Genomic DNA, 43,643 nt, shown 5'->3' on the forward strand with positions numbered 1-43,643 from the left:
CCTTTGCGCGGTGCTCGTTGACCATCAAAACAAGCTCGTTTCGGATCAGGTCACCCGCGCGGACGTCCTGGCCAAGGTTAATGTCGTTCGCGCCAAGCTCGAAGGGAAGATTAACGGCAACCTCCAGCTGGCGCGAGGACTGGTCGCGGCAGTCTCGACCGAACCCTACATGGGACAACAACGTTTCGCTGAGCTTGCGAGCAGACTGTTCAATGAAGAGTCCCAGCTTCGCAATATTGCCGGCGCGCCCGACCTGGTCATTTCCTTGATGTACCCGATGGCCGGCAACGAGAAGGCCATCGGCCTCGATTATCGCAAGAACGACCAGCAACGTGCGGCGGCACTGCGTGCGCGCGACGAGCGCAGGCTTGTTCTTGCCGGCCCTGTCGAATTGGCCCAAGGAGGACAGGCCTTCATCGGGCGATTTCCGGTATTCGTGAAAAGCGCGGGCAACACCGAACGGTTCTGGGGCATCGTTTCCGCTGTCGTCGACGTGCAGCGCCTCTACCAGGCGAGCGGTCTTCTCGACAAGGATCTTGGGATTGACATCGCCCTCATCGGCAAAGACTCCCTTGGCGCGAAGGGAGTGCAGTTCTTCGGTGACGAACGGGTCGTCAAAAGCGATCCGGTGATGGCCGACGTTCTTTTTCCATCGGGCTCCTGGCAGATCGCTGCGATTCCCAAGGGCGGTTGGCCCTCCGTCCCCACCAACGCCTGGCGACTCCGGGCGATCATGGCGGCGGCAGCGGCGCTGATTTTGATTCCTTTCCTGGTGGCCGGCCGCCTGATCAATGAAAGACAGCGTAACTACTGGGAACTGAACCGGCTGTCGCGACGGCTGGAACTGGCTCTGGAGGCGTCGGCAATCGGAGTGTGGGAGCACGACCTCGAAACCAACCACCTTGCGTGGGACGATCGCGTCAACGAAATATACGGTAGAGAGGCTGATGGCGGGGCCCGTGGATATCCGGACTGGGCCGGAGCCATTCATCCTGCCGATCTGCCCGGTGCGCTTGCAGATTTCGACAAGGCCGCGGCCGGGCGGAGCACCTATTCGTCGGAATACCGGATTGTTCGTCCCGACGGCGAAATTCGTCACGTCCGCTCCAGGGCGATCTTCTACCAGGCTGCAAACAATTCGCCGCGAATGGTCGGCGCGGAGTGGGACGTGACGGCAGACGTTTTGCTGAACACCGATCTGGTTCGCGCAAAACAGCTGACTGAATCAAAAAATACGGAACTTGAATCTGCCAAGGCGCGCATAGAACACGTCGCCTTGCACGATTCGCTGACGGATTTGCCCAATCGGCGTTACCTGGACCAGGTGCTGGAGGATTATACGGCAAAAGCCAGGCTGAATGGCGGCTATGCAGCGCTGCTTCACGTCGATCTGGACCGTTTCAAGCACATCAACGATACGCTGGGGCACGCGGCGGGCGATGCAATGCTGGTGCATGCGTCATCCGTTCTGCAGTCCAATGTCGGCGATCGCGGGTTCGTCGCCCGAATTGGAGGGGACGAATTCATCGTGCTCTGCACGGTGCGTGACGATGTCGGCCAGGCGGCCGAGCTCGCCGACCGCATTATCGATGAGATGCGCAAGCCCGTTTACTACCACGGCAACCAATGTCGTTTTGGCGTCAGCGTCGGAATTGCCATCGACAATGGCAAAGACGCCGATGCCAAGCAGTTGCTGGTCAACGCCGACATCGCCCTCTACCGGGCCAAGCGGCGCGGCCGCAACCGACATGAATTTTTCAGCGGCGAACTGCAAAGCGAAATCGTCAACGCAAAGAGAATAGCCGACGAGATTCTGGCCGGTCTCGAGCGAAACGAATTCGTCGCATACTACCAGCCTCAATTTGACGCGAAGACGCTGGAGATCGTTGGAGTTGAAGCGCTTGCGCGGTGGAAACATCCAGAGCGGGGAATTCTGGCACCTGACGTTTTCCTGAAGATTGCCGAAGAACTGAATGTCGTCTCGGTGATAGACAGGAAAGTCCTCCAGCAATCGCTATTGGATTTCGAAGCGTGGTCCGGCGAGAAAATCGGCATTCCGCGCGTGTCGGTCAACGTTTCGGCGCGGCGCCTGCAGGACGAGGAGCTCCTGAAGAGTCTGCGGGCCCTCAACATCAGGAAGGGAACTTTTTCCTTTGAGCTCGTCGAGTCGATCTTCCTCGACGACAATGACGATCTGGTCACGTGGAATGTCGAGCAGATCAAGCAACTCGGCATCGACATCGAGATCGATGATTTTGGCACCGGCTATGCGTCCATTGTCAGTCTGCTCAAATTGCAGCCGCGCCGCCTTAAGATCGATCGCCAGCTGGTGGACCCTATCGTAAACTCGCCCCAGCAAAGGCAAGTCGTCTCCTCGATCATCGAAATCGGCAAATCCTTGGGTATCGAGATCATTGCCGAAGGCGTGGAAACGATGAAGCACGCACGTTTGCTCAAGGGGCTAGGCTGTGACATATTGCAAGGCTACGCATTCGGGCACGCGATGGATCCCGAAGGGCTGAAAAGCTTCGTTCGGTCTCGTCGGTTGCGCGTCGCAAGTTGAATCTTGATCTCGGGCGGGTATCCTTCGCGGCAAGGCGTCGCGTGCCTCAGGGAAACCGGGCGGGAGTCCACGCCCCACCCGCCGCGTTCGACTCCACCGCCGCCGCGACGAATTTCGCGCCGCGCGCGCCGTCGACCACGTCGGGCACCTGCGCCACGCGCGCGGCATCAACCGTTCCGCCCGAGCGATGCGCGCGAATAATGTCGGCGGCGTCGCGATAAAAGTTGGCGAAGGCCTCAATATAGCCTTCCGGATGCGCGGCCGGCATGCGCGAGACGCGCCGTGCTTCCGCCGTCGAGCCGTGGCCGCCGCGCACCAGCGTGCGCGTCTCCTCGCCATAGGGCGAGAAGCGCAATTCCTCCGGCCGTGACCCGGACCATTCGAGCCCGGCCTTCTCGCCGTAGATGCGCACCGAAAGGTCGTTGTAGTGGCCGGGCGAGGTCTGGCTGGCGAGGATCGTGCCCCGCGCTCCGCCACTCCAGCGCAGCAGCACATGCGCGTTGTCGTCGAGCCGCCGCCCCGGCACCGCGGTGAACAGGTCCGCGGAAACCGCCTCGGCTTCGAAACCGGAGACGAAGCTTGCCAGGTTGAAGGCATGCACGCCGATATCGGCGAGCACCGCCGACTGGCCGGCGCGCGCCGGATCGGTGCGCCACTCGGCCTGTTTCTGGCCTTCGGCATCGATCGGCTTGGTCAGCCAGTCCTGGATATAGGCGCCGTGCACCGACACGATGCGGCCAAGCTCGCCCGCCGCCACCATTTCGCGCGCCTGGCGCACCATGGCGTAGCCGGTGTTGTTGAGCGTGACAACGAAACGGCGCTGTCTCGCTCGCGTCAGCGCCACCAGCGCCTCAGCCTCCTCAAGCGTCGTCGACAGCGGCTTGTCGCAGATCACGTCGATGCCGGCTTCGAGGAAGGCGGTGGCGACCGGCGCGTGCAGATGGTTGGGCGTGACGATGACCACCGCCTCGATGCCGTCCGGCCGTGCCGCCTCGGCCTTCGCCATGGCGCGGTAGTCGGCATAGCTGCGCTCGGGCGCGATGCCGATCTCCGCGGCGGAGGCCGCGGCATTGTCCGGATCCGACGACAGCGCGCCGGCGACCAGCGCGATCTGGTCGTCGAGCCGCATCGCCAGCCGGTGCACGGCGCCGATGAAGGCATTGCGGCCGCCGCCGACCATGCCGACCCGAAGACGTTGGCGCGACGTACCATCAGCGGTTGCGTAGACCATGATTGCGATTATTCTCCCTGAGGTTCGATATGCCGGTCGGTGCGGATGTCGTGACTGGCACTGTTATTTTCGAATGATATTTCTATTTTTTGTTTTGTAAAACGATTGTGCCGCGTTAGCTTTTTACCCTCGGTCCAGATGATGGACCGCATCCGAAGGGCAGGGATCGGATGACGCATCCGATGGTTGGGGTCACAATGAGGCATACCCTATGAGCGGCCGCGGCAAGGCGGCCGACGAGCCGTCTGCACACAGCCTGGAGACGGCGGCGAGAAAACGGAGCCGATCGCTGGCAGCACTTGGCTACACCAAGCCGCAAACCTATGAAGAGCTGCGGGCGGTGCTTTCGTCGGGCACCGTGCATTTCCCGAAACGGCTCCGCCAGGTGGCGATCTTCCTCTGGCAGCATCCGAGCGAAGTGGCGCTTGGCACGATCGCGCAGGTGGCGGACCAGGCCGGCGTGCAGCCCTCGACCCTGGTACGCTTCGCGCAGATCTTCGGCTATTCCGGTTTTTCCGATTTCCAGCTCCTGTTCAAGGACCGCATGAAGGGCTCCTGGCCGGACACGCAAGGCAACCAGGAGAAAGCCCCGGAGCCGAATGCGAACCTGCATTTCCTCGGCGGCATGGTCGGTGCGTGCCAAGCCTCGCTCGGCCGCATCGGCAATGGGTTCGACATCGACAGTTTCGAGACGATGATCGATCATCTGGCGGCGGCGGAGCTGATCTATGTGATCGGCAGCAAGCGCGCCTTTCCCGTCACCACCTATCTGTCGCTGACGCTCTCGCAGCAGGGCGTGCGCAACGTGCTGGTCGACAATGTCGGCTCGACGGCACTCGACCAGGTCGGCTGCATCACGCCGCGCGACGCGGTGCTTGCCATCTCCTTCAGCCCTTACAATTCGATCACGCCTGACCTCGTCGCCGTCGCGCATGAGCGCAAGGCACGCATTGTCACCATCACCGACAGCACCTTCTCACCGCTGGTGAAGCTCTCAGACACCTGGCTGGAAGTGGTCGAGCAGGATTTCGCCGGCTTCCGGTCGCTTGCCGCTTCGCTGGCGGTCGGCATGGCTTTGGTCCACGGCGTGGTCGAGCGGCGGACAGGCTGACCGGGACGATTGACTAAAGAGAACTATCATTCCATATTTGAAAAAATGGAAACTTTGTTCCGGGAGGAGGAATGGAGGTTCGTCTTGACGGCAAGGTGATGCTGGTCACCGGCGCGACGCAAGGCATCGGCCGGGCGATCGCGGAGACGCTTGCGCGCTCCGGCGCTGAAGGTCTCGTCATTACCGGTCGTGACAAGTTGCGCGGCGCAGAGGCTGCGGCGGCTATTTCGCGGATGGGCACCCCGACAGTCATTGTTCCGGCCGATCTCGCCGACCCCGCTGCGCCGGCGCGGCTGGTGGAATTTTGCATTTCCCACTTCGGCCGCATCGACGGCCTGGTCAACGCCGCCGGCCTGACCGATCGCGCTTCCTTCGTCGATGCCACGCTCGACGATTGGTCGTCGCTGTTTGCCGTCAATGCCCGCGCGCCCTTCTTCCTGATGCAGGCGGCGATCGCCGACATGAAGAAGCGCGGCCAGGGCGGCTCGATCGTCAACATCCTGTCGATCAACGCACATTGCGGCTCGCCGGAGCTGGCCGTCTATTCCGCCACCAAGGGCGCGCTGGCGACGCTGACCAAGAACGCCGCCAATGCCCACCGCTTCGACCGCATCCGCGTCAACGGCATCAATGTCGGCTGGACCGACACGCCGGCCGAACGCGTCATGCAGGCTGAGACTCTCGGCCAGGGTCCGGGCTGGCTCGACTCCGCAAACGCGACACAGCCCTTCGGCCGGCTGTTCTCCGTGAACGACATAGCCAATCTTGCCGTCTTCCTGCTTTCCGACGCGGCCGGCCCGATGACCGGCGCGCTGATCGACCAGGAGCAATGGGTGATCGGAGCCAACCGGTGAGCGCCGAGAACTTCAGCCCAGCCCTGCTGGAACGCTTGCCGTCGGAGGTCCGCAGGCCGGCTTACGATCGCGCCGCGCTGAAGCCGGGCATGGCTCATATCGGCGTCGGCGCTTTCCACCGCTGCCATCAGGCCGAATACACCGACGACCTCCTGGCCAAGGATTTCGGCCGCTGGGGATTGGTAGGCATCAACATAAGGCCGCCTTTGCTTGACGACACGCTCGGCAAACAGGACGGCCTCTACACGCGGCTCATTCGTCAGGACGACGAGGTCGAGGCGCGCATCATCGGCAGCATCGCGCGCGTCGTCGACAGCCAGGACAATGCGGCGCCGGCGCTGGAGGTGCTCGCCTCGTCCGACATCGAGATGGTCACCATGACGGTGACCGAGAAGGGCTATTGCCACATCCCGTCGAATGGCGCGCTCGACCTCGACCATCCCGATATCGTCCACGATCTCGCCAATCCCGAAACGCCGCGCAGTGTGCCCGGCATCCTGGCAAGGGCGCTGGAGCTGCGCATGGCCACGCATCGCCGGCCGGTGACGCTTCTGTCCTGCGACAACATCCCGACCAACGGCATCATCCTCGGCAACGTCGTGCGCACATTCGCCGAGCGGCGCGGCCGGAGGCTGGCGGACTGGATCGAGGCCAATGTCGCTTTTCCCTCGGCCATGGTCGACCGCATCGCACCGGCGACGACCGAGGCCGATATCGATACGGTCGAGCAACGCTTCGGCTACCGCGACGGCGCCGTGGTGGTGGGCGAGCGCTTCCGCCAATGGGTGATCGAGGACCGCTTCGCCGGCCGTGTGCCGCGCTGGGACCGCGTCGGCGCGACCTTCGTCGACGATGTCACGCCCTTCGAGCATCTCAAGATGCGGGTGCTGAACGGTGCCCAGACGACGCTCAGCTATCTCGGCGTTTTGGGCGGCTTCGAGCACACGTTCGAGACGATCGCCGACCCGCGTCTGGCCCGTTTCGTCCGCCGCATGCTGACCGAGGAAACCCTGCCGACGCTGATGCCGGTGTCCGGCATTGCGCCTGCTGCTTATATCGAGCAAAGCCTGTCGCGCCTCACCAACACGGCGATCCGCCATCGCAACCACCAGATCGCCACCGACGGCTCGCAGAAGATCGTGCAGCGCCTGCTCAACCCGATCCGCGACCGCCTGGCGAAGGGCGAGAGCATTACGCTGCTCTCAGTCCCCGTCGCCGGCTGGATGGCCTATCTCATCAAGGCATCCGCGCGTTTCGGCCGCGCCTGGCAGGTGTCCGACCCCTTTGCCGACAAGATTGCGGCGATCGCCGACCGCATCGGTTCGGACAGCAAGGCGCTTGTCGATGCGATCCTTGCGATCGACGCCATTTTCGACCCGTCCCTGGCCGCCAACGCGACATTCCGGGCCCATGTCGTCGCTGGGCTCGACGGCCTGCTTTGGGGCGATCCGATGGGCTTTGTCAGACAAGTCTGCGCTGGGCCAACCGATGCGCGGTTGAAGCAGCCGGCTCGATCTGCATAGTTGGGAATTGGGAGGGAACATGAAGCTTGGACTGCTGACAGCACCGTTTCCGGATACGCCGCTCGGCGAGGTCGTCGACTGGGCGCGCTCTGTCGGTTTCGAGGCACTGGAAATCGCCTGCTGGCCGAAGACGTCCGGAGCCAGCCGCCGCTATGCCGGCACCAGCCATATCGACGTCGACATCTCGGCGGCACAGGCCAAGGACATCGCCGCCGAGCTCGCCGGCCGGGGCATGACCATCTCCGGCCTCGGCTTCTACCCCAATCCATTGCATCCCGATCAAGCGCATCGCCAAGCGGTGATCGACCACCTGAAGAAGGTGATCGTGCTGGCGAGCCACATGGGTGTGCCGCTCGTCAACACCTTCTGCGGCGGCGACGCCTCGAAGACTATCGACGCCAACTGGGAAGACGCCCAAAAAGTCTGGCCGGCGATCATCGCCCATGCGCGCGAGCATGGCGTGAAGCTCGCCTTCGAGAACTGCCCGATGATCTTCAGCTATGACGAATGGCCGGGCGGGCACAACATTGCCTACTCGCCCTATGTCTGGCGCCGCATCCTCGAGGCCTGGGGCGGCGACGTCGGCATGAATTTCGACCCCTCGCACCTCGTCTGGCAGATGATCGACAAGGAGCGCTTCATCCGCGAGTTCGGCAAGAACATGCTGCATGTGCATGCCAAGGACCTGATGATTGATCATGATGGTTTGTACGAGCGCGGAATCCTTTCGGCTGGCATAGGCTGGCAGGTGCCGCGCATGCCGGGGCTTGGGGATATCGACTGGAGCAGGATTTTTTCGGGCCTCTACCGGGCCGGTTATGACGGGCCGGTCATCATCGAGCATGAGGACCGGCGCTTCGAGGGGACGGATGAAAAGGTCAAGCGCGGCTTCCTGCTTGCCCGCGACGTGCTGCGCCCCTTCATCAAATGAGGAGAGCTTGGTTCCGACCGCGTCGGAGCCCTGGAACTGAACTGAACGGAAAAGATCAATGTGGAGGAGTACTGAAATGAAAAGACATCTGACCGTGGCGTCGCTCCTTGCCGGCGCGGCCTTGCTCGCCTCGGCGGGCGTTTCGACCGCCGCCGGCAAGTACACGATCGGCATTTCCAACACCGTGCAGGGCAACGGCTGGCGCGAGGAGATGATCTGCGCGATGAAGGCGCAGGCGCTCGCTTCGGGCGAGGTGGCGAAGCTCAACATTGCCCACCGCAACACCGACGCCGCCGGCCAGCTCGAGGACATCCGCAACCTGATCAGCGCCAAGGTCGACGCCATCGTCGTCAACCCGGCCGATCCGGCCGGCATCAAGGCGGGCCTCGAGGAAGCCACCAAGGCCGGCATCGTCGTCGTCGCCGTCGACCAGGCAGTGACCGAGCCGTCCGCCTACATCATCTCCAACAACCAGGAACAATATGCCTATCTCGGCGCCAAGTGGCTGTTCCAGCAGATGGGCGGCAAAGGCGAGGTGTTCTACATGCGCGGCGCCGCCGGCGCTTCGGCCGACTCTGATCGCGACAAAGGCTTCAAGAAGGCGCTGGCCGAGTTCCCCGACGTGAAGGTCGCGCAGGAAGTGTTCACCGGCTGGCAGCAGGACCAGGCCAAGCAGCAGATCCTCTCCTTCCTCGCCACCGGCACCCCGATCAACGGCATCTGGACTTCGGGCATCGACAACGTCATCGTCGACGCGCTGGTCGAGCAGCAGGCGCCGATGGTGCCTGTGGTCGGCGCCGACAATGCCGGCTTCGTCGGCCAGTTGAGCTCCGTCAAGGGCCTGGTCGGCGCTGCGGTCACCAATCCCGGCTCGATCGGCGGTGCCGGCGTGACGCTGGCCCTGCAGATCCTCGACGGCAAGAAGCCGGCGCAGCAGACCGTGCTGGTCAACCCCGAACTCTGGGAGAACGCCACCGACGCAGGCAAGGCCAAGCTGAAGAGCGTCGTCGACCCCTCGCTCAGCCCCGAATGGCCGGTCTCGATCTCGATCCCGGACTGGACGACCTACACCAAGGACCAGATCATCGCCTGCAAGGGCCCGGGCGAGTAACCTGGATCGACGAGCCGCGCTTCCCCTTCTCCCCTTGTGGGAGAAGGTGGATCGGCGCGCAGCGCCGAGACGGATGAGGGGTGTTCCAGGGAACGCCAGCGTCTCACTCCGCTGGAGCACCCCTCATCCGTCGCCTGCGGCGACACCTTCTCCCACAAGGGGAGAAGGGGAGTTCAGCCGCGGCCTGCATTTAGTTTCTGGAACGAGAACCACACGATTTGACAACGAACCCGTTGCCGCAAAGCCCTCTCCTCGACGCCACCGGCGTAGCGAAGAACTACGGCGCGGTTGCCGCGCTGCGCAACGCCTCGCTATCCGTTTTGCCGGGCGAAGTGCACGCGCTGATGGGCGCCAACGGCGCCGGCAAGTCGACGCTGGTGAAGATTTTGACCGGGGCGCTCAAGGCGGACGCCGGGCGCATCCTGATCCGCGGCCAGCAGCTCGACGTCCGCTCGCCGGCCGCCGCCCGCCGCGCCGGTCTGCTGCCGGTCTACCAGGAACCGGCGCTGATCCCTGACCTCGACGTCCTGTCCAACCTACGCCTGACCGGCACGCCGGTGGAACCGTTCCGCGCCTGGGTGCGCGAACTCGGCATTCCCGACCTCGATATCCGCGAGACGGCGCGTCACATCCCCTTGGCCATCCTGCGCGTGCTCGACCTGGCACGTGCTTTGGCCGTCGAACCCGACGTGCTTCTGCTTGACGAGATGACCGCGGCGCTGCCCGCGAACCTCGCCGAGAAGGTGCTGGAAGTCGTGCGCCGCCAGGGCGACGCCGGCCGTTCCGTCATCTTTATCTCGCACCGTTTCGTCGAGATCTCGGCGCTCTGCGACCGCGCCACCGTTTTGCGCGACGGCTCCACGGTCGGTGTCGTCGACATCGAACCGGGCGTCGAGGAAAGAATAGTCGAGATGATGCTCGGCACCCGCATCGAGAAGACACGCGTCGCCGCGCGCGCGACAAACGATGTGGCGGTTGCCGCCGGCAGCCGCCCGCGCCTGTCGGTCCGCAACCTGCAGCTCGGCACCAAGCTCAACGACGTCTCCTTCGATCTCGCCAATGGCGAGGTCGTCGGCGTGTTTGCGCTCGAGGGCCAGGGCCAGGACGAGCTCTTCGCAGCGCTTGCGGGCTCGATCCGTCCGACCGGCGGCACGATCGACGTCGACGGCGCGCCGGTGAAATTCTCGCATCCGAGCGATGCAATCCAGGCCGGCATCGCCTATGTGCCGGGCGACCGCGCCGAGGCCTTGGCCATGCAGCGCTCGGTGCGCGAGAACATTGCGCTTCCCTTCAGCGCCGCGCTGCGCAAATGGGGACCGATCCGCATGCGCCGCGAGCAGGTGGTGGTTTCCAGCGCCATCGCCAGATTGCAGATCGATACCCGCGCCCAGGGCGAAGTGCAGCGTCTTTCCGGCGGCAACCAGCAGAAGGTGACGATTGCCCGCTGGATCGCGGCCAACGCCCGCACCATCCTTTGCTTCGACCCGACGCGCGGCATCGATGTCGGCACCAAGCAGGAGATCTACAAGCTGCTGCGCGAGCTCGCCGGCCAGGGCAAGTCGGTGCTGTTCTACACATCCGAGATGGAGGAGGTGCAACGTGTCTGCGACCGGGTCATCGTCATCTTCGGCGGCCGCGTCGTCGACACTTTCCCGGTCGAGCAAGCCGACGAGCCTGCGCTGATGCGCGCCGCTTACGGCCTGCCGCGCGGCGCCAAGGCGGACGTCGGCATCCTTGCCGACGTCAAACCCGGTTCGAGCGCCGAGGCCACGCCATGAGCCGCTTCTTGCGTAACCAGGGTTGGGTCGCAGGCCTCTTCGCCCTGCTGATCTTTCTGTTCGTCGTCACCAAGCTGATCCAGCCAGGCTATGGCAGCGGCGACTTCGGTTCGCTGGCGCGGGCGGTTCTGCCTTACGCCTTTGCCGTCGCGGCCCAGACCGTCGTCGTCATCGCCGGCGGCATCGATCTCTCGGTCGCCGCCATGATGGCGCTGACCAGCGTCACCGCCGCCTCGATGATGAATGGCGCCAGCGAGGAATATGCGCTCTTCGTCGTGCCTTTCGTGCTGGCCATGGGGTTCGTGCTCGGCGCGTTGAACGGCGTCCTCATCGTCGTCACCCGGGTGCCCGACATCGTCGTCACCTTGGCCATGCTGTTCGTGCTGCAGGGCGTCGCCCTGCTTGTGCTTGAAGCGCCCGGCGGCGCGGCTGCCGAATGGCTGAAGGCAAGCGTCATCGGCACCGTGCCGATCCCCGGCCTGCCGGATTGGGCCGATGCCTGGGTTCCCAAGGCGCTGGTGCTGCTCGTCGTCTGCCTCTGCATTGTGTGGATTCCGCTCAGGCGCTCGCGCCTCGGCCTTTCCATCTACGCCATCGGCAGCAACGAGCTCGCCGCCTTCCGCAGCGGCGTGCCGGTGGCGCGCACCAGGATCGTCGCCTATGCGCTGTCCGGCCTGTTCGCGGCGCTCGGCGGCCTGTCGCTCACCGTAAGCACCGGCATCGGCGCGCCCATCCCCGGGCCCTACCTGCTCGCCAGCGTCGCCGCGGTGGTGCTGGGCGGCGTCGCGCTTGGCGGCGGCAAGGGCGGCCTGCTCGGACCGATCATCGCCGTCTTCGTGCTGCGGCTGGTGCGCACCGACCTGACGCTTCTGGCCATCGATCCGAACGTCACTGCGATCATCGAAGGCTTGATCATGGTCGCGGTCGTGATGTTCGGCGCCTTCATCACCATGCGGAGCCGCCCGGCAGGAGCAACGCCATGACCGACAGCGCGACCATGCCCCAGCCTGTCTCGTTCGGCCGCCGCATCAAGCGCTTCATGGCGGACCGGCCGCTCATCCCGCTGATCATCCTTTTGATCATCCTCGTGGTGATCCTGCAGGTGCTGCGCCCCGGCATCGTCAACGAGCGCTGGCTCGCCAACACGGCGAAATTCGCGATCCCGCTGGCGATCCTCGCCGGCTGCCAGACCATGACCATGCTCACCGGCGGCATCGACCTTTCCGTCGGCACTGTGGCGACGATGAGCGCCTTCATCATGGCGACGCAGATCGTCAACCAGGATCCGACGGTGGCTTTCCTGCTGGCCATGCTGCCCGCCGTGCTGATCGGCCTCGTCAACGGCATCGGCGTCGGCGTCTTCCGCGTCCATCCGCTGATCATGACGCTCGGCACCAGCCTGATCGGCACCGGCTTCCTGCAGGTCTACCAGCGCACCGTCATCGCTTCCGGCGCCAAGATCCCGGATTTCCTTAACTGGCTGGGCACCGGGGTGACCTACGGCTTCCCGAACGCCCTGTTGCTGTTCGTGCCCGTCGCCGTGCTGATCGTCTTCATGCTGAACCGCACCGGCTTCGGCCGGCTGCTCTACGCCGTCGGCGACAATGAGCGCGCGGCGCGCCTCTCCGGCGTCCGCTACTGGCAGGTGATCACCGCGCTCTACATCCTCTCCAGCCTGCTCGCCGGCATCACCGGCCTGCTCTATATCGGCCTGATCAAGGCGCCCTCGCTGTCGCTCGCCGAACCGCTGGTGCTGCCTTCGGTGGCCGCCGCCGTCATCGGCGGCACCTCGATCTTCGGCGGCCGTGGCGGCTACACGGGCACCATCATCGGCGCGCTGATCCTGACCGTGCTGACCACGCTTCTCACCATCTTGCAGATGCCCGAAGGCGGCCGCCGCATCCTGTTCGGCTTCATCGTGCTGTTCGTGACCGCGGCCTATCTGCGGATCGTCGAAGACCGGTAGAACCGGGCGAATGTGACAGACGCGGCTCACTCCGCTGCCTGCATCTGGCCGGCATCGATGATCGCCCTGATCTCGGAGCGGCATGAACCGCAATTGGTGCCGGCACGCAGCGTCGAGCCGATCGCCTCCAGACTGTCGCATCCGGCGGCGACCGCGGAAGCGAGCTGGTTCGCGCCGACATGGAAGCACGCGCACACGACGCGTCCGATGGCAGGCATGGGCACCGGCGAGCGGCCGGATAGAAGCGCATGGCGATCGGTCGCCGACAGCGGCTGGCGCTTGGCGAGCAGCGACACCAGCCAATCGCGCGCCGGCAGCTGGTCCGGGGCGGCAACCAGCAAGGCTTCCGCCATGGCACCGCCATCGTCGATGGCAGCCGCGCGATAGGCGGGCCCGTGCCGGTCAGTGTATTCCAGGAGCTGATCCCGCCGCTGGACGCCGAGCAGCTTGCGCGCCAGAAGAATGCCCTGGTCCGGCGGCTCGGTCCCGGTCAGCTCGTAGACCCAGCCGCCCTCGACCGCATGCCGGCTCCAGTGGACGAAACCCGTTGGCCTGAGATCGCGGCGGGTGATCAGCACGCCGGCCCATCCGGTCTGTTCCCGTACGATCCTGACCGGAACATGCTTGAGCTCCGGCTGACCGGAATGCGCATCGGTGACCGGTGAGGACAAGAGGCCAGCCGCGGCCTTGGCCGCGAACTGCCCGCTCCAATGCATGGGCAGGAAAGCCTGGCCGCGCCGCTGGGCCTCGGTCACGCGCACCCTGGCGCGGACGAAGCCGAAGCGGGTTGAAAGATGAGCGAGGTCGCCGTCCTTGAGACGGTGCGCAGCCGCATCGGCCGGATGGAGATCGACCGCCGGTTCCGGCGCGTTGGCCATCAAACGCGGCACGGTCCCGGTGCGCGTCATCGTGTGCCACTGGTCGCGCAGCCGACCGGTGTTCAGAGCGAGCGGATAGTCGCCATCGACCGCGAAAGCCGTAGCCTCCTGCCGCACCGGCACGAAGCGCGCGCGGCCGTCAGGTGTAGGGAAGCGGCCATCGGCGAACAATCTTGTCTGCTGCTCGCCCCGCTCCGACACGGGCCAGTGGCGCGGCGCAAAGGCGGCATAGTCTTCATCACTGAGGTCAGCCATGCCGCCGAGATCGAACAGGCGCTCGCCGTCGTTCTCGAAGGCGGAGAGCGCGGCATGCTCGCGGAAGATCTCGGCCGGCGACTGGTAGGCGAAGGCGTCGCCAAAGCCCATACGCGCGGCGACATCGCAAACGATGCGCCAATCGGCTTTCGCTGCACCCGGCGGCGGCAGGAACGGCCGCTGACGCGAGAGGCGCCGCTCCGAATTGGTGACTGTGCCGTCCTTCTCGCCCCAGCCTGCGGCCGGCAGCAGCACGTCGGCATAGCGCGTGGTATCGGTGCGCGTCACATCCGAGACCGCGACGAAATCGCATTTGGACAAGGCGGCGCGCACACGCGAGGCATCCGGCATGCTGACGGCCGGGTTTGTGCCCATCACCCACAGTGCCTTGATGCGGCCGTCGGCGACCGCCTGGAACATGTCCACGGCCTTCAGGCCGCCGCGCCGCGCGATGTTGGGCGCCTTCCAGAAGCGCGAGACACGGTCGATATTGGCCGGATCCGCGAAGTCCATATGCGCGGCGAGCTGGTTGGCGAGACCTCCCACCTCGCGGCCGCCCATGGCGTTCGGCTGGCCGGTGATCGAGAACGGCCCCCTACCCGGCTTGCCGATGCGGCCGGTGGCGAGATGGCAGTTGATGATGGCATTGACCTTGTCTGTCCCGTGCGCCGATTGGTTGACGCCCTGGCTGTAGACGGTGACGGTCCGCCCGGTCCCGACGAAGAGATCGTAGAAGGCCTGGACATCGGCGGCTGCCAGCCCGCACCCTTTGGCGACGCGGGCGATCGACGGCGCGTCGGCGCCAGCGAGCGAAGCCGCGGCATCGAAGCCCGATGTATGGTCGCGAACGAAGCCGGCATCGATCTTTCCGGCCTGCGCGAGATGCGCCAGCAGCCCGTTGAACAACAGCACATCCGTGCCCGGATCGAGTGCCAGATGCAGGTCGCACTCGCCCGCCGTGGCGGTGCGGCGGGGATCAATGGCGACGATCCTGGTACCGCGTTCGCTGCGCGCCGCGAGCATGCGCTGGTAGAGCACCGGATGGCACCATGCGGTGTTGGAGCCGGTCAGCACGATGAGGTCGGCGTGCTCGAAATCCTCGTAGATGCCGGGAACGATGTCCTCGCCGAAGGCGCGGCGGTGGCCGGCGACGGACGAAGCCATGCAGAGCCGCGAATTGGTATCGATGTTGCCGGAGCCGATGAAGCCCTTCATCAGCTTGTTGGCGACGTAATAATCCTCGGTGAGCAATTGGCCAGAGACGTAGAAAGCCACCGAATCCGGCCCATGCTCGGCAATCGCCCGCGAGAACTTTTCGGCGACGAGGTCGAGCGCTTCGTCCCAACTCGCTTGCCTGCCGAGAACTTCCGGATGCATCAACCGGCCTTCCAGTCCGAGCGTCTCGCCAAGAGCCGAACCCTTCGAACAGAGCCGGCAGAAATTAGCCGGGTGCTCGGGATCGCCGCGGACGCTCGTCGTGCCGTCCGCGGCGACCTCGGCCAGCACGCCACAGCCCACCCCGCAATAGGGGCAGGTGGTCCTCACCTCGCGTGCCTCTTCCATGCCTCAGGCCGCTTTCGAGGCCAGCGCTTCGAGCGCGATGAAGAGCCGTTCGCCCTCGACCTTGACCGGGATCGTCCTGACCGAGCCCTCATCCGCGCCGAGCGCCTTGCCGGTTTCCAGCGAGATCACCCAATTGTGCAGCGGGCAGGTCACCGCCGCGCCATGGACGATCCCCTGGCTGAGCGGCCCGCCCTTGTGCGGGCAGTGGTCGTCGATAGCGAAGACCTGGTCGTCGGCGGTGCGGAAGACGGCTACCTTGCCTTGCGGTGTGACGACGCACCGCGCGCCGCGCAGAGGAATGTCGGCGATGGTGCCTATGGCGATCCAGGTCATGCGGCATTCCTCGTCTTTGGCTGATAGGAATGCGCCCAGGCACCCCCCTCTGTCCTGCCGGACATCTCCCCCGCAAGGGGGGAGATTGGCAGCTTGGGCGCTCCGCCCAATCCTGCAGCGTTGGAGATTGGCGAAAGCCGGGATGACATCCGATCTCCCCCCTTGCGGGGGAGATGGCCGGCAGGCCAGAGGGGGGTGCCTCGCTCAGACCTCTCCGTCATTCCGCCGCCTCCGCAAACCCCACCGACGCCATCGGCCGGAACTCATGCTTGTCCTTGCCGGAGACGCGTTCGGACCAGGGATCGACCTGGGCGAATTTCTGGCTGAAGACGAAGCGCTCGAAATAGGCCTGGCGCTTGTCGGCGTCGTCCAGGATCTGCTTCTTGATCTCGGCGGTGCCGATCCGCTTGGCCCATTTGTAGATGCGCTCCAGATAGCGGGCCTGCTCGCGATACATCTGGACGAGCGCCACGATCACCTCCAGCGCCTCATCCTCGCCCTTCACCAGGCCGAGCACTTCCGTGCCTTTGATATCGAGCCCCGCGGCACCGGCGAAATGGATCTCGTAGCCTGAGTCGACGCAGACCACGCCGACATCCTTGCAGGTCGCTTCGGCGCAATTGCGCGGACATCCCGACACCGCCATCTTCACCTTGGCCGGCGTCCAGGAACCCCACATGAATTTCTCGATGCGGATGCCGAGGCCGGTCGAATCCTGCGTGCCGAAACGGCACCAGTCGGTGCCGACGCAGGTCTTCACCGTGCGCAGGCCCTTGGCATAGGCATGGCCGGAGACGAAGCCGGCCTTGCCGAGATCGGCCCACACCGCCGGTAGGTCCTCCTTGCGGATGCCAAGCATGTCGATGCGCTGGCCGCCGGTCACCTTGACCATCGGGATCTCGAACTTGTCGACCACGTCGGCGATGGCGCGCAATTCGCTGGCGCTGGTCACGCCGCCCCACATGCGCGGCACCACCGAATAGGTGCCGTCCTTCTGGATGTTGGCGTGCACGCGCTCGTTGATGAAGCGCGACTGATAGTCGTCGGCATACTGGTCCGGCCAGTCGCAGACCAGATAGTAGTTCAGCGCCGGCCGGCATTTGGCGCAGCCGCAGGAGGTCTTCCATTCGAGCTCCTGCATGACGGCGGGGATCGTCTTCAGCCCCTTCGCCTTGATCAGGCGCCGCACGTCGTCATGGCCGAGGCCCGTGCAACCGCACATCGGCTGCACCGCCGCCGGATTGTAGGCTTCGCCCAACGTGAGCTTCAGGAGCTGCTCGACGAGGCCCGTGCACGAGCCGCACGAGGCCGAGGCCTTGGTGTGGGCGCGCACGTCGTCGAGCCCGGTCAGCCCCTTGGCTGTGATCGCGCCGGTGATCTTGCCCTTGCAGACGCCGTTGCAGCCGCAGATTTCCGCATCATCCGCCAGTGCCGCAACGGCCGCCAAAGGGTCCGAGGAAGCGCCTCCCTGGAACGCCTGTCCGAAGATCAGCGTGTCGCGCATCTCCGATATGTCGGTCGCCTTCTTCTTAAGGTCGTTGAACCAGGCGCCGTCGCCCGTCTCGCCGAAGAGCACCGTGCCGATGATGCGGTTGTCCTGCAGCACGAGGCGCTTGTAGATACCGGCGGATGCATCGCGCAGGATGATCTCCTCGCGATCCTCGCCATCGGCGAAGTCGCCCAGCGAATAGAGGTCGATGCCGGTGACCTTGAGCTTGGTCGGCGTGTCGGAATGGACGAAGCGCCTGTCTTCGCTGGCCGCCAGCCCTGCCGCCGCCACGCGGGCCATCTCGTAGAGAGGCGCGACCAGCCCGTAGACATGACCGCCGACCTCCGCGCATTCGCCGAGCGCCATGATGGCGGGATCGGAGGTGCGCATGCGGTCGTCGACGACGATGCCGCGATTGACCTCCAGCCCGGCGTCCTTGGCGAGCGCGGTGCTCGGGCGGATGCCGACGGCCATCACCACCAGCGTCGCCGGGATGATCGTGCCGTCCATGAGCTCGACACCCTCGACCTTGCTGTCGCCGACGATGGCCTTGGTGTTGGCCTTGGTCATGACCTTGATGCCGCGCGCCTCGACCGCCTTCTGCAGCAGGTAACCGGCGGCCGGGTCGAGCTGGCGCTCCATCAGCGTCGGCATGACGTGCAGCACGGTGACGTCCATGCCGCGTTCCTTCAAGCCGGCAGCGGCTTCGAGTCCGAGCAGGCCGCCGCCGATGACGATCGCCTTGGCGCGCGACTGCGCGGCAAGCAGCATGGCGTTGACGTCGTCGAGATCGCGATAGCTGAGCACGCCGGGCAATTCCTTGCCCGGCACGGGGATGATGAAGGGGACCGAACCGGTGGCGATGACCAGACGGTCGTAGCTTTCGGTCACGCCGTGGTCCGACGCGACGGTCTTCGCTTCCCGGTCGATGGCGACGATCCGGTGGCCCTTGTAGAGGGTGATGCCGTGCTTGATGTACCAGCCGTCGCCATGGATGACGATCTCCTCGAACGCCTTCTCGCCCGACAGCACCGGCGACAGCATGATGCGGTCGTAGTTCACGCGCGGCTCGGCGTTGAAGATGGTGACGGCGTAGCGGTCGGGCGCGGCCTCCAGCAGGTGCTCGAGCATCCTGCCCGGCGCCATGCCGTTGCCGATAATGACGAGTTTTTCGGTCATGTCCGGTCTGCTCCGATCTATTCGGCGGCGTAGGAAAGGGACGCGTTGTCGACGGCGGCGCGCTCCATCCGGCGGATGGTGAAGTGCATCCAGACGAGGCACGAGCCGACGATCAGGAAAAGCAGCATGAAGCAGCTCGACCAGACGCCGGTGAGGTCGTTCAGCACGCCGAAGGCGATCGGCAGGATGAAGCCGCCAAGGCCGCCGATCATGCCGACGACGCCGCCGACCGCGCCGACGCTCTGCGGATAGTAGACGGGGATGTGCTTGTAGACCGCGGCCTTGCCGAGGCTCATGAAGAAGCCGAGCACTGAGGCCACCGCGATGAAGGCGAGCGGGCCGATCTCGAAATGGAAGGGGATCGGCCCGCTTATGCCGCGCACGACATAGTCTGCCGAGGGGAGAGACAGAACGAGCGTCGCGACGGCACAAACGCTGAAGGTCCAATAGAGCACGGTGCGGGCGCCGATGCGGTCGGACAACACGCCGCCATAGGCGCGGAAGATGCTGGCCGGGATCGAATAGGCGGCGCCGATCATGCCGGCGGTGGCGATGCCGAAGCCGTAGACGCCGATCAGGTAGCGCGGCAACCACAGCGACAGCGCCACGAACGCGCCGAAGCAGAAGAAATAGTAGAAGGCGAAGCGCCAGACCTGCAGGTTCTTCAGGGGTGCGAATTCCTGCCAGAAGCTTCTCGCCGGCATCGCCTTGCCGGCGCGACGCTCGCGGATGACCGGGTCGTCGCCGGTGGTGAACCAGAAGATGATCGCCATGACGACGAGCGCGGCGGCCCAGACCAGCGCAACCGACTGCCAGCCCCAGGCGAGCAAAACGAGCGGTGCCAGGAACTTGGTGACCGCGGCACCGACATTGCCTACGCCGAAGATACCGAGCGCGGTTCCTTGTTTTCCTGCCGGGAAGAAGCGCGACACATAGGCGACGCCGACGGCGAAGGAGCCGCCGGCGAGCCCGACGCCGAGCGCGGCCAGCAGCATTTGCCCATAGGTGTGCGCGAATGCGAGCAGGAAGGTCGCGACCGCCGCGGCGAGCATGGTGGCGGTGTAGACCAGGCGGCCGCCATAGCGGTCGGTCCACACGCCGAGCACCATGCGCACGAGCGAACCGGTGAGGATCGGCGTGCCAACCAGCAAGCCGAACTCGGTCTCGTTCAGGCCGAGTTCCTGCTTGATGCGAACGCCGATGATGGAAAAGATCGTCCACACCGCGAAGCAGACGGTGAAGGCGATGGTGGACATGACGAGCGCCTGCCGGGAAGCACTGTCCTGGCTGGGCGCGGCTGGGAGGTTTGCGGTCATGGTCGGCTCCGGTTTGCGGTGTGGGAGGCACCGCGTGTTGTGTTGATCAAAAATCGCGGCATCGGTCAGCGCGACGGGGCTTGCGCGGTCACTTGCGAACCCTCGCCTTCGGCCTCGTGGCTGGCGGGAAACAACAGCAGCGCGGCGATGAACAGCACCGCCGTCAGCGCGCTGCTCGCCAGGAAATCGCGGCGGGTGAAATCCTTGAGCGAAGGTCCGATCCGTTTCGTCATCGTCGTCTCCGGTCCAAAACGAAAAAAGCTGCCGTCCAGGCCCTCTCGCGTCCGTACATCCGGGATCGCGTGGTGACCTGAGCGGCAGCTTTGCCTGTGGCGCCCGCCATTGGACGCCTGTTTCATTGCCCGCGAGGGGCCTGATGATTTCAAAGCACGAAACGTGCCAGTTTTACGCGGAAGCTGAATTTCAAGGAAAATCAATGCGGTAGAAGTTTTGACTTCGACCGCGCCGGGTCAAACATTGATCAATGGCTTAGACATGCCGCATAAATTTTGTGCAACGCACAAGATTGACGCGCAAATGATCAGGCGCGTTTCTGGCCGGCGATATAGGCGTCGATCCGGTCCGGATCGAAGATCTGGCCGTCGAAGAATCCGTCAGGACCAAGCACGAGACTTGCCCCAGCGGAACCGACCGGCGTCGCGACCTTCAGCGCGCCCTCGACTTTGGCATTGGCGCCGGGCAGCGCGACGCCGAGCGGCTTCAGCGCCGAGCGGTAGAGGTCGGGCCGGTAGCAGTCGCGGGCAATGGCGAGGTTTTGCGGCGTGTGCGGCAACTGCCCCCAGCGCACCATCTGCGTGTAGAACCAGAGCGCGTGGCTCTTCCAGGGAAAATTCGCCGCCTTGTCGAAGGGCAGGAAGAAATCCTCGACGCGCCGTTCCGCGCCGCCGCCAAGCTGAAGCTGCCCGGTCAGGACAGGCATCTGGATCGTCTCCGGCTGCCCGAGAAAGGCGGGCCTTGCCATCAGCGCGGCCAGTTCGCCGCGGTTCGCCGGATCCTGGCACCAGCGGGCGGAATGATGCAGCGCTCTCAGCAGCGCCGCCAGCGCCTCAGGGTTTTCCTCAGCCCAGGCTCTGCGCGCGCCGATCACCTTTTCCGGGCTGTTGCGCCACAGCAGCGCCTTGACGGTGACGATGTGGCCGGTGCCCGACGCGACCGCAGCGCTGTTCCAGGGCTCGCCGACGCAATAGCCGTCGATGCGGCCGGCGACCAAAGCATCGGCCATGAAGGGTGGCGGTACGATGACGATCTCGATGTCGCGGTCGGGATCGATGCCGCAGGCGGCGAGCCAGTAGCGCAATTCGTAATTGTGCCCTGAATGCGGATGCACGACGGCAAAGCGCAGCGGCTCGCGGTCGGCGCCCGCCCGTTCGCGGATCAGCGCGCCGAGCGCCGCCCCGGCGCGCGCGGGATCGAGGTCAGGCACAGCGCCGCGTGCCGCCATGCCTTCCCACACGGCGTTGGAAACGGTGACGCAATTGCCGCCGAGCCCGAGCGAGAACGGCACGATGGTCTCGGAGGCAAGAGGCGTGAGTCCTAGGCTGCAGGCGAGCGGCATCGGCCCCAGCATATGCGCGATATCGAAGTGGCCGATGGCGATGCGGTCGCGGATGTTGGCCCAGGAGGTCTCGCGTTGCAGCTTGAGCTCGATGCCCTCGCGAGCGGCAAAGCCCATCTCGGCGGCGACGACCAGGACGGCGCTGTCGAACAGCGGCATGAAGCCGGCGGTAATCTCGTGCGCCATGCTCATTCGCCCTCCAGTGGATCCAGCAATCCCGCCGCGGTCACCAGGCTCTGGGCGATATCGGCGATCTTGCGGTTCTGGTTCATGGCGGTCTTGCGCAAGAGCGCGTAGGCCGCCTCCTCGCTCAAGCCGCGCGACTTCATCAAAATGCCCTTGGCCCGGTCGATGACCTTGCGGTTCTCGAGCTCGCTGCGCGCCTCCTCCAGTTCGCGCGCCATGCGCGAGAAGGCGTTGAAGCGGCTGATCGCCATGTCGAGGATCGGCTTGATGCGTTCCTTCTTCAGCCCGTCGACCACATAGGCGGACACGCCGGCATCGACGGCAGCCTCGATCGAGGCCCGGTCGGAGCGGTCGACGAACATGGCGATCGGCCGCTTCACCGCGCGCGAGAGCTGGAACATGTTCTCCAGCATGTCGCGGTTGGGGTTTTCGAGGTCGATGACGATGACGTCCGGCTCGATCTCGGCAATGCGCCGGGCAATGCCAGCCACGTCATGGACCAAAGTAACATGGCGATGGCCGGCGTCCCGCAATCCGGCCTCGATGATCGAGGCGCGGATGCGGTTCTCGTCGATAACAAGGATGGTCAACGAACCGGCGGACATGCGCCTATTGTGCAGGTGGGCCGGATTTGTGCAATGCGGTAGTCGACTGGAGGGAGATTCCAGCCGCCCTCAGGGTGTGAACTGCGACGCTATCGCGCCCAACCCTGCGTTGCCGCTGCCGGCCGGGAATATTATAGGTGTTCCATCGTGCGCGAGGATATTCACACGACGGGCGTCCCAGTGCTCTGCGCTTCATGCGAGGCGCGGCACCGCGGCATATGCGGAGCGCTCAATTCCGAGCAGCTCGCTGCGCTCGCCAAATCGACGAAGCGGCACAAGGCCGAGGCCGGCAAGGAACTGGTGGGCGATTCCAGGAGCGTCGAGCGTTTCTCGAACGTGCTTTCAGGTGTCGTGAAGCTGACCAAGACGCTTTCCGACGGCCGCCAGCAGATCGTCGGCCTGCAATTTGCTCCCGATTTCCTCGGCAGGCCCTTCCAGAGCGAAAGCACGCTCACCGCCGAGGCCGCGACCGATGTCGAACTGTGCTCCTTCCCGCGCCAGACGCTGGAGCGCATGATGAAGGAACAGCCTAACCTCGAGCATCGCCTGCTCGAGCAGAAATTGCGCGAGCTCGATCAGGCGCGCGACTGGATGGTGGCGCTCGGCCGCAAGACGGCCGCCGAGAAGATCGCGAGCTTTCTCTTGATGATCGCGCGCAACATCGATCCCGCGGTCAGCCTGGAAGGCCGTGGCGCGGCTTTCGACCTGCCGCTGTCGCGGGCGGAGATCGCGGATTTCCTCGGGCTCACCGTCGAGACGGTGAGCCGGCAGATCACCCGGCTGCGCGGCGAGAAGATTATCCGCGTCGAGAACAACCGCCACGTCATCATCGACGACATGTCACGCTTGGCCGCGCGGGCCGGAGACTGACCCAGAGCATCCCTTTACGGATCGCCGAGCACCTCGGGCAGCACATGGTCGCGTTCGAAGGCGATATGGCGGCGCATCGATTCGAAAAAGGCGCGCAACATATAGCCGAACGCCTCGGGATTCTCGATCGGCCGCCCGTGGCCGTGGACCAGCAGTGCCTCGCTGAGATCGGCCGCGGCGCTTTCGTCTTCGAGATGCTCGAGCTTCAGCCGCTCGACGGTATCTTCCTCGCCGGTTTGCCGCGCAAAGACCGGGAAGACGACCTCTTCCTCAAAGCGGTGGCATTCACGCAATAGCGGCAAGAGGTCGGCCGCCACGGCGAGACACTGGAGCCGGTCGACGCGCGACGGCAAATCGTCGGCGATGCCTTCGAGTATGTGGCAGAGCGCAAGTTTCTGCACATGCGCCCGCCTCATATCCGCCGGGCTGCGCAGCGGCTCCGACCTTTCGCCCGTCATGATCGCTCCTCCGCTACGCTCGCTCAGGGTGTGGGCAAGGCGACGGTGTCCTTGACGGGTTCTTCACGGACGGTGCGCAGCTCGTACCAGAGCGCGTTGAGGATGCCGACGGATGCGGCCAGTCCGAGGCCGAGGATCCAGGAAAAATACCACATGGTCAGAAACTCCTTTGGGATCAGTAGGCCGACGAGCCCGCTTTTTCGATGCTCTTCTCGCCGACCTTGCCCCACAGCACGCTGTAGACCCAGGCCGTATAGGCAAGGATCAGCGGCATGAAGATCGCCGTGGCGATCAGCATGTTGCGCAGCGTGGCGCGGCTCGACGAGGCGTCGAAGACCGCGAGCGAATGGCCGGGATTGCTGCTCGACGGCAAAAGGATCGGGAACATTGCCAGGCCTACCGTGGCGATGATCATCGCCACGCCGAGCTTCGAGGCGATAAAGGTCCACCCTTCGAGCCGCGCCTGGAAACCGGCGGCGGCAAGCAATGGCGCGGCGACGCCGAGCCCGGGCACGATCCAGAGCAGCGGGTGGGCATGGAAGTTCGCCAGCCAGGCGCCGCCGTCAACCACCACCGTTTTCAGGAGCGGATTGGACGGCCCATCCCAGACGATCGGCGACGTCACGCGGTAGCCGCCGAGCAGGCCGAGCGAGACCAGCCCGCCGCCGCCGGCAAAGAGCGCCGCCGTGACGATTGCCGAGCGCGCGCCGATGGCGCGGGCGCGGTCGGCGACGCTGCCTTCCGCCTTGAAGGTCAGCCAGGCCGCGCCATGCGTCACCAGCATGGCGAGCGAGACCAGGCCGCAATAGAGCGCCAGCGGATTGAGCAGCCCGAAAAGGCTGCCTTCATAGATCGGGCGCAGGTCCGGCGTGAAGTGGAACGGGACACCCTGCAACGTGTTGCCGATGGCGACGCCGAAGATCAGCGCCGGCACGGCGCCGCCCACGAACAACGCCCAGTCCCAGCGCGTGCGCCAGGCGGGGTCTGGTCGCTTCGAGCGGTATTTGAAGGCCACCGGGCGCATGATCAGCGCCAAAAGCACCAGGAACATGGCGAGATAGAAGCCAGAGAAGCTGATCGCGTAGAGCGCCGGCCATGCGGCGAAGATGGCGCCGCCGCCGAGGATGAACCACACCTGGTTGCCTTCCCAGACCGGGCCGATGGTGTTGATCGCCACGCGCCGCTCGGCGTCCGTCTTGGCGACGAAAGGCAGCAGCGCGCCGACGCCCATGTCGAACCCGTCGGTCGCGGCGAAGCCGATCAGAAGCACGCCGAGCAATATCCACCAGATCACGCGCAGCGTTTCATAGTCGAAGAGAAATTCGATCATGCTCGTGATCCTTTCACTCTGCCGGTTGCATTGCAGGGTCGGCGCTCGGGCGCAGGTCATCGATGACCTTCGCGACCTCCGGCCCCTTGCGGATGGCGGCCAGCATCAGCCTGACCTCAATGACGGCGAGCACGCCGTAGACGAGCGTGAAGCCGGCGATGGTGAGCAGGAGGTCGCTCACGCCGAGCTCCGACGTGGCCAGGAAGGTCGGCAGCACACCGTCGATGATCCATGGCTGGCGGCCGAACTCGGCCACGAACCAGCCGACCTCGATGGCGATCCATGGCAGCGGCATGGCGATGAGCGCGGCGCGGAACAGCCAGCGCGGCGCTTCGGTTTCCCGCGTCGTGTGCCACAGCGACACCGCGAACAGCGCCAGCAGCGCGAAGCCGCAGGCCACCATCAGGCGGAAGCCGAAGAAGAGCAGCGGCACATAAGGCACCGTCGACCAGGCCGCGTCCTTGATCTGCTGTTCGGTTGCCTGCCGCGGATCGGGCAGGTAGCGCTTGAGCAGCAGCGCGTAGCCGAGATCCTTGGAGCTGGCGTCGAAGGCGGCGCGGGCGGCGGTATCGTTGCGGTCCGCCTTGACCTTCTCCAGCGCGTCATAAGCGACCATGCCGTTGCGGATGCGGACTTCCGCGTGGGCGACGAGCTCGTCGATGCCGGCGATCTGCTTGTCGAACGAGCGCGTGCCGATAATGCCCATCACCCATGGGATGTGGATGGCGAAATGCGTTTGGCGATCGCTCTGGCTCGGGATGCCGAACGCCGTGAACGACGCCGGCGCCGGCTCGGTCTCCCACATGGCCTCGATGGCCGCGAGCTTCATTTTCTGGTTGTCGGTCAGCGCATAGCCGCTCTCGTCGCCGAGCACGATCACCGACAGCGCCGATGCCACGCCGAAGGCCGATGCGATCACGAAGGAGCGCTTGGCGAGCTGGACGTGGCGTCCCCTCAGCAGGTACCAGGCCGATACGCCGAGCACGAAAGTGGCGGCGCAAACATAGCCGGCGGAGACGGTGTGGACGAACTTCGCCTGCGCCACCGGGTTGAAGATCACCGCCACGAAGTCGGTGACTTCCATGCGCATCGTGTCCGGATTGAAGGCCGAGCCGACCGGGTTCTGCATCCAGCCATTGGCGATCAGGATCCACAGCGCCGAGAAATTGGTGCCGAGCGCCATCAGCCAGGTGACGATCATATGCGCGCGCGGCGAAAGCCGGTCCCAGCCGAAGAAGAACAGCCCAACGAAAGTGGCCTCGAGGAAGAAGGCCATCAGCCCCTCGATGGCCAGAGGCGCCCCGAACACGTCGCCGACATAGTGGGAGTAGTAGGCCCAGTTCATGCCGAACTGGAATTCCATGGTGATGCCGGTGGCAACGCCGAGGGCGAAGTTGATACCGAACAGCACGCCCCAGAACTTCGTCATGTCGCGCCAGATGGTCCGGCGGGTCATCACATAGACGGTCTCCATCATGGCGATCAGGATGGAGAGGCCGAGCGTCAAAGGCACAAACAGGAAATGGTAGAGGGCCGTCAGCGCGAACTGCAGCCGCGACAGGTCGACGAGAAGAAAGTCGGACATGGAAGCATCCCTTCTGGATATCGCCTCATAGCGCCGATCGAAGATCGGGGACTTGATCTGGATCAATTCCTTTCCTCCCCGCATGTGCGAAAAACCCGGCCATGAGACCGCCCGCCGTTTCCGTGCCAGCCCGTGATCCAGCCGCCTCGATAGTGGGGCGTTTCCACGCGCTCGCCGCGGCCCGACAACTGGCAAAGCCAGGTTTGCGCCGGCTGCTCGGCCTCCAGATCGCCCGCACCGCGCTACGACTTGGCTTCGCCGCCATGGCGGCCATGGCGGTGGGCCGGCTCGTCATGGGGCAGCCCGTTGCCTCCTGGCTGGTCCCGGTCACGATTGCCCTTCTCGTGGCAGCCTGCCTCGCCGGGTTTGTCGCCGACCGGGCGCAGGCCTCTGGGGAGACTGCCGTGTCGATCGGCCTGCGCGAGCTGGCGGGCAAGCGGCTGGACGAGATGCCGGCGCGTCAGCTGCAGTCGCTTTCGGTCGGCGGCGTCATCATGTCGATGCAGCGCCACCCCGAAGCCATCGCCGCCCTTGTCGTCGGCCACCGCGCGGCAAGCGCAATGATGGCGGCCGGGCCGCTGCTTGCGGTGGCAACACTTTTCCTCGTCTCATGGCAGGCGGCCCTGCTGGTCATCTGCCTGACGCCGGTGATGATCGTGTTCTTCGCGCTGATAGGCGACGCCATCCGCCGGCGCGCCGACGCCCAGGAACGCGCCTTCGGCCGGCTGGCCGGCCAGTTCGCCGACCGTATCCGCACCTTGCCCACGATCCTTGCCAATCATGCGATGGCCAGCGAAGAGGCAAAGCTCGCCCAACGCCTCGAAGCCTATGCGGGCAACACGATGGGCGTACTGCGGATCGCTTTCGCCAATGCCGGCATCATCGATTTCTTCGCCTCGCTCTCGATCGCGATCCTGGCCGTCTTTCTCGGTCTCGGGCACCTGAAGCTCGCGACGATCCCCGGCTTCTCCAATCTCGAACTCTGGCAGAGCCTGTTCATCCTGATGATCGCGCCGGAATATTTCGCGCCGTTCCGGCGCTTCTCCGAGCAGTACCATGCCAAGGCCGAAGGACTGGCGGCGGCCGCGGCATTGGACCGGCTGCTCGACGCCGAGCCGGTCGCAGCGAAGTCCTTGCCGGTGCTCGACCGGTTGCGCCTGACGCTGCCGGCGCACGGCCTCGTCGCCGTTGTCGGTCCCAGCGGGTCAGGGAAATCGACCTTGCTGCGCCGCCTCGCCGGCCTCGAACCGGGCGCCCATCTATTGGCCGCCAAGGAGATCGCCTGGGTTTCAACGGACGCCTATGTGCCCGAAGGAACGCTGGCCGGGGCCATTTCGTGGAATGCCGGCGCGCCGGACCGGATCCGGCTGGAGGATGCCGCCCGCGCGATCGGGCTGCTCGACGACGCGCTGCTTCCCGGTGGCCTCGATGCCAGGCTGGACAAGGGCGGCGCCAATCTTTCGGGCGGCCAGCGGCTGCGCATCGCGGTCGCCCGCGCGCAGCTTTGTGGACGAACCGTGCTGGCCGACGAGCCGACGGCCAAGCTCGACCGCGAGACGGCCGAGGCGGTGCGGCGCATGCTGCTTGAGATTTCAGGCACGCGGCTGGTCATTGTGGCGACGCATGACCGGGACCTTGCCGCTGCGGCGGACATCATGGTCGATCTCACCCGCGACGATACCGTCGAGGTGGCGGCATGAGCGCTGCATATCAGTCATCGAGCCGGACGTCGTGGCGGCTGGCGACGGGCTTTGCCTTCGCCGCCCTGGCCTGCGCCATATTGCTCGGCGGCGTTTCGGCCTGGCTGCTCGGATCGGTGGCGATCGCCGGCCTGTCCGCCGCCGCCTTCACCTTCAACTTCCACATCCCGGCGGCCGTGATCAGGATGTTCGCGGTCGGCCGTACCGCGGCACGCTATGGCGAGCGGCTGACCGGGCATAAGGCAGCGCTCGCCGATCAGGTGGCGCGGCGCGTCGAGCTCTTCGCCGCCATGGCGGCGGCGCCGGCCGTGCGCCGGGCCGGATGGCAGCTCGGCGACGATGCGCGCCTCGCCGACTATCTCGACGACGTCGAGGACCTCGACTACGCCAGGCTGCGCGCCGGGCTGCCGGCGCTGACGCTTGGCTGCGGCCTTGTCGTCCTGATCGCGGGCTCGGCGGTGCTGGCGCCTTTGTCCCTGCTGCCGATCACCCTTTTGCTGCTTGCCATCCTGCTCGCGGGGAACCGGGTGGCCAAGGCTGGCGCCATGGCATGGGGCGAGACCAGGTCGCTGCGCCGCGGGGGCGCAGGCAGGCTTGGCGCGGCCATGGCGTCAGCCATCCCGCTGAAGGCGGAAGGCGCTTGGAGCCGCGAACGCGCCGAAGCCCTCGCCGCGCTCTCCCGCGCCGATGGTGCGCTGCTTGCGCTTCGCCGGTTGCAGGCCCTGCTCGACATGATCGCGGCGGCCTTCGGTCCGGTTGCCGGCATCAGCGTGATGGCGGCCGCATGGCATGCCGGCAGGCAGGGCAGCGAGCTTCTTCTGCCCATGCTGCTCGCCTTCTCCTGGCTGGCGCTGGGCGAAGCCATGAATGGCGCGTCGCGCATGCTGGTTGCCGTGCTTCGCCGCAACGCCGCCGGCGCCGAGATCGGCCAATGGACGCGCGGCGCCACGGCCGACAGACGCGAATTCGCGCCGGATGACATCAAGCCCGGCCTGCTGCGGCACGGCGCGATGCAGCGCCGAGCACCTGACGGCCGGGCGATCGGGGCGCCCATCTCCCTGCTTTTCGGAACGGGTCAGCCAACGATGCTGGTAGGGGCAAGCGGCTCGGGCAAGACCAGCCTGCTCAAGCAGATCGCCGGCTGGATCGGCGACGATGCCCTTGCCGCCGGCGACTGCATCCTGTCGGCGAGCGAGCGTCGGGCGCAAGCAGCGCTCGTCCTGCACGACGCGGTCATCCTCGAAGACACCGTCCGCGCCAATCTCTTCGCCGGCGACGTCCCGGACGCGGCACTCTGGCAGGCGCTGGAAGCCGTCGAGATGGACGGTCGTATCCGCGAGGCCGGCGGGCTGGACGCCTGGATCAGGCAGGACAGGTTCTCGCTCGGCGAGGTGCAGCGCATCAATCTCGCCCGCGCCTGGCTGTCGACCAAGCCGCTCATGCTGCTCGACGAGCCGACCGAGCACCTCGACGATACGCAGGGAGCGCGCATCCTCGAGCGGCTGCTCGCCCGCTCCGGCGATCGGATCGTCGTCGTCTCAACCCATCGGGCACCGCCGCTTCGCGGAGCCCGCACAATCGCATTGCGGCCGTGAATGCGATCCCCAGCCATCGATCGACAGAACGTGCTTGAAGCGCCTGATCCTCAGCCGCGCAGTTACCCTGCCGCCTGCTGTCAGGCCGCCGAACTACCCTGCTCCGCGTCCACGGCGTTCGGGTCGCCGGGCGCCGTCGCCCAGGCGAGCTCGACCAGCGTCACGGTGCGCCGTCCGGTGCCGTCGACCTGGCAGACGATCAGACCCTGTTCCTCGATATAGTCGAGCAGCCGGCGCGCGCGGCGCAGCGAATGCGAGCCATACGCGCGCGCGATCGCCGCATCGCTCGGGCATGGCCAGCCTTCCTTGGCGGCGCGCGCGATCATCATGAACACGCCCTGCATGTCCTCGGGCAGCAGCGAAGCGCGCACGGACACGTCGCGCCAGGCGTCGTCCTCGGCCATGTCGGAGCCGACGCCGGCACGCGCCCGCGTCAGCATGCGGCGGAATTCCGAAAGATCGGGCACCACCGAGGCCAGCCCTTCGATGCGGCAGCGGACCACGAATTCCTGGTAGAGCACGCCGATGACACGGAACCCGGCATCCGGCTCGGCCAGGATGGCGCGCAGGATGCGGTCCATCCGCTCGCGCCGCTCGGCGAGGTCCTCGGCGCTGGGCTGCGGCTCCGCCGGCTCGGGGCGGATGTCGAGAGGCGCGGCCTTGGCCGCCATCAGTTGGTCGAGCAGGTCGGGCGAAGGCCGCCGCTGCGGCCTGACCGTCTCCGGCGGCGGTGCCGCGAGGATGATCGAGCGCGCATCCTCCAGCATCGCTTCCGGCAGCGGCATCAGCCGCGGCGTGCCGTTGCGCGGGCTGGTTTCGGTCTGGCCGATGCGCAGGCTGAGCGGACGGCGCGACAAGGCGGGCCCAAGCGCCATGAAGTGCCCCCGCTCCAGGTCGCGGAAAGCTTCGGCCTGGCGCCGCTCCATGCCGAGCAGGTCGGCCGCGCGCGCCATGTCGATGTCGAGGAAGGTGCGGCCCATCAGGAAGTTGGAGGCTTCCGCCGCGACGTTCTTGGCGAGCTTCGCCAGCCGCTGCGTCGCGATGATGCCGGCAAGCCCGCGCTTGCGGCCGCGGCACATCAGATTGGTCATGGCGCCGAGCGAGAGCTTGCGCGCTTCGTCCGAAACCTCGCCGGCGGCGGCGGGCGCGAAGAGCTGCGCCTCGTCGACCACCACCAGCATCGGATACCAGTGGTCGCGCGCCACCTCGAACAGCCCGCCAAGGAAGGCCGCGGCGCGCCGCATCTGGTTCTCGGCGTCGAGCCCTTCGAGGTTGAGCACCGTCGAGACGCGGTGGATGCGCGCCCGCTCGCCCGCCGCCTGCAGGCCGCGCTCGGTATGCTCCTCCGCATCGATCACCAGATGCCCATAGCGCTCACCCAGAGATACGAAGTCTCCTTCGGGGTCGATGATGGTCTGCTGCACCCATGGCGCGCTCTGTTCGAGCAGCCGGCGCAGCAGATGCGACTTGCCGGAGCCCGAATTGCCCTGCACCAGCAGGCGGGTCGCCAGCAGTTCCTCAAGGTCGAGGCCCGCCGGCGCGCCTGCGCTCGTCTGCCCCATCTCGATTGCAACCGTCATATTTCGACTCAGAACGCCTCCATGCGCGCAAGGGGCTTATCAACCGAAGTCCGGCGCGTCGAGGATGGCCGCGCATGGCTGGGGCGGTGTTCCACACCTATGGGCGGGTCAGGTCGTCCCACGGGCGGGCGTCAGTCCCTCCTTATGTGGCGAATGGCGGCAGGCTGTCGGCAATCACTCTGGTCGGACCACCATTTCTGTGGCGCCGGTCAGCCATTGGGGTATCATCTTGCCGGGACAGGGTTCATGGCAGGAGGAGGCCGATGGACGTTGCTGCCGAAATGCCCGTTGCTGCGTCGACGGTGCAAGACCTTGTAACGTTTGCCCTTTCGAAATTCCGCGCCGGCGACACCGTCTCGACGCGCGCCATGCTCGATGCCATCCGCCGCTCCGATCCGGCCTGCGACGACAGCGACGATCACCTCGTGGAGCTGATTGTCATGGCCGCAATTGGTAAGACCATGGGCGTCGTCTTCGACCATCGCTCGCCGGACGAGCGGTTGCCGCTTTCTGAAGGTATTTCCCTGCGGGCCTAGGTGGTGGTGAGCGCTAAATCTGTTAAGATTCAGGCCTGAATCTCAACAGATTTAGCTGCCCAATGGATGCGGCATATAACCGACGAAACCGGCGATCTTCCAGCGTCCGCCGACCTTGCGGCAGAAATAGAGCGTCTGCCATTTGAGCCGGTCGACGCCGCCATCGGCCTTGGCGACCGAACCGTCGAACTTCTTGTGCAGCACCGCGCGGTCGCCGTCGACATCGATGTCGCGCATGTTGGTGACACGGAAAAGCGCCTCGCGCAGCGGCTCGGCGAATTTGGTCGCCGCGGTTTCCTTGGCCTGCCGCAGCCATTCGTCGCGATAGACCTCCAGCCTCGGGAACTGCAGCCGCCAGGCGTCGGCATTGGCGAGGAAATGCGCATGCATGCCGAAGAAGCTCTCGGCGATGAAATCGTCCTCGACCATCGGCCAGTCCTGACCGAGGAAGGCATCGATGTCGCGCCGCACCAGCATTTCCCAAAGCGCGTGGCGGTCGGCATCGCCTTCCGGGAACGGATTCTTGTCGAAGGTCATGCTGAATCTCCCCTCACATGTGCACCGAACGGACGCGGCGTCGAGCGCAAGATGCTCAGGCTTCTGTAATAAAGCAACATGGATTTCGAAAAAATGTTGCTTTCCGACATTGCCTCTATGAGGATCATGCCGACAAGCGTAGACGGCTATATCAACGGTCCCGCTCGATCGCCAAGAGGAGGCTCACTTGCCCAAGCAATGTTTCGGAAAATCGCATGTTCCGCTCTCGCCCGCCGTGCGCGCCGGCGATTTCGTCTATATCTCCGGCCAGGTGCCGGTGGGCAGCGACGGGCTCGTGGTGAAGGGCGGCATCGCCGAGCAGACCGAACAGGTGCTGCAGAACGTCACGGCGGCGCTGGCGCTCGCCGGCTGCACCATGGACGATGTGGTGAAGACCACCGTCTGGCTGGAGGACGCGCGCGATTTCGGAACCTTCAACACCGTCTACGCAAAGCATTTCCCCAAGGATCCGCCGGCGCGCACCACGGTCGAGTCGCGCCTGATGATCGACATCAAGATCGAGGTCGAGGCCGTCGCCTATCGGCCGGTCTGATCGCCGGTCGGATCGCTTGGAGCAATTCCAGGAAAAGTGCTTAGCGGTTAGGTTCGGCGGCTTCGCCGTAGCCTTCCGTCCGCAATTGCGTGAAACAAACACACAGGGCAGGGAGAGCACCGATGCAGTTCGATCTCCTGATCAAGGGCGGGCGCGTCATCGATCCCGCATCGAACCTCGACGCGCAGCGCGATGTCGCCATCGCGGATGGCCGCGTCGCCGCAATCGACGCCGCCATCGATGCCGAGTCGGCTGGTGAAGTCGTCGATGCCAGGGACTGCATCGTCACGCCCGGCCTCGTCGACCTGCACAGCCATGTCTACTGGGGCGGAACCTCGCTCGGCGTCGATGCCGACCGGCTCGCCGCCAAGGGCGGCACCACCACCTTCATCGATGCAGGCAGCGCCGGCGCCGGCAATTTCCTGGGCTTTCGCCGCCACGTCATCGAACGCTCGAAGGTCCGCATCCTCGCTTACGTCAACATCTCCTTCGCCGGCATATTTGGCTTCGCCAAGACCGTGTCCGTCGGCGAATGCAGCGACCTCAGGCTTTGCGAACCGCGCGAGACGGTTGCCGCGGTGCGCGAACACGCCGATATCGTCGTCGGCGTCAAGGTGCGCTCCGGCAAGCATGCCGGCGGCTTGAGCGGCATCGCGCCGGTCGACCTCGCGCTCGAAGCCGCCGACAAGGTCGGCCTGCCGCTGATGGCGCATATCGACGAGCCGCCGCCCGGCCGTTCGGAAGTGCTGCCCAGGCTGCGGCGCGGCGACATCCTGACCCACTGCTTCCGGCCGTTCCCCAATGCGCCGGTCTTCGCCTCCGGCGCGGTGCGGCCGGACATGCGGCTGGCGCGCGAGCGCGGCGTCATCTTCGACATCGGCCACGGCATGGGTTCCTTCGACTTCGAGGTGGCGAAGGCGATGCTCGCCGAGGGCCTGGCGCCCGACGTCATCTCCAGCGACGTGCACCTCTACTGCGTCGACGGCCCGGCCTTCGACATCCTGGTCTGCATGTCGAAGCTGATGGCGCTCGGGATGCCGCTGGTAGAGGTGCTGCGCGCCGCGACCGTGAATCCCGCGCAGGCGATTGCCAGGCCGGAGCTCGGCACGCTGAAGGTCGGCGGCATAGGTGACGTCGCGGTGCTGAAGTTGCAGCCCGGCCGCTTCACCTTCGTCGACGCCGTCGGAGCGTCATTGGTCGCGGATCAGCGGCTTGTGTCCAACGGCATCGTCATCGGCGGCAAATGGTGGCCGAACGACGCGCCCGACCACAATGAGACCGAGCGCTTCGAGGCGCATGCCCATCATACGCATGTGGATGTGGCGGCCAGGCATTTTGGCAGGTGATTGGCTAATCTCCCCCCTCGTGGGAGATCGCAGCTTCACCGCCTCGAATTACTCGCCTCCCCATAGACAGGCGTCGCAATCCCTTCCATCCGCGCCTTGAGCTGCAGCGCCACATATTTCGAGTAGAACCTCGACAGCGCCAGATTGCCGCCGTGGAACCACAGCGCTTCCTGCGCCGTTGGCTTCCACATGTTGCGCAACTCGCCCTGCCACGGCCCCGGGTCGCCCTTCACGCCGGAGCCGAGGCCCCAGCACGGGCCGACCTTGTCGGCGACCTCGCGCGAGACAATCGCAGCCACCGTCTCGTTCATCGACTGGTAGCCGGTGCAGCAGACGATCGCATCGACTTCCAGTTCGCTGCCGTCCTCGAACAGGATGCCGCTCGGCGTTAGCGATTTGATGCCGATGCCGCCCTTCACCTTGATCTCGCCGTTCAGGATCAGCTCGCAGGCGCCGACATCGATGTAGTAGCCTGAGCCGGTGCGGTAGGCCTTCATCAACAGCCCGGTCTCGTCCTCGCCGAAGTCGATGGCGAAGCCGCTGTCGCTGAGGCGCTGGTAGAAATCCGCGTCGCGCGCCCGGATGACGTCATAGAGCGCGCGCTGGCCCTTCGGCACCAGCGCGAAGGGCGTGGAGGCGACGATCATGTCGGCCTTGTCGGTGGTGATGCCGCGCGCCAGCGCCTTTTCCGAGAATATCTCGAAGCCGACATCCATCAGCGTGTCGGATTTCACCACGGTCGTCGGCGAGCGCTGGACCATGGTGACCTTGGCGCCCGCTTCCCACAGATCGACGCTGACATCGTGCCCCGAGCTTGCAGCACCGATCACCGCGACGCGCTTGCCGCGGAACTTCTCGCCGGTGGAATACTGGCTCGAATGCAGAAGCTCGCCCTTGAAGCTTTCTGCTCCCGGCAATTCGATCTGCCGCGGCGGACCATAGGCGCCGGTGGCGAAGACGATGTGCTTCGGCTTCAGCGTGATGCGCTGGCCGACGCGATCGACCACGACGGTCCAGATCTTCTCGGCCTCGTCATAGGCGGCGCTGATGCATTTGGTGGCCACCCAATAGTTCAGCTCCATGACGCGGGTATACATTTCCAGCCAGTCGCCCATCTTGTCCTTGGGCGTAAAGACCGGCCAGTTTTCCGGAAACGGAACATAGGGCAGATGGTCGTACCAGACCGGGTCGTGCAGCACGAGCGAGCGATAGCGGTTGCGCCAGGAATCGCCGGCGCGCGCATTCTTCTCGATGACCAGCGCAGGCACGCCGAGCTGCCGCAACCGGGCGCCCAGCATGATGCCACCCTGCCCGCCGCCGATCACCAGGCAGTAGGGCTGCTCATGAACGCCGAGATCGCGCGCCTCGCGCGCTCGTGCTTCCGCCCAGGTCTCGCGCTTGGGGTCGGCCTTGTGGCGGATGCCGAGCGGCCGCGCAGGTCCCTTCTGCTCTTCGAAACCCTTGAGCTCGCTCATCGCCGTGAACAGCGTGCGGCAGCGGCCATCCTTGAGCCGCAGGATGCCCTCGCCCCGCGCCACCGTCGTCTCGAAGGTGAACCAGGCCTCGACGGTGCCGTCGTCAACGCCTGGCTCCCCGGAGAGATGCCAGTGCGACGGCCACGCTAGATGGAGCGTGGCCTTCAGCATCTCGCGGATCGCGGCCTGCCCCTCCATGGTCTTGATGTTCCATGTGAAGGTCAAAAGATCGCGCCAGTAGCAATCCTCCGCGAAGAGGTTCGTCGCCGCCTCGATATCGCCGGCCTCTAGCGTGCGACCGAACGAGCCGAGCCAGGTTGCCGCCTGTTGCGATGGTGCGATGTCGAGCATTTTTTTCCTCTCTGTTCGAATTTTTATCGAAGCCGGTGGCCGGTCCTCCCCTTCTCCCCTTGTGGGAGAAGGTGGATCGGCGCGTCAGCGCCGAGACGGATGAGGGGTGCTCCAGCGGAGTGAGACGCCGGCTTTCCCTGGAACACCCCTCATCCGACCTCGCTTCGCGAGGCCACCTTCTCCCGCAAGGGGAGAAGGGATAGTCGCTAATCTCCCAGCGGCTCCATCTCCTTACCTGTCCGATGAATCTGGGCGTTGTACTTGATCCGGCGCACCGTCTCGCGCGCCGGGCCGTCGATCCTGTAGGCGGTCGCCACCGCCAGAAGGTCGATGGCCGCCAGGAAAGCATAGCGCGACGCCGTCGGCTTCAACGTGTCGGGATATTCGGGAACAGCCATCGTCAGTCGCACGTCGCAGACGCGCGTCAGCTCGGTGTCGGGCGCCGTCACGCAGATCGCGTTGGCGCGGTAATGCTTGGCGAGCTCCACCGCTTCGATCACTTCCCGGGTACGGCCGGTTGCCGAAATCGCGATCACCAGGTCGCCAGGCTTCAGCGTCGAGGCAGTCATGCGCATCAGATACGGATCGCATTGCGCGCTGATCGTGATGCCGTAGCGGAACAGGCGGTATTGTGTCTCTTGCGCCAGCGCCGACGAGCTGCCGCCGAGGCCGAACACCGTCACCTGCCGCGCCTTGGCGATCAGTTCCGCCGCCTTCTGCAGCTGTCCCGGATCGATCTGCCGCTCCGCCTCCTGCAGCGCGCGCCGCGCCTCGCCGAACACCGCGTTCCAGAACGGCATGCCGCTGTCGCTGTTCGCGGGCTGTGGCTTGGTGCTGAGATAGAGCGCGCCGACGACGAGGCTCTGCGCCAGTTTCAGCTTGAAATCGCGCACGCCGTCGCAGCCGATGGCGCGGCAGAAGCGGGTGACCGTCGGCTCGCTGACCCCTGCGCGCTGGGCAAGCGCGGCGTTGGAAGCGCCGACTGCATATTTGACATCGTCGAGCACGACATCGGCGACGCGGCGCTCGGCCGGCCGCAGTTCCGCATAGCTGTCCTTCACCTGCGAGATGATATCGGGAAAGCGCCGGACATGGTCGTGTCGGTCGCCGTCCTCGTCGGTCGTTCGCAACGTCTGGCTGTCAGCTTCGGTCATTGGCCAGTCCTCCCCAGCCCGCTTCGGGACCTATCATCTTCGCGATTATCCGCCCGCTGGCCATAGGCAATCAACCGAAGCGAGTATGTAGGAAAGTAACACACATCGCAAGCGATCATAAAAGATCGATAAATCATACACTTAAATAAAGACTGATTGAAGCTGATTGCTTCCGTTCTTCGCCGCCGCTTGACAGTAAAGTAGGATAGTTACAGACTGATTTTGCGGACAGATGGGGCCTCGGCAACACATCGCGCAGTCTCCGAGGGGGAGCATGAGTACGGCAAGCGCAAGAACGCCGAAGCTCGGCGTGCAGGCAGCGACCAAGGTCTATCAAACGGCCTCCGGCGATCTTCTGGCGCTGGACCGCTGCAGCCTGGATATTCAGCCCAACGAGATCGTCTCGATCGTCGGCCCCTCCGGTTGCGGCAAGACCACGCTGTTGTGGTCGATGTCGGGCCTGCATCGCCTGACCGCGGGCGCGATCCTGCTCGACGGCAAGGAGATCACCGGCCCGCGCCCCGAGATCGGCATCGTCTTCCAGGAGGCGAACCTTTTGCCCTGGCGCAATCTCGACGCCAACATCAACTTCCCCTTCGAGATCAAGGGCGAGAAACCCGACCGCGCCTGGATCGCGCATCTGCTCAACCGCGTCGGGCTCGATGGCTTCGGCGGCAAGTTCCCGCGCGAGCTTTCCGGCGGCATGCAGCAGCGCGCCGCGATCGTGCGCGCGCTGGCGCTGAAACCTTCGGTGCTCTTGATGGACGAGCCCTTCGGCGCGCTCGACAGCTTCACCCGCGAAGAGATGAACCGCCTCGTCGAGGAGATCTGGCTCGACACCAAGACCACCATCGTCTTCATCACCCACAGCATCGAGGAAGCGATCTTCCTCTCCGACCGCGTGGTGGTGCTGACGACAAGGCCGGGCCGCGTCGCCAAGGTCTACGACGTGCCGTTTCCGCGGCCGCGCTCGCTGGAGATCATGGCGACGAAGGAAGTCTTCGACCTCACCAACAAGATCAAGATGGACATTGTCGGCGAGCGCGTCCGGCCGATCGCACCGGAACGGCCGTCGGCCGAAATCGTGAGGATCAGGCCGTGAGCGGAGGCGACGCCATTCCGGAATTCTCGAAGGCCAAATCGGGAGACGGGCAGGACGTCAGCCTGACCAATCTTTCGGCCTTCGCCAGCGGCCCCGGCATCAAGTCCGGCGCCGAGGTGGCGGCGATCCTCGCCGTCGCCGTGGTGATCATCGGCGGCATCGAGCTGGCGCTGCGCATCTTCCACGTGCCGCAATACATCATGCCGCCGCCGAGCTCGATCGCCTATGCCTTGTTCGACGAGTTCCCGCTGATCGCGCCGCATCTCGGTTATACGCTGGTCGAGCTCGTCTCAGGCTTCGCCATCGGCGCCATTGTCGGCCTGGTGATGGCGGCGGTGATCACCCAGTTCCCCTTCGCCGAAAAGATCGTCGCGCCGTATATCCTGATCCTCGTCACCACGCCGATGCTGGCGTTGGTGCCACTGCTCATCCTGCGCTTCGGCTTCGGCTACACGCCGCGCATCATCGCCGTGGCCCTGGCCGCCGGCCCAATGGTGATGATCAATGCCGCGACCGGCTTCCGCCGAGTCGACAGCGCCAAGATCGCATTGGCCCGCTCCTATGGCGCCAGCACCTTGCAGATCTTCTGGAAGATCCGTGCGCCGATGGCGCTGCCCATGATCCTGGTCGGCCTGATGATCGGCGCGATCTTCGGCCTGCTCACCGCCGTCGGCGCCGAGATGGTCGGCGGCGGCTTCGGCCTCGGCAACCGGCTCACCTCCTATTCGTCGATGATCCAGATGCCGCAATTCTTCGCGGTGGTGCTGATCCTCTCGACACTCGGCATCCTGATCTACGTGCTGTTCTTCCTGATCGGCAAGAAATGGGCGAGCTGGGAGACGTGAGCGCGAAAGGATGAAGTCGCCCGGGAGGCGGGCGAAGGCAAGCAATCAACAAAAGGGGAGTGCCATGACCAACGACAATCCGATCCATTCCAACGTTCCGGCCGGCATCAGCCGCCGCTACTTCCTGCAGGTGACGGCGGCAGGCGTCGTGACCGCCACCGCGCTCGGAGCGTCCGGCCTGAAAGCCAGGGCGGCGGGCTATGAGAAGTTTACCTGGATCTCCCCGCGCGGCACGCTCGAAGTGTTGGACGACTATCCCTACTGGTCGGCCAAGAAGGCCGGCTATTTCGGCGACCTTAACACAGACATGCAGCCGGGCCCGTCGGACGGCACTGCGACGGTGAAGTTCGTCGATGTCGGCCAGGCCGACATGGGCTTCCCCTCGCCCGGCGTCTTCTCCTTCGCCATCCAGAACGGCATGAAGCTGAAGTCCGTCTTTCACATGGGTGCGCGCGACACCTTCAGCCTCGCCTTCCGCAAGGGCGAGGGATCGAACGATCTGAAAAAGCTAGAGGGCAAGACCATCCTGCTCGGTTCCGCCGCCTGGCAGGCGATCACCGATCCGCTGCTGGCCGCCCAAGGCGTCGACATCAAGAAGGTGAAATATGTCGAGGCCGGCTGGCCGACCTGGGGCACCGCGCTCGCCGGCGGCCAGGGCGATGCCGCGCTCTCCTGGGAGGGGCTGCGCGCCGAATGGATCGCCAAGGGCCTCGACTTCGAATACTGGCTCGGCGTCAAGAACTCCAAGCTGCCGGCCAACACCTTCGTCGTGCGCGCCGCCGACCTCGAGGACGCCGACAAGAAGGCCTTCCTCGAGAAGTACCTGCGCGGCTGGGCGATGGGCCTCGAATTCGGCTACCAGAACCCGCGCGCCGCGGTCGAGGCCGTGTTCGAGCAGTTCCCGACCTTGGCCAAGAACCTCGGCCCGGAGCTCGGCACGACGTCGATCCTACAGCAGATCAACGTCTTCCGCGGCGATATGGACAAGCGCGGCGGCTGGGGCTCGCACGACATGGCGAGCTGGCAGGGCTTCTTCGACGAGATCCTCAAGATCGGCCAGATCACCGCGCCGGTGAAGGCCGAGGACGTCTGCACCAACGACCTCATCCCGGCCGCCAACGACTTCGACAAGGCCAAGGTCAAGGCCGATGCCGACGGCGTCAAACTGTCGGAAGGCTTTGCCGCGCTCGACGTCGACAAGATCAAGGCGCACTTGTTCGACTCGGCCGTGAAGTAAGCTGGCGCAATAAGTGTCAGGCGGCGCATCGCGCCGCCCACATCATCTTCCGAAGAGCATGGGAGGTCGACATGGCCGACAAAGTGAAAATTCTGGTGGTTGGTCTGGGCAATATGGGCGCTTCGCATGCCAGCGCCTATCACCGCTCCGACGGCTTCGAGATCGTCGGCATCATGAGCCGCTCGATCAAGAGCAACAAGAAGATCCCGAAAGAACTCGCCGGCTACTCGCTCTACGAGGACTTCGACCTGGCGCTTAGAGAGACCAGGCCCGACGCGGTCTCGATCAACAGCTGGCCGAACACGCATGCCGAATACGCGCTGAAGGCGATCGCCGCCAACTGCCATGTCTTCATGGAAAAGCCCTTGGCCACCAACATCGCAGATGCCGAAAAGGTGGTGGCCGCGGCGCGGGCGAAGAACCGCAAGCTGGTGCTGGGCTACATCCTGCGCGTCCACCCGTCCTGGATCAAATTCATCGAGGTCGGCAAGACGCTCGGCAAGCCGCTGGTGATGCGCCTCAACCTCAACCAGCAGAGCAGCGGCACCGCCTGGCACTGGCACAAGAACCTGATCGACTCGCTGATCCCGATCGTCGACTGCGGCGTGCACTATGTCGACGTCATGTGCCAGCTGACCGGCGCCAAGCCGGTGCGCGTGCACGGCATCGGCGCTAAACTGTGGGCCGAGGCCGACAAGCAGAACTACGGCCATCTGCACGTCACCTTCGATGACGGCTCGGTCGGCTGGTACGAGGCGGGCTGGGGCCCGATGATGAGCGAGACAGCCTATTTCGTGAAGGACGTGGTTGGCCCCAAGGGCGCCGTCTCGATCGTCGCCGGCCAGTCGGGCAGCGGCGCCAAGGATGCCGAGGAGGTGTCCGATTCCGCCGACATCGACCGCCATACCAAGACCGACGCGCTGAAGATCCATTATGCGCAGGTCGACGGCGAGAAGAACTTCTCCAAGCCCGACGAGATCGTCAGCATGGAGGACGAGCCTGGACATCAGGAACTTTGCGACCGTGAGCAGGCCTTCTTCCTGCGCGCCATCCGCGAGGACCTCGATTTGACCGAGCAGATGGATGCCGCGGTCAACAGCCTGCGCATCGTGCTGGCGGCCGAACAGAGCATCGCGGAAAAGCGCACCGTCGAGCTGGCCTGAGGACAGCGCCAAGCCCCCTCATCCGGCCGCTTCGCGGCCACCTTCTCCCCGGCGGGGAGAAGAGATTGGCGCCGGCGCCGAAAATCTCCTCTCCCCACCGGGGAGAGGTCAGCCTAGCGAAGCGGAGGCTGGGTGAGGGTGAGTCCGAGCCAGTTCTCAGCTGACGGCACCACCAAGTGGGAGGAACACATGGCCGCGATCTCGAAGAGCTTGCTCGAAACCTACACCCAGTCCGACGCGCTGGCACTCGCCGGACTGGTGAAGCGCGGCGAGGTTTCCCCGGCCGAGCTTGTCGAAGCGGCGATCACCACGATCGAACGCCTCAACCCACAGCTCAATGCCGTCATCCATCGCCTCTACGACATGGCGCGCGCCCAGGCCACGACGGTAGACAGGGATGCGCGCTTCGCCGGCGTCCCCTATCTGCTCAAGGAGCTCGCCTCGTCCTGGACCGGCGCGCCCCTCACCAATTCCTGCCGCTACCTCAAGGATTTCGTCGCCGATTCCGACAGCGAAGTCGTGCGCCGCATCAAGGCCGCCGGGCTCGTCCTCGTCGGCAAATCCAACGCGCCGGAAAACGGCTGGTCGATCACCACCGAGCCAAAACTCTACGGCGCGACCAAGAACCCGTGGAAGCAAGGCATCACGCCGGGCGGCTCGAGCGGCGGCGCCGCGGCCGCGATCGCCTCGCGCATGGTGCCGATCGCCGAAGCCAGCGACGGCGCCGGCTCGATCCGCGTGCCGGCTTCCTGCTGCGGCATTGTCGGCCTGAAGCCGTCGCGCGGCCGCGTCAGCCTGGCCCCCTTCGGCGACTATTGGTATGGCGGCGCCTATTTCCTCTGCTGCTCGCGCACCGTGCGCGACACCGCCGCCTATCTCGACGCGGTGGCCGGCGCCCTGCCCGGCGACGCCTACACGCCGCCGGTTCCTGCGGACAGCTGGCTCGGCCTTTCCGCGCGAGCGCCGAAGAAACTGCGCATCGGCTATACTGTCACGCCGCCCAACGGCACGGCGATCGATCCTGATGTCAAGGCGACCGTGCTCTCCACGGTCGCCGCGCTCGAACGGCTCGGCCACGCCATCGAGGAGCACGACATGCCGCTCGACGCCGATGCCGCGTGGAAAACCTACACTGACATGACCAACGTGCAGACAGCCGCCACCTTCGGCTTCCTCGAAACGCTGGTTGGCCGCCCCGTCACGCCGAACGATGTCGAACCGTTGACCTGGGCGATCATCCAGCGCGGCCGCGCGACCAGCGGCATCAAGCATATTTCCGATGTCGAGCAGTTGAGGCTGATCGGCCGCGACATCGTCAGTGACCTCAACCCCTATGACATCTTCATCACCCCGACGCTGACGCAGTTGCCGCGCCCGCTCGGCTATTACGACATGTCGGAAACCGATCTCGATCGCTACAATGCCAAATGGGGCGACGCGGTCTTCAACTTCCCATTCAACATCTCCGGCCTGCCGGCGATCTCATTGCCGCTCGGGCAGTCGGCCGGCGGCGTGCCGATCGGCGTGCAGCTCGTTGGCCGGTACGGCGACGAGGCGACGGTGCTGGCACTGTCATCGCAGCTGGAAGACGCCGTGCCGTGGAAGGATCGGCGGCCGGCGCTGTAGGCGATCACCTTGTCGGGCAAGGCTATCAGCATCCGTTGGGGTAGTCGGCGCAAACGCTGGCGATGAGCTGAAGGCTCCTGGACCTCGTCATTCCAGGGCGGAGCAAGGAGCGAAGCGACGCGCGCAGACCCTGGAATCCATGCCGTTACCTG

The 43,643-nt window shown here is 65.3% G+C and carries 36 protein-coding genes (1 of these 36 running past the window's edge); 20 read left to right on the forward strand and 16 right to left on the reverse strand.

Translation table 11 applies throughout. The features are described from left to right. Positions 1-2,563, forward strand: partial view of a bifunctional diguanylate cyclase/phosphodiesterase gene (locus RFM52_RS27620; RefSeq protein ID WP_320297021.1) — the 3' portion only. The gene continues 74 nt to the left of window position 1, outside the view; only the last 2,563 of its 2,637 coding nucleotides appear in the window; its start codon lies beyond the left edge, outside the window; it ends in the stop codon at positions 2,561-2,563. Between the two features lie 46 nt (positions 2,564-2,609). Here the strand turns inward: RFM52_RS27620 and RFM52_RS27625 are convergent, their stop codons facing one another. Continuing rightward, positions 2,610-3,794, reverse strand: coding sequence for a Gfo/Idh/MocA family protein (locus tag RFM52_RS27625; protein WP_320296820.1), 1,185 nt, complete (start codon positions 3,792-3,794; stop codon positions 2,610-2,612). Between the two features lie 211 nt (positions 3,795-4,005). On the opposite strand from RFM52_RS27625, the gene RFM52_RS27630 reads away from it, so the two are divergent. From RFM52_RS27630 to RFM52_RS27665, 8 genes are all read left to right on the forward strand, one after another. Beyond that, positions 4,006-4,905: a MurR/RpiR family transcriptional regulator gene (locus RFM52_RS27630; RefSeq protein ID WP_320296821.1), complete on the forward strand. Its 900-nt coding sequence runs from the start codon at positions 4,006-4,008 to the stop codon at positions 4,903-4,905. Between the two features lie 71 nt (positions 4,906-4,976). Next, positions 4,977-5,759 (forward strand): SDR family oxidoreductase, encoded by a 783-nt coding sequence (locus RFM52_RS27635; protein ID WP_320296822.1) that lies wholly within the window; start codon positions 4,977-4,979, stop codon positions 5,757-5,759. After that, the gene (locus tag RFM52_RS27640; RefSeq protein WP_320296823.1) at positions 5,756-7,282 is read left to right on the forward strand and encodes a mannitol dehydrogenase family protein; all 1,527 of its coding nucleotides are present in this window, start codon (positions 5,756-5,758) and stop codon (positions 7,280-7,282) included. The genes RFM52_RS27635 and RFM52_RS27640 overlap by 4 nt, the downstream gene beginning before the upstream one ends. A 19-nt stretch (positions 7,283-7,301) precedes the next feature. Then, complete coding sequence (locus RFM52_RS27645) at positions 7,302-8,213, forward strand: sugar phosphate isomerase/epimerase family protein (RefSeq protein ID WP_320296824.1); 912 nt, start codon at positions 7,302-7,304, stop codon at positions 8,211-8,213. Between the two features lie 58 nt (positions 8,214-8,271). Further along, positions 8,272-9,324: an ABC transporter substrate-binding protein gene (locus RFM52_RS27650; RefSeq protein ID WP_430699274.1), complete on the forward strand. Its 1,053-nt coding sequence runs from the start codon at positions 8,272-8,274 to the stop codon at positions 9,322-9,324. 233 nt (positions 9,325-9,557) lie between these two features. Further along, positions 9,558-11,102 carry a sugar ABC transporter ATP-binding protein gene (locus tag RFM52_RS27655; RefSeq protein ID WP_320297022.1) on the forward strand — a complete coding sequence of 515 codons (1,545 nt, stop codon included), beginning with the start codon at positions 9,558-9,560 and terminating at the stop codon, positions 11,100-11,102. Further along, entirely contained in the window at positions 11,099-12,085 is a 987-nt protein-coding gene (locus RFM52_RS27660) for an ABC transporter permease (protein ID WP_320296826.1), read from the forward strand. Before RFM52_RS27655 ends, RFM52_RS27660 begins: the two co-directional genes overlap by 4 nt. Further along, on the forward strand, positions 12,082-13,068 hold the full coding sequence (locus RFM52_RS27665) for an ABC transporter permease (protein WP_320296827.1): 987 nt from the start codon (positions 12,082-12,084) through the stop codon (positions 13,066-13,068). The genes RFM52_RS27660 and RFM52_RS27665 overlap by 4 nt, the downstream gene beginning before the upstream one ends. A 26-nt stretch (positions 13,069-13,094) precedes the next feature. On the opposite strand, the gene RFM52_RS27670 is transcribed toward RFM52_RS27665, so the two are convergent. The 7 genes from RFM52_RS27670 to RFM52_RS27700 form a co-directional block, all read right to left on the reverse strand. Continuing rightward, positions 13,095-15,764: a nitrate reductase gene (locus RFM52_RS27670; RefSeq protein ID WP_320296828.1), complete on the reverse strand. Its 2,670-nt coding sequence runs from the start codon at positions 15,762-15,764 to the stop codon at positions 13,095-13,097. A gap of 3 nt (positions 15,765-15,767) precedes the next feature. Continuing rightward, positions 15,768-16,097, reverse strand: coding sequence for a nitrite reductase small subunit NirD (gene nirD, locus RFM52_RS27675; protein ID WP_320296829.1), 330 nt, complete (start codon positions 16,095-16,097; stop codon positions 15,768-15,770). A 217-nt stretch (positions 16,098-16,314) separates the two neighbouring features. Beyond that, positions 16,315-18,765 carry a nitrite reductase large subunit NirB gene (nirB, locus tag RFM52_RS27680; protein ID WP_320296830.1) on the reverse strand — a complete coding sequence of 817 codons (2,451 nt, stop codon included), beginning with the start codon at positions 18,763-18,765 and terminating at the stop codon, positions 16,315-16,317. A 17-nt stretch (positions 18,766-18,782) separates the two neighbouring features. After that, positions 18,783-20,081, reverse strand: coding sequence for an MFS transporter (locus RFM52_RS27685; protein WP_320296831.1), 1,299 nt, complete (start codon positions 20,079-20,081; stop codon positions 18,783-18,785). 65 nt (positions 20,082-20,146) lie between these two features. Further along, positions 20,147-20,314, reverse strand: a complete 168-nt coding sequence (locus tag RFM52_RS27690; protein ID WP_320296832.1) for a twin-arginine translocation signal domain-containing protein — start codon at positions 20,312-20,314, stop codon at positions 20,147-20,149. Between the two features lie 308 nt (positions 20,315-20,622). Further along, positions 20,623-21,849, reverse strand: coding sequence for a CmpA/NrtA family ABC transporter substrate-binding protein (locus RFM52_RS27695; protein ID WP_320296833.1), 1,227 nt, complete (start codon positions 21,847-21,849; stop codon positions 20,623-20,625). Continuing rightward, positions 21,846-22,448, reverse strand: a complete 603-nt coding sequence (locus RFM52_RS27700) for an ANTAR domain-containing response regulator (protein ID WP_320296834.1) — start codon at positions 22,446-22,448, stop codon at positions 21,846-21,848. The genes RFM52_RS27695 and RFM52_RS27700 overlap by 4 nt, the downstream gene beginning before the upstream one ends. A gap of 147 nt (positions 22,449-22,595) precedes the next feature. On the opposite strand from RFM52_RS27700, the gene RFM52_RS27705 reads away from it, so the two are divergent. After that, a complete protein-coding gene (locus tag RFM52_RS27705; RefSeq protein WP_320296835.1) occupies positions 22,596-23,318 on the forward strand; it encodes a Crp/Fnr family transcriptional regulator in 723 nt (240 codons plus the stop codon). Positions 23,319-23,332: 14 nt separating this feature from the next. On the opposite strand, the gene RFM52_RS27710 is transcribed toward RFM52_RS27705, so the two are convergent. Genes RFM52_RS27710 through RFM52_RS27725 form a run of 4 tightly spaced genes read right to left on the reverse strand, consistent with a single transcriptional unit; the run spans position 23,333 to position 26,691 of the window. Beyond that, the gene (locus tag RFM52_RS27710; RefSeq protein WP_320296836.1) at positions 23,333-23,776 is read right to left on the reverse strand and encodes a hemerythrin domain-containing protein; all 444 of its coding nucleotides are present in this window, start codon (positions 23,774-23,776) and stop codon (positions 23,333-23,335) included. A gap of 23 nt (positions 23,777-23,799) precedes the next feature. Further along, positions 23,800-23,931 carry a cytochrome bd-I oxidase subunit CydX gene (cydX, locus tag RFM52_RS27715; protein ID WP_320296837.1) on the reverse strand — a complete coding sequence of 44 codons (132 nt, stop codon included), beginning with the start codon at positions 23,929-23,931 and terminating at the stop codon, positions 23,800-23,802. Positions 23,932-23,951: 20 nt separating this feature from the next. Continuing rightward, on the reverse strand, positions 23,952-25,106 hold the full coding sequence (gene cydB, locus RFM52_RS27720) for a cytochrome d ubiquinol oxidase subunit II (protein WP_320296838.1): 1,155 nt from the start codon (positions 25,104-25,106) through the stop codon (positions 23,952-23,954). A 13-nt stretch (positions 25,107-25,119) separates the two neighbouring features. Then, positions 25,120-26,691 carry a cytochrome ubiquinol oxidase subunit I gene (locus RFM52_RS27725; RefSeq protein WP_320296839.1) on the reverse strand — a complete coding sequence of 524 codons (1,572 nt, stop codon included), beginning with the start codon at positions 26,689-26,691 and terminating at the stop codon, positions 25,120-25,122. A 101-nt stretch (positions 26,692-26,792) separates the two neighbouring features. Between RFM52_RS27725 and RFM52_RS27730 the strand changes: the two genes are divergently transcribed. Together RFM52_RS27730 and RFM52_RS27735 are read left to right on the forward strand one after the other, a co-directional pair. Further along, complete coding sequence (locus RFM52_RS27730; RefSeq protein WP_320296840.1) at positions 26,793-28,391, forward strand: ATP-binding cassette domain-containing protein; 1,599 nt, start codon at positions 26,793-26,795, stop codon at positions 28,389-28,391. Beyond that, positions 28,388-29,986, forward strand: a complete 1,599-nt coding sequence (locus RFM52_RS27735; protein WP_320296841.1) for an ATP-binding cassette domain-containing protein — start codon at positions 28,388-28,390, stop codon at positions 29,984-29,986. The genes RFM52_RS27730 and RFM52_RS27735 overlap by 4 nt, the downstream gene beginning before the upstream one ends. 80 nt (positions 29,987-30,066) lie before the next feature. On the opposite strand, the gene RFM52_RS27740 is transcribed toward RFM52_RS27735, so the two are convergent. Next, positions 30,067-31,566, reverse strand: a complete 1,500-nt coding sequence (locus RFM52_RS27740; RefSeq protein ID WP_320296842.1) for an ATP-binding protein — start codon at positions 31,564-31,566, stop codon at positions 30,067-30,069. 263 nt (positions 31,567-31,829) lie between these two features. On the opposite strand from RFM52_RS27740, the gene RFM52_RS27745 reads away from it, so the two are divergent. Further along, positions 31,830-32,102: a hypothetical protein gene (locus RFM52_RS27745; protein ID WP_320296843.1), complete on the forward strand. Its 273-nt coding sequence runs from the start codon at positions 31,830-31,832 to the stop codon at positions 32,100-32,102. Between the two features lie 51 nt (positions 32,103-32,153). Here RFM52_RS27745 and RFM52_RS27750 read toward each other — a convergent pair whose 3' ends face one another. After that, positions 32,154-32,639, reverse strand: coding sequence for a hypothetical protein (locus RFM52_RS27750; protein WP_320296844.1), 486 nt, complete (start codon positions 32,637-32,639; stop codon positions 32,154-32,156). Between the two features lie 187 nt (positions 32,640-32,826). Between RFM52_RS27750 and RFM52_RS27755 the strand changes: the two genes are divergently transcribed. Continuing rightward, on the forward strand, positions 32,827-33,192 hold the full coding sequence (locus RFM52_RS27755) for a RidA family protein (protein ID WP_320296845.1): 366 nt from the start codon (positions 32,827-32,829) through the stop codon (positions 33,190-33,192). Between the two features lie 122 nt (positions 33,193-33,314). After that, on the forward strand, positions 33,315-34,538 hold the full coding sequence (locus RFM52_RS27760) for an amidohydrolase/deacetylase family metallohydrolase (protein ID WP_320296846.1): 1,224 nt from the start codon (positions 33,315-33,317) through the stop codon (positions 34,536-34,538). 35 nt (positions 34,539-34,573) lie between these two features. Here RFM52_RS27760 and RFM52_RS27765 read toward each other — a convergent pair whose 3' ends face one another. Next, positions 34,574-36,364 (reverse strand): NAD(P)/FAD-dependent oxidoreductase, encoded by a 1,791-nt coding sequence (locus RFM52_RS27765; protein ID WP_320296847.1) that lies wholly within the window; start codon positions 36,362-36,364, stop codon positions 34,574-34,576. Positions 36,365-36,570: 206 nt separating this feature from the next. Further along, entirely contained in the window at positions 36,571-37,518 is a 948-nt protein-coding gene (locus RFM52_RS27770; protein WP_320296848.1) for a MurR/RpiR family transcriptional regulator, read from the reverse strand. A 274-nt stretch (positions 37,519-37,792) separates the two neighbouring features. Between RFM52_RS27770 and RFM52_RS27775 the strand changes: the two genes are divergently transcribed. From RFM52_RS27775 to RFM52_RS27795, 5 genes are all read left to right on the forward strand, one after another. Beyond that, the gene (locus tag RFM52_RS27775; RefSeq protein ID WP_320296849.1) at positions 37,793-38,620 is read left to right on the forward strand and encodes an ABC transporter ATP-binding protein; all 828 of its coding nucleotides are present in this window, start codon (positions 37,793-37,795) and stop codon (positions 38,618-38,620) included. Continuing rightward, complete coding sequence (locus RFM52_RS27780; protein ID WP_320296850.1) at positions 38,617-39,465, forward strand: ABC transporter permease; 849 nt, start codon at positions 38,617-38,619, stop codon at positions 39,463-39,465. Before RFM52_RS27775 ends, RFM52_RS27780 begins: the two co-directional genes overlap by 4 nt. Positions 39,466-39,529: 64 nt before the next feature. Further along, positions 39,530-40,702: an ABC transporter substrate-binding protein gene (locus tag RFM52_RS27785; protein WP_320296851.1), complete on the forward strand. Its 1,173-nt coding sequence runs from the start codon at positions 39,530-39,532 to the stop codon at positions 40,700-40,702. Between the two features lie 71 nt (positions 40,703-40,773). Then, a complete protein-coding gene (locus RFM52_RS27790; RefSeq protein WP_320296852.1) occupies positions 40,774-41,865 on the forward strand; it encodes a Gfo/Idh/MocA family protein in 1,092 nt (363 codons plus the stop codon). A gap of 189 nt (positions 41,866-42,054) precedes the next feature. Beyond that, on the forward strand, positions 42,055-43,491 hold the full coding sequence (locus RFM52_RS27795; protein ID WP_320296853.1) for an amidase: 1,437 nt from the start codon (positions 42,055-42,057) through the stop codon (positions 43,489-43,491). The last annotated feature ends 152 nt before the right edge of the window (positions 43,492-43,643 follow it).

Origin of the sequence: Mesorhizobium humile, from assembly GCF_033977215.1 — a bacterium.
Classification (GTDB): Bacteria; Pseudomonadota; Alphaproteobacteria; order Rhizobiales; family Rhizobiaceae; genus Mesorhizobium; species Mesorhizobium humile.

Bases quoted from the DNA above. Each gene is read 5' to 3' on its own strand.
- RFM52_RS27625 (WP_320296820.1), bottom strand. From the start codon at position 3,794: ATGGTCTACGCAACCGCTGATGGTACGTCGCGCCAACGTCTTCGGGTC.
- RFM52_RS27630 (WP_320296821.1), top strand. From the start codon at position 4,006: ATGAGCGGCCGCGGCAAGGCGGCCGACGAGCCGTCTGCACACAGCCTG.
- RFM52_RS27635 (WP_320296822.1), top strand. From the start codon at position 4,977: ATGGAGGTTCGTCTTGACGGCAAGGTGATGCTGGTCACCGGCGCGACG.
- RFM52_RS27645 (WP_320296824.1), top strand. From the start codon at position 7,302: ATGAAGCTTGGACTGCTGACAGCACCGTTTCCGGATACGCCGCTCGGC.
- RFM52_RS27650 (WP_430699274.1), top strand. From the start codon at position 8,272: ATGTGGAGGAGTACTGAAATGAAAAGACATCTGACCGTGGCGTCGCTC.
- RFM52_RS27660 (WP_320296826.1), top strand. From the start codon at position 11,099: ATGAGCCGCTTCTTGCGTAACCAGGGTTGGGTCGCAGGCCTCTTCGCC.
- RFM52_RS27665 (WP_320296827.1), top strand. From the start codon at position 12,082: ATGACCGACAGCGCGACCATGCCCCAGCCTGTCTCGTTCGGCCGCCGC.
- RFM52_RS27670 (WP_320296828.1), bottom strand. From the start codon at position 15,764: ATGGAAGAGGCACGCGAGGTGAGGACCACCTGCCCCTATTGCGGGGTG.
- nirD (WP_320296829.1), bottom strand. From the start codon at position 16,097: ATGACCTGGATCGCCATAGGCACCATCGCCGACATTCCTCTGCGCGGC.
- nirB (WP_320296830.1), bottom strand. From the start codon at position 18,765: ATGACCGAAAAACTCGTCATTATCGGCAACGGCATGGCGCCGGGCAGG.
- RFM52_RS27685 (WP_320296831.1), bottom strand. From the start codon at position 20,081: ATGACCGCAAACCTCCCAGCCGCGCCCAGCCAGGACAGTGCTTCCCGG.
- RFM52_RS27690 (WP_320296832.1), bottom strand. From the start codon at position 20,314: ATGACGAAACGGATCGGACCTTCGCTCAAGGATTTCACCCGCCGCGAT.
- RFM52_RS27695 (WP_320296833.1), bottom strand. From the start codon at position 21,849: ATGAGCATGGCGCACGAGATTACCGCCGGCTTCATGCCGCTGTTCGAC.
- RFM52_RS27700 (WP_320296834.1), bottom strand. From the start codon at position 22,448: ATGTCCGCCGGTTCGTTGACCATCCTTGTTATCGACGAGAACCGCATC.
- RFM52_RS27710 (WP_320296836.1), bottom strand. From the start codon at position 23,776: ATGACGGGCGAAAGGTCGGAGCCGCTGCGCAGCCCGGCGGATATGAGG.
- cydX (WP_320296837.1), bottom strand. From the start codon at position 23,931: ATGTGGTATTTTTCCTGGATCCTCGGCCTCGGACTGGCCGCATCCGTC.
- cydB (WP_320296838.1), bottom strand. From the start codon at position 25,106: ATGATCGAATTTCTCTTCGACTATGAAACGCTGCGCGTGATCTGGTGG.
- RFM52_RS27725 (WP_320296839.1), bottom strand. From the start codon at position 26,691: ATGTCCGACTTTCTTCTCGTCGACCTGTCGCGGCTGCAGTTCGCGCTG.
- RFM52_RS27730 (WP_320296840.1), top strand. From the start codon at position 26,793: ATGAGACCGCCCGCCGTTTCCGTGCCAGCCCGTGATCCAGCCGCCTCG.
- RFM52_RS27735 (WP_320296841.1), top strand. From the start codon at position 28,388: ATGAGCGCTGCATATCAGTCATCGAGCCGGACGTCGTGGCGGCTGGCG.
- RFM52_RS27740 (WP_320296842.1), bottom strand. From the start codon at position 31,566: ATGACGGTTGCAATCGAGATGGGGCAGACGAGCGCAGGCGCGCCGGCG.
- RFM52_RS27745 (WP_320296843.1), top strand. From the start codon at position 31,830: ATGGACGTTGCTGCCGAAATGCCCGTTGCTGCGTCGACGGTGCAAGAC.
- RFM52_RS27750 (WP_320296844.1), bottom strand. From the start codon at position 32,639: ATGACCTTCGACAAGAATCCGTTCCCGGAAGGCGATGCCGACCGCCAC.
- RFM52_RS27760 (WP_320296846.1), top strand. From the start codon at position 33,315: ATGCAGTTCGATCTCCTGATCAAGGGCGGGCGCGTCATCGATCCCGCA.
- RFM52_RS27765 (WP_320296847.1), bottom strand. From the start codon at position 36,364: ATGCTCGACATCGCACCATCGCAACAGGCGGCAACCTGGCTCGGCTCG.
- RFM52_RS27770 (WP_320296848.1), bottom strand. From the start codon at position 37,518: ATGACCGAAGCTGACAGCCAGACGTTGCGAACGACCGACGAGGACGGC.
- RFM52_RS27775 (WP_320296849.1), top strand. From the start codon at position 37,793: ATGAGTACGGCAAGCGCAAGAACGCCGAAGCTCGGCGTGCAGGCAGCG.
- RFM52_RS27785 (WP_320296851.1), top strand. From the start codon at position 39,530: ATGACCAACGACAATCCGATCCATTCCAACGTTCCGGCCGGCATCAGC.
- RFM52_RS27790 (WP_320296852.1), top strand. From the start codon at position 40,774: ATGGCCGACAAAGTGAAAATTCTGGTGGTTGGTCTGGGCAATATGGGC.
- RFM52_RS27795 (WP_320296853.1), top strand. From the start codon at position 42,055: ATGGCCGCGATCTCGAAGAGCTTGCTCGAAACCTACACCCAGTCCGAC.